We start from the raw sequence: 56,317 nt of genomic DNA, 5'->3' as shown, positions 1-56,317 counted from the left end.
CAGGCGCTGAATCATTCACCCGCCCGGCCGGCGATGTCTCAACCGCTGAGACGCGATTGTGCTTCCATGGCGTCCTTTGCAGACCGTTGTACCCATGGCCTACGAACTCGCCAAGCGCACCGAAGATGCCGAGCGCCGCCTCGCGACCACCGACGGGCTGCCCTCGCGCAACGGCGCGCTGCTCACCGCGCGGCTGCAGCAGCGCTACGCCGACCGCATCACCGGCAGTTTCACGATCCCGGGCCGCGAAGGCCGCTATGCGCCCATCCCGGCGGATGTGCCGGCCGCGCTGACCGCCGCGCTGAAGGCGCGGGGCATCGAGCAGCTGTACAGCCACCAGGCCGAAGCATGGGAGGCCACCCAGCGGGGTGAGCACGTGGCCATCGTCACCCCCACCGCCAGCGGCAAGTCGCTGTGCTACACCCTGCCGGTGGTCAGCGCCGCCATGCAGGGCAAGGCCAAGGCGCTGTACCTGTTCCCAACCAAGGCGTTGGCCCAGGACCAGGTGGCCGAGCTGCTGGAGCTCAACCGCGCCGGCGACCTGGGGGTCAAGGCGTTCACGTTCGACGGCGACACCCCCGGTGACGCGCGCCAGGCGATCCGCCTGCACGGCGACATCGTGGTCTCCAACCCGGACATGCTGCACCAGGCCATCCTGCCGCATCACACCAAGTGGGCGCAGTTCTTCGAGAACCTGCGCTATGTGGTGATCGATGAGGTGCACACCTACCGCGGCGTATTCGGCAGCCATGTCACCAACGTGCTGCGCCGGCTCAAGCGGATCTGCGCCTTCTACGGCGTGTCGCCGCAGTTCATCCTGTGCTCGGCCACCATCGGCAACCCGCAGGCGCATGCCGAAGCGCTGATCGAGGCACCGGTCACCGCCATCACCGAATCCGGCGCACCGACCGGGCCCAAGCACGTGCTGCTGTGGAACCCGCCGGTGGTCAATGCCGACCTGGGCCTGCGGGCCTCGGCGCGTTCGCAGAGCAACCGCATCGCCCGCATCGCGATCAAATCCGGGCTGAAGACGCTGATCTTCGCGCAGAGCCGGTTGATGGTCGAAGTACTCACCAAGTACCTGAAGGACATCTTCGACCACGACCCGCGCAAGCCCCCACGCATCCGCGCCTACCGTGGCGGCTACCTGCCCACCGAACGCCGCGAGACCGAGCGCGCCATGCGCGCCGGCAACATCGACGGCATCGTCAGCACCTCGGCGCTGGAACTGGGCGTGGATATCGGCAGCCTGGACGTGGTGGTGCTCAACGGCTACCCCGGCAGCGTGGCCGCCACCTGGCAGCGCTTTGGCCGCGCCGGCCGACGCCAGCAGCCCGCCCTTGGCGTGCTGGTGGCCAGCTCGCAGCCGCTGGACCAGTACGTGGTGCGGCACCCGGACTTCTTCGCCGAGGCCTCGCCCGAACACGCGCGCACCGCCCCGGACCAGCCGCTGATCCTGTTCGACCACATCCGCTGCGCCGCCTTCGAGCTGCCGTTCCTGGCCGGCGACCCGTTCGGGCCGATCGATCCGCTGGTGTTCCTCGAAGCGCTGGCCGAAACCGAGGTGGTGCACCGCGAAGGCGACCGCTGGGAGTGGATCGCCGACAGCTACCCGGCCAACGCGGTGAGCCTGCGCTCGGTGGCCGACGGCAACTTCGTGGTGGTGGACCGCAGCGACGGCAAGCAGCAGATCATTGCCGAGGTGGATTACTCCGCCGCCGCGCTGACCCTGTACGAAGGCGCCATCCACATGGTGCAGTCCACCCCGTACCAGGTGGAACGTCTCGACTGGGAAGGCCGCAAGGCCTACGTCACCCGCACCCACGTGGACTACTACACCGACAGCATCGACTTCACCAAGCTCAAGGTGCTGGACCGCTTCGACGGCTGCATGGCCGGCCAGGGCGATTCGCACCACGGCGAAGTGCACGTGGTGCGGCGCGTGGCCGGCTACAAGAAGATCCGCTACTACACCCACGAAAACATCGGCTATGGGCCGGTCAACCTGCCCGACCAGGAACTGCACACCACCGCGGTGTGGTGGCAGCTGCCGCAGGGGCTGCTGCTGACCGCGTTCGATTCGAAACAGGAAGCACTGGATGGCTTCCTGGGTGCGGCCTACGCGCTGCACATCGTCGCCACGGTGGCGGTGATGGCCGATGCGCGCGACCTGCAGAAGGCGGTGGGCAATGGCGACGGCGCGTGGTTTGCAGTTGCCGACCAGAGCGGTCGCGGCCAGCTGCGTGGCGCCGAGTTCGATGCCAGCGCCATCGAACTGCAGCAGCAGTTCGTGCCCACCGTGTACCTGTACGACAACTTCCCCGGCGGCGTGGGCTTGAGCGAGCCGCTGTGGCTGCGCCAGGCCGAGCTGCTGCAACGCGCGCAGGAACTGGTGCAGCGCTGCGACTGCAAGGCCGGTTGCCCGGCCTGCGTGGGCCCGGTGCTGGCCGGCCAGGAAGACGATGCCACCACGCCCAAGGCGCTGGCCTTGAAGGTACTGGCGCTGTTTGACGAACAGGCGCTGCCGGCTGCCAGCGCACGTGCGCAGCACGAGGCCGAGGTGGTGCCGTTTTGAGCCTGAGCCTGGACAAGCTGCGCCTGCTGCGGCGCCAGGCCGGTGACGCTACGCCGCGCCCGGCAACCGCCGAGCCCGCCGCCGTACCCGCAACCGCGGTGCCGGTGGCCGCCAATGATGCACAGGCGCGACGCGCTGCGCCCGACTCGGTGTTCGCCTGGGTGGAGCAGGAAATCCGCCACAAGCCGACCGGTGAGAGCGCCCCCGTGCCGGCACCGCCACCGCTGCGCAGGCCCGATGTGGGTGGCCTGCACCGGCTGCTGGGGCTGCGTGATCGCGGTACGGCGGCGGCACGACCGCGCGCGAGCGCACAGGATCGGCATGTGCCGGGTGAGGAGATCGCACCGGGCCTGTTCCTGATCGAATCGTTCCTGCCGCAGGCCATCCCGACCCAGCCGCTGTCGCTGGCCTTTGCCAAACGCGACGGCGAACAGGTGCAGCCGCAGGACCTGATGTTCTTCGATACCGAAACCACCGGCCTGGCCGGCGGCACCGGCACCCGTGCCTTCATGATCGGCGCGGCCGACTGGCACCGCGATGCCGCGCGCGGCGACGGCCTGCGCATCCGCCAGCTGCTGATGACCACCATGGCCGCCGAGACCGCGATGCTGGCCGAGTTCGCGCGCTGGCTGCAGCCCACCACGGTGTTTTCCAGCTACAACGGCCGCTGCTACGACGCACCGCTGCTGAAGACCCGCTACCGGCTGGCCCGCCAGCGCTGCCCGATCACCCCGCTGGACCACGTGGACCTGCTGTTCCCCACCCGCCGCCGCTACCGCGGCACCTGGGAGAACTGCCGGCTGGCCACCATCGAGCGCCAGCTGCTGCAGATCGTGCGCGAAGACGACCTGCCCGGTTCCGAAGCGCCGACGGCGTGGCTGAACTACCTGCGCGGTGGCAGCGCGGTGAACCTGCGCCGGGTGGCCGAGCACAACCACCAGGACGTGGTGACGCTGTCGCTGCTGATGCAGCGGTTGGTGGCCGAGGAGCGGCGCGAGCGGGAAACCCTGGCGCTGGAAGGCGGCCCCGTCCGCAGCTGAGCGGGCCGTTGACACCCCGTGCAGCCGCGGCGGTGCAAGCTGGCCGCACTTACCCGCTCACGGAGACTGGCCATGCGTATGTCCCTGCTGTTGCTTGCTTGTGCCCTGCCGCTGACCGCGTGCAGCACCCCGCCCAAGAGCAGCACCGATCCGGCCGTGGTCGACCCGGTGCCGCATGTCGCTGATGGAGGCACCATGAAGTGCAATCCCGACGTTCTCGAGCAGTTCAATGGACAGAAGGCGACCGAAGCGCTGGTCAAGAAGGCGGTGGCCGCCAGCGGTGCAAAGAACGCGCGCGTGGTGAAGCCGGGCATGGCCGTCACCATGGACTTCCGCGAAGATCGGTTGACGATCAACGTGGACGCAGACAACAAGATTGAGCGCATCGGTTGTAATTGACCGGCGACGGGGTGCCCGGGCATACGCCCGGGCATCACCGTTACCTCAGGCGCTGCACGGTGCCATCAGCCAGTGCCTTGTCGAACGCCTTGCGCACGTCGCGGGCGATCTGGGCCGAGGCGATGCTCTGCTGCTGCGCCAGGCCTGACTGCTGGCGGGCCAGTTCGGCCTGCTGGCGGGCAATCTCGGCGATGCGGCGGTGGTCCACCGCTGCCGCCGCGTCCGCCTTGGCGCGCTGCGCGGCGCGTTCGGCCAGCGCTGCATCGCCCTTCGTGGTACGCGCGGCATTGTTGGCCATTTCCGCTGCGTCCATCGACTCCATCGCATCGCGGCTGGCGCGCATCGCCACCTCGGCAATGCGCTCGCCCAGCTCACCCTGCTGCTCGCCCAGTGCGCCCATGCGGTCGCCCAGCGCGCCCTGCTGCTCGCCCAGCCTGGCCACCTGCTGCTGGGCTTTGGACAGCGACTGCAGCAGCGCCGGATCACGCACGAGGTAACGCTCGTTGCCGACGCGCACCCACAGCGCCGGGTCGCGACCCTGCACATCACGCTGTGCCTGCTTGAGGTCGGCCATCGAGGCATCGACGAAGTTGTCGCCGCCGCCCATCAGCACGAAGGCTTGGCGCGGCTGGTGCGAGAGGTCCAGACGACCGTGGGTGATGGTGGTGGTACTGGTGCTGGTGCTGCTGCTCACACTGTCCGGGTGCGGCGGCGGTGCGGGTGCGGCCGGGGGCGCCGGTGCACGCGGTGCAGTGGCCGGACGTGGCACCGCCGGGGCCGCTGGCGCGGCGACGGCCGCCGGCACAGCCGGTGCGGCGGGAACCGCAGGGGCAGCAGGTGCAGCCGGAGCGGCCAGCACCGGGGGTGCTGGCGGCGGCGGCGGAACGGCAGCCACCAGCCGCATCGGCGCCACGCCGATGACCACGAACAGCGCGGTGATCGTCAGCGAGGCCACGCGCGGGAAACTGCCCGTCTGTTGAAGGGTCAGCAGGCGGCGCTTGAGGCTGCGGAAGTTGGGCGAGGCACTGGCCACGCCCACCGCCGGTCGCGGGGCCACGCCCAGCTGCACCAGGAGGCGGCCGTAGTCGTGGCGGCAATGCCCGTGCCCGGCCACCACCGCGCTGTCGCACGCCTCTTCCCGGGCCAGCGCGTATTCGCGCACGGCCACGTGCAGCAGCGGGTGGAAGAACAGCAGGTGCTGCGCCAGCGCGGGCAGCAGCCCGAACCACAGGTCGCGGCGCTGCAGGTGGACCAGCTCATGGGTCAGCGCCATGTCCAGGTCATCGGCGGCCATCGCCGGCAGTTCACGTGCGGGCAGCAGCAGCACCGGGTTCCACGGGCCGATCAGCTGCGGCGAACGAATCTGCGCGGACAGCTTCAGCTGTGGCGCGCGGGCAAGCCCATGCGCTTCGGCGGCCAACTGCAGCGCCTGCTGCAGCCCGGCGTCGGTGCAGGGCACCGCATGGCGGACCAGCGCGCGGCTCTGCCGGTAGGCACGCAGGCTATGCACCATCATCAACAGCACGCCTGCCGCCCACAGCGCGAACACCACGCTCTGCCAGGACAGCGACGCAGCGGTCGGCGCGGCGGTCAGGGTATCGATTGCCATCGGGGCCAGCGTCGTCGGCGCCTGCGCCATCGGCTGGGCCACCAGGGTGACGTTGTCGATGCCCGGCGCCGGCAGTACCGCCAGTTCGAGCGGGCTGCTCCATACGAGCCCCAGCACGGCCTGCAGGGCCACCAGCCACCACAGGCGGCAGCGCGTGGCGGCGGGCAGCCGCGGCAGCAGCCGGCACACGCCCCACACCAGTGCCACCAGCACGCCACTCTGCACGGAAGTCCAGGCCAGGCGGGTCAGCAGTTCCATCATCAGGGTGTCCATCGGTCAGCCCTCCCGCTTGCGTGATTGCAGCTGTGCGACCAGCGCTTCCAGTTCGGCCAGTTCGCTGTCGCTGACCTCGGCCTTGTGCGACATGAACGCGACGAAGGGTGACACCGAGCCCTGCAGCGTCTTCTCCACGAAGCTCGCCACTGCGCCCTGCACCACGCTGTCCTGCTCGCCGGTGGCGGAGTAGCGGTACACGCCCTCGACCTGCTGGCGCTGGAGATACGCCTTGCCCCGCAGGCGCTCCATCATGGTCAGCACGGTCGAGCGGGCCAGGCCACGCTCCTCGCCGAAGCCGGCCGCCACTTCGCCGACGCTGGCGTCCTCCTGTTCCGCTATGTACTGCAGCAGGGCCAGTTCCTGGTCCCCGATGGTCTTGCCGCGCATGGCACACTCCGTTGACTACACGTGTCGTCACCATGCCCGTGACTACAGGTGTCGTCAAGTGCCGGACGGTCGCAGCCGACGAACGGTAATGCGGAAGCCGCCGCGTCGCATGTCGTTCCCTTCGGCCTGGCCTTTACCCCTTCGGACCGCCCATCACCGGCAGGATCACCCCGCTGATGTAGCTGGCGGTGATCGGCGACGCCAGGAAGACATAGGCCGGCGACAGTTCCTCCGGCTGTGCCGGCCGGCCCATGTCGCTGCCCTTGCCAAATTCGGCGACGTCCGGCGCCTGCTTGTCGGCCGGATTGAGCGGGGTCCATACCGGGCCGGGGGCGACCGCGTTGACGCGGATGCCGCGCGGCAGCAGTTGGCTGGCCAGCGCCTTGGTGAATGCATGGATGGCGCCCTTGGTGGACGAATAATCGATCAGCGCCTTGCTGCCGAACAACCCGGTTTCCGAACCGGTGTTGATGATGCAGTCGCCCTCTTCCAGGTGCGGCAGTACCGCGCGCGCCATCTGGATGTAGCCGCCGATGTTGGTCTGCAGGGTTTCCTGAAGGTGTTCGTCTTCCAGGTCTTCCAGGCGTTCGCAGTGGAGCTGGAACGCGGCATTATTGACCAGGATGTCGATGCCGCCGAACGCCTTGGCTACCTGCTTGACGGCCTTGTTGCAGAACCTGGGATCGCGCACGTCACCGGCGATCACCACGCAGCGGGTGCCTTCGGCGTCCACGTGCTGGCGGGTCACCTCGGCGTCGTCGTGTTCGTCCAGATGCAGGACGGCGACATCGGCGCCCTCGCGCGCGAACAGCACGGCCACCGCGCGGCCGATACCGGAATCGGCGCCGGTGATGATGGCGCGCTTGCCCTTGAGCTTGCCGCTGCCGACGTAATCCGGCGCCAGGAAGCGCGGGGCCAGATCCAGTTCGTGTTCGTTGCCCGGCTTGGCAATGTGCTGCGCCGGCATGGTTTCAGGCTGCTTGCGGCTGCCGGCCTGGGTGGCCTTCTTCGTGGCTTTCTTGCTGGCCTTTTTCGCCGCGGCGCGCGCGTCCTTGGCCTTTTCCTGGTCCTGAAGGCGGCGCTGGCGGGCGGCCACGCGCGCGGCGCGCGGATCGGTGGCGGCGGCCTTGCGGGTAGCGGTCTTCACCACCGGGGTGCGCGTGCGCGTTGCCTTGGACTCGGCGGAGGTCGCGGCGGTGGTAGTACGTTTACGGGTTTTCTTGGCCGTGGCCATGGTCAACTCCTTCGTAGCATTCGCCTCGATGCGGGTGGAGGGCGAGGCAAGGGCAGTGTGGCCGCCGGGCCGGTCGCATACGGTGAATTGCATGTCGCCATGACGTGTACGGCTTCATCCGCCGCATACGCACCCAGCGGCATCGTGGGCACCAGAATCCCCGTTGGAGCCGCCCCATGTTTCGTCCCCTGCTTGCCGTTGCCGCCGTGACCCTTCTCTCCGCCTGCAGCAGCACGCCGGTGGCGCAGGTGCAGCCGATCGACGGCGTCATCTCCGGCCAGTGCCATGTCGACAAGGTGCGTGGCGCCGTGGGCCTGGCCGCCTCGGCTGCCACCGTCGAGCGCGCCCGCGTGGACAGCGACAGCCTGCAGGTGAACGTGCTGCGTGGCCAGCGCACCGAAAGTGGCCCCACCGCCAGCGGCGCGGCCAACCCCAGCCCGGGCGCGGAGAGCGGTGGCGAACGCCTGACCATCGAGACCGGCCGCACCAACAACATCACCGCCATCTACTGCGGCTGATGTCCTGGCCGGGATCGCGCCCTCAGCGCGCGGTCCCGGCCTTGGCCTTCTTCACCGTGCGCCGCGCGCTGCGCAGGAACTTCAGCGTCGCCTGCTCCCATTGCCGCTCGCCGCGCAGGCCGGCCAACCGCGCCAGCGACCCGCTGCGCCAGCCGTCGAACACGCTGGGATCGATGTAGGCCTTGCGGCACACCGAGGGGGTGTTGCCCAGCAGGGTGGCCACCTCGCACACCACTTCCTTCTGCAGCGCGGCCAGCGCGCGCTCGCTGGGCGTCTCCGGCAGCGCCGTTGCAGCGAAATGGCGCAGCGCGGCCACCGTGCCACCCCAGGTGCGGAAGTCCTTGGCGCTGAAATCGGTGCCCATCGCATCGCGCAGGTAGGCGTTGACCTGGCCCGAATCGACCGGCTGCAGCGCGCCGTCATCATCCCGGTACTGGAACAGGGCCTGCCCCGGCAGCTGCTGGCAGCCCTTGATCAGGCCCACCAGCCGCGTGTCGTCGATGTCCACCTCATGCTGCTGGCCCGACTTGCCACGGAAGCGCATGCGCGCACGCCCGCCCTTGACCAGTTCGAGGTGGCGGTTGCGCAGGGTGGTCAGGCCGTAGGAGCGGTTGTCGCGGGCGTACTCGGGGTTGCCCACGCGGACCAGGGTTTCGGCCAGCAGCGCGACCACGATCGCCAGCACCTTGTCCTGCGGGAAGCCGGGCAGCTTGAGATCGCGGCGAAGGCGGCGGCGCAGCGCCGGAAGCGCCTCGCCGAAGGCGATGACCCGGTCGAACTTGCCATCGCCGCGCACCCGCGCCCAGTCCGGGTGGTAGCGGTACTGCTTGCGCCGGCGGGCATCGCGCCCGGTCGCCTGCAGGTGGCCGTTGGCCAGCGCGCAGATCCACACATCGGTGTATGCGGGGGGGATCGCCAGCGAGCGGATCCGGGCCAGGGTGGCAGCGTCGCGGACCGCGTGACCGTCGGCGTCGCGGTAGCTGAAGCCCTTGCCGGCGCGGCGGCGGGCGATGCCGGGCAGCTCGTCGGTGACATAGCGCAGGCCGGCGTCGCGGGCTGCGGTGGCTTCGGGGGTGGCAAGGCGTGCGGGCATGGAAGCAGGGCGACGGAACGGGCCTGCAGTGTGGTGGGTGGCGCGACGGCGCCGCGTCAATAACGCAACACAAACACCTCACACCCGCCTTGACGATATGCTCCACGGTTTACCGCCTGGAACTCCGGAGTCTCGATGTCGTCCTTCTCCTTCCGCCGCCCGTTTGGCCCCACGATCCTGGCTGCCGCCCTGGTCCCCACCCTGCTGTTGCTGGGCGCCTGCAAGGCCCCGCCGATGGACGAACAGGAAGCAGCGGGTACCCACGCGCAGAAGGCCGCCGAAGAGGTCGCTGCGGCGCCCGCCGACACCACGGCCAAGGCCACCGAGGCACCGCCGGTCGGCAACTGCGATGCCAACCAGGTGCAGAGCCTGGTCGGCCAGCCCTACAGCGATGCCATCGGTGCGCAGGCGCAGCAGGATGCCAGCGCGCGCCAGCTGCGCGTGCTCAAGCCGGACGACATGACCACCATGGAATTCGTCGGCGAGCGGCTGAACATCGAAGTCGACGAAAAGGGCGTGGTCACCGGCCTGCGCTGCGGCTGAATTGGGCGCACCGGACGCGGGTTTTCGAGGGGTTTGGTTGCGCGTGCAACCGTGTATTGCGGCGTTGCAGCAACTGTGATCTAGTCGAAGCATCCGGTGCCTCCAGATGCGCTCAACGGATTGAGCGGGGACGAGTGTCGCCGCTCACCCGACTTTGAGGCAGAGATGGCCCCCCGCAACCGCCAAGGGCTTTACGACCCACAAGACGAACGCGATGCCTGTGGTTTCGGCATGGTGGCGCAACTGGATGACCAGCCGTCACGGCTGCTGGTCGACACCGCGATTGCGGCGCTGTCGCGCATGACCCACCGCGGCGGTGTTGCCGCAGACGGTGTCACCGGTGACGGCTGCGGCCTGTTGCTGCGCCGCCCCGAAGCGTTCCTGCAGGCACTGGCCGCCGAAGCCGGCATCGTCCTCGGGAAACTGCATGCGGCCGGCGTGGTGTTCCTGCCGCACGACGATGCCGCCGCCCAGGCCTGCCGCGACACCCTCGAACAGCAACTGCGCGATGCCGGCTGCCAGCCGCTTGGCTGGCGCGTGGTGCCGACCGATCCGAGCGTGTGCGGCCAGCTGGCCCGCGATACCCTGCCCCACATCGAACAGGTATTCGTCGATGCCGGCCATGGCCAGGACGAAGCCGCCTTCACCCTGGCGCTGTTCCTGGCCCGCCGCCGCAGCGAACAGCAGCTGCGCGAACATGCCGATTATTACGTCACCACGCTCAGCCCCAACGCGATCAGCTACAAGGGCATGGTGCTGCCGGACAAGCTGAGCCGGTTCTACCCGGACCTGCAGCGCAACGACCTGGCCTCCAGCGCCATCGTCTTCCACCAGCGCTTCTCCACCAACACGCTGCCGCGCTGGCCGCTGGCGCACCCGTTCCGCATGCTCGCCCATAACGGCGAGATCAACACCATCGAAGGCAACCGGCGCTGGGCGCAGGCGCGCAGCAAGGTGTGGAAGACCCCGCGCTTCGACATCGGCGAATTCAACCCGGTGATCTCCATGCACGGCTCGGATTCGCAGAGCCTGGACAATATGCTGGAGCTGATGGTCAGCGCCGGCATGGAACTGATCCAGGCGCTGCGCATCCTGGTGCCGCCAGCGACCCAGTCACTGGAGTTCAAGGACGCCGACCTGGCTGCGTTCTACGAGTTCTACGGCCTCAACAGCGAACCGTGGGACGGCCCGGCCGGCATCGTCGCCTGCGATGGCCGCTATGCCGCCTGCACGTTGGACCGCAACGGGCTGCGCCCCGCGCGCTGGATGCTCACCTCCGACCGCCACTTCCTGGTGGCGTCCGAAGCGGGCGTGTGGGAAGTGCCGGCCGAACGCGTGGTGCGCAAGGGCAAGCTGGGCCCGGGCGAGATGATGGCCATCGACCTCAAGCGCGGCGACCTGCTGGATTCGGATGCCATCGACCGCATCAACCGTGGCCGCGCGCCGTACAAGCAATGGCTGCAGCAGGGCGTGACCTACCTGCAGACCGAGCTGATCGACCCGTCGCTGGTGGAAGAGCCGTTCGACGAACGCACCCTGCGCAGTTACCACAAGCTGTTCCAGCTCAGCACCGAGGAAGTGGAGCAGATCCTGCGCCCACTGGCCGAGACCGAGCAGGAAGCCACCGGGTCGATGGGCGATGACACCCCGATGGCCGTGCTCAGCCAGCAGAGCCGGCCGCTGTACGACTATTTCCGCCAGGCCTTCGCACAGGTCACCAACCCGCCGATCGATCCGTTGCGGGAAGACTGCGTGATGTCGCTCACCACCCAGCTCGGCAAGGAGACCAACATCTTCCATGCCGGCGCGGAGACGGTGAACCACGTCATCCTCAATTCGCCGGTGCTCAGCCAGCGCAAGCTGCGCCAGCTGATCAAGATGCCGCAGTACGTGGACCGCAACCGGCTCATCGACCTCTCCTACAGCCTGGACGAAGGGCTGAAGGCCGGCATCGAGCGCATCTGCGCCGAAGCCGAAGCGGCCGCGCGCGAAGGCATCGTCATGCTGCTGCTCAGCGACCGTTACCCGGTGGCGGACCGGCCGATGGTGCATGCGCTGCTGGCCACCAGTGCGGTGCACCACCACCTGTCCAACGCCGGGCTGCGCTGCGACGTCAACCTGATCCTGGAAACCGGCACCGCGCGCGACCCGCACCACATGGCCTGCCTGCTCGGCTTCGGCGCCACGGCGGTGTACCCGTACCTGGCCTACCAGACCCTGTTCGACCTGGGCCGGCGCGGCATCCTGCAGCTGAAGAAGGGCGGCGAGCAGTCGCAGATCGGTCGCAGCTATCGCAAGGGCATCTACAAGGGCCTGTCCAAGATCATCTCCAAGATGGGCATCTGTACCGTGGCCAGTTACCGCGGCGCGCAGCTGTTCGAGATCGTCGGCCTTGACGACGAAGTGGTCGACCTGTGCTTCCCGGAAACGCCCTCGCGCGTGGCCGGCGTGGGCTTCGCGCGGCTGGACGACGAGGCGCGCGAGCTTACCGTGCGCGCCTGGAACGACCTGCTGCGCCCGGAGGTGGGCGGCGTGCTCAAGTACGTGCACGGTGGCGAATACCACATGTACAACCCCGACGTGGTCATGACCCTGCAGCGCGCCGCGCGCAGCGGGGATGCCGCCGACTGGCAGCGCTACTGCGAGGCGGTGCATGGCCGGCCGGTGTCGGCGCTGCGCGACCTGCTGCAGCTCAAGGCCGCCCCCACGCCGACCCCGCTGGACGAGGTGGCGCCGGCCGAAGACCTGTTCCGCCGCTTCGACACCGCCGCGATCAGCCTGGGTGCGTTGTCGCCCGAAGCGCATGAAGCGCTGGCCATCGCCATGAACCGGCTGGGTGGGCGCAGCAATTCCGGTGAGGGTGGCGAAGATCCGGTGCGCTACGGCACCAACAAGCGCAGCAAGATCAAGCAGGTGGCCTCGGGCCGCTTCGGCGTGACCGCCGAGTATCTGGTCAACGCCGAAGTACTGCAGATCAAGGTGGCCCAGGGCGCCAAGCCCGGCGAAGGCGGGCAGCTGCCCGGGCACAAGGTCAACGAACTGATCGCACGGCTGCGTTATGCCAAGCCGGGCATCGGCCTGATCTCGCCGCCGCCGCACCACGACATCTATTCGATCGAAGACCTGGCCCAGCTCATCTACGACCTCAAGCAGGTCAACCCCGATGCACTGGTGTCGGTGAAGCTGGTGTCGCATGCCGGCGTGGGCACCATCGCCGCCGGCGTGGTCAAGGCCGGTGCGGACCTGATCACCGTGTCCGGCCATGATGGCGGCACCGGTGCCAGCCCGGTCAGCTCGATCCGCTACGCCGGCGTGCCGTGGGAACTGGGCGTGGCCGAATCGCACCAGGCGCTGGTGGCCAATGACCTGCGCGGGCGCACCCTGCTGCAGACCGATGGCGGCCTGAAGACCGGGCTGGACGTGATCAAGGCCGCGCTGCTGGGCGCGGACAGTTTCGGCTTCGGCACCGCGCCGATGATCGTGCTGGGCTGCAAGTACCTGCGCATCTGCCACCTCAACAACTGCGCCACCGGCGTGGCCACCCAGGACGAGCGCCTGCGCGCGCAGTATTTCACCGGCCTGCCCGAGCGCGTGGAGAACTTCTTCCGGCTGCTGGCCGAGGAAGTGCGCGGCTGGCTGTCCTACCTGGGCGCGCGCTCGCTGGACGAGATCGTGGGCCGCACCGACCTGCTGCAGCAGCTGGACGTCGCCCCGCGCCCGGGCGTCAAGGTGGATCTGTCGCGCCTGCTCAACCCGGCCCAGTACGGCGGCAGCCACTGCGCCGCGCAGCGCCTGTACGAATCGCCGGACAGCCTGGCCACGCAGATGGATGGCCTGCTGGCCCCGGCCATTGCCGGCAAGCTGGGCGGCGAACACCGCTTCCTGATCCACAACACCGACCGCTCCATCGGCACCCGCCTGTCCGGCGCCATCGCACGCGCGCATGGCAACCAGGGCATGAGCGATGCGCCGCTGACCCTGCGCTTCCGTGGCACCGCCGGGCAGAGCTTCGGCGCGTTCAACGTGGGCGGCCTGCAGCTGGAAGTGGAAGGCGAAGCCAACGATTACGTGGGCAAGGGCATGGCCGGTGGCCGCCTGGTGGTACGCCCGCCGCGCGGCGCACGCTTCGAAGCGCGCAACACCGCCATCATCGGCAACACCTGCCTGTACGGCGCCACCGGCGGTGAGCTGTTCGCCGCCGGCCGCGCGGGCGAACGCTTCGGCGTGCGCAACTCCGGCGCGCTGGCGGTCATCGAAGGCGCCGGCGACCACTGCTGCGAATACATGACCGACGGCATCGTACTGGTGCTGGGCAAGGTGGGGCTGAACTTTGGTGCCGGCTTCACCGGCGGGCTGGCCTACGTGCTGGATATCGACCGCGACTTCGTGGACCGCTACAACCACGAACTGATCGACATCCACCGCATTTCGGCCGAAGGCTTCGAAAACCACCGCCAGCACCTGCACACGCTGATCAGCCGCCACCGCGAGCTCACCGGCAGCATCTGGGCCCAGCAGATCCTGGACGAATTCCGCGATTACGTGGGCAAGTTCTGGCTGGTCAAACCCAAGGCCGCCAGCATTGAATCGCTGACCGAATCGCTGCGCCGCGCCGCCTGATTTCCTGGATTCCCATACATGAGCCGCAAGCACGCCTTCCAGTTCCTCGACCTGCCCCGGACCATGCCGCAGCGCATTCCGGTGGAACTGCGCACCTCCGGCGACTGGGGTGAGCTGTACGGAAAATTCGGCAAGGAAGATGCCCAGTACCAGGCCGGTCGCTGCCTGGACTGCGGCAACCCCTACTGCAGCTGGAAGTGCCCGGTGCACAACGCCATTCCGCAGTGGTTGCAGCTGGTGCAGGAAAATCGCATCCACGAAGCGGCCACGCTGTGCCATTCCACCAACCCGCTGCCGGAAGTGTGCGGCCGGGTGTGCCCGCAGGACCGCCTGTGCGAAGGCAGCTGCACGCTGGAGGAATTCGGCGCGGTCACCATCGGCGCGGTGGAGAAATACATCGTCGATACCGCGCTGGCCACCGGCTGGCGGCCAGACATGGCGGCGGTGGAAAGCACCGGCAAGCGCGTAGCGGTGATCGGCGCCGGCCCGGCCGGCCTGGCCTGTGCCGACCGCCTGGCGCATGCCGGCGTGCAGGCGGTGGTGTACGACCGCTACGAACAGATCGGGGGCCTGCTGCAGTTCGGCATTCCCAGCTTCAAGCTGGACAAGTCGGTGATCAGCCGCCGCCGCAACGTGCTGGAAGGCATGGGCGTGCAGTTCCGGCTGGGCGTGGAGATCGGCCGCGACGTGACCCTGGAAACGCTGCTGGCCGACTACGACGCGGTGTTCGTCGGCACCGGTGCCTACCGCTATACCGATGGCGGGCTGCCCGGGCAGGATCTGAAGAACGTGCTGCCGGCGCTGCCGTTCCTGGTGCAGAACAGCCGCATCGTCAGCGGCAGCGATGCCCACGGCCGGCCGATTGCCGGCTGGGAAGACACGCTTGCCCTGCCCGACCTGGAGGGCAAGCGCGTGGTGGTGCTGGGTGGCGGCGATACCGGCATGGACTGCGTGCGCAGCGCGGTGCGGCTGGGTGCGGCCCGGGTAACCTGCGCGTACCGCCGCGATGAAGCCAGCATGCCGGGCTCGGCGCGCGAAGTGGCCAACGCCCGCGAAGAAGGCGTGCGCTTCCTGTTCAACCGCCAGCCGCTGTCGATCGAGGCCGGTGCCGATGACGAAGCGATCGGCGTGACCGTGGTGGAAACCCACCTGGGCGAGCCCGATGCACAGGGCCGGCGCAACGCGGTGCCGATCGAGGGCAGCGAATCGCTGCTGGAAGCGGACGTGGTGATCATCGCGTTCGGCTTCTCGCCAACCGCGCCGGCATGGCTGACCGCGCAGGGCGTGGAGGCGGGCAACAACGGCCGCATCCTGGCCGGCGGCCAGGGCCGGCTGCCGTTCCAGACCGCCCACCCGCGCCTGTTCGCCGGTGGCGACGCGGTGCGCGGTGCGGACCTGGTGGTGACCGCCGTGGCCGAAGGCCGCGATGCGGCGGCAGCAATCGTGGAGCTGATCACCGCCTGACAGCGGTCACCGGGCACGCTGGCGCCGGCCGTTGGCCGGCCCACGGAGTGCCGGATTCAAGCGGCGGCCCGGACCCCGGCGCGCTCGATTTCCAAGGCCAACAACAGCTGGATCTCATCCAGCTGGTCGCGGATGCGGGCATTGCCCGCATCGTCGGCGTGGTCGCATTCGATATGCGCATCCAGCATGCGCGCCAGCCCGACCAGCAGGACGTCGGCATCGCCGTGGGCCGCATGGCGCAGCAGGCGACCCAGCGCGCGGATGCGGGCGCCGCGATCGTTGGCCAGCGTCTGCACCGACGGCGCGTTGCGGGGAGCGGAGAGAGGCATGGGGGGACTGTCCTGATTGACCGGCTGATGGCGGTCAATGTCGGTTATGGCCCCCGTAGACGGCTATGCAACTTTTACGAATTGTCGTGAAGGGCTGGTAATGTCGCGGATGCCCCACTCTCCCGGATGATCCCCATGCGCATCGGCCTGGCCGCCAATCGGCTGCACCACCACGACAAGCACGCCGCCCTGTTCCGCTGGCTGCGTGCCAGCGACAGCGGATTGCGCGAGCTGGGCGTGGAGCTGCACGCGGTCGGCCGCACCTTCGACGCCATCCAGCGGCTGGGCTTCCTGCCCGATTTCGCCACCCTGCGCCGCTACCCGAACGGCCGCGAGGGCGGCCTGATGAAGCTGGTCGCCGAGGTGGTGGGCATGGGCACGCCCGAGCGGACGCTGGATGGGGCGATCTACCTGATGGACCCGGTCGACCCGTCCTCGGTGTTCCCCGAAGCCACCGCACTCAAGCGCCAGTGCGTGATCCACGGCAAGCCCTTCATCTCCACCGTGGCCACCGCGCGCGACTGGATCGAAGTGGAACGCGTGCACGCCGACCTGGCCGCCGATCCCGGCGCCGAGGACCTGCATGCATTCGAGCAGCACACGCTGGCGCTGATCGCGCACGACGCGATGAAGCCGGCCATGCTGGCCTTCGCCGACGAGCACTTCGCGCTGCTCTCGCGCTTCCGCAGCCGCGTGGGCACCGGTACCACCGGCCAGCGCCTGAATGAATTGGCCTGGAGCCGGGGCTGGGCCAGGGACCAGGAGTGGGTGACCCGCTACCAGAGCGGCCCGATGGGCGGCGACGCGCAGATCGCCGACCAGGTGCTGGAAGGCCGCTGCCAGCGCGCGATCTTCTTCGAAGACCCGCACGTGGCGCGCCAGCACGAAGCCGACATCCAGCTGCTGGAGCGCGCAGTCACCACCGTGACCGATCAGGCGGTGTGCATCACCGCCCCGCGCGTGGCCGCACGCTGGGCGCAGGCGGCCACACTGCGCGCACGCGCTTTGCCCTGATCACGGGGAGGGTATGCATCGCTGGCCACGGCGAAATCATGCGCGCCCTGCCCCCGTCGCCACTCACTGTCGCCACTGCGGCCGCCGGCACTGAGGATGTAGCTGCCGCGCCAGTGGTCATCGCTTTCACGGCGATCCATCCCGTGGGTGGCGATGCTGCCCTGGCGGCGTGCGCTTTCGCGGAACAGCAGGCGGAAGCGCTTGCGATGGAACACGCTGCCGTACAGCCCACCACTGACCTCCACCCGTGGCCGTTCGCGGCCGGGCAGCAACCGTAACGGTCCGTTTCCAACGCGGCACTGCACGCACTCGGCCACGCCTTCCACGCGCACCCCGTTCTGGGACAGCATGACCAGGTACACGGCCTCGGCGTGGCGCTCAGGTCCCTGGCCGTAACGGGTCAGCGTCCACACCCCGGACACATCCGGTACGCGCGCACGCAGCATCGCCGCCGTGCCCAGCACCGCGGCAGCCAGCACATTGGTGAGCACATCGAAGGCAACCGAGGCCATCGTCGACATGGGCATTCCGGGTGGCGGCAGAAGCCGCCAGATTCGCGCGCCTCACGCAGCGATCCCATGCAACAAGGTCGAAAGCAGCGACGCAGAAAGCGTATTCAAAGCAGCTGCCGCAGCATCGCCTTGAGCCGCCGCCCTTCCAGCTGGAAGTAGTCCCGTTCCTCACGCCACGCCGGGAAGCGCTGTTCCACTTCGTCCCAGAACGCAGGCGAATGATTGGCCTGGATCAGATGGCAGAGCTCATGCACCAGCACGTACTCGAACGCCGACGGCCGCCCCAGCACCAGCGCCAGGTCCAACGCCATGCTGCCGTCGGGGGCCAGCGAGCCCCATTGCGAGGACATCACCTTCAGCCGCAGGCGCGCTGGTGCGCGCGGCAGGCTGGGCAGGTAGCGCGGCAGCCACTGGCCGACATCGGCGCGGGTCTGCGCTTCGTAGAACTCGCGCAGCGCGCGCTTCACCGTGGCATCGGTACCGCGGGCCGGCAGGTGCATGCACACGCCGGTGCCGTCCAGCTCCAGGTGCGCATAGCGCCCGGTATCCCACCGCAATGGCAGCAGTTCGCCACGCAGCGGCAGCACGCCGGGTTCGCCGATCACCAGCGGCGGTGGCAGGTTCTGCGCCTGGTAACTGCGCAGCTGCGTGGACAACCAACCGCGGTGCTGTTCGAGGAAACGTTCGCCCATCACCAGGCTGGCGCGCGGCGGCAGGGTCAGCCGCACGCCGCGTTCGTCGACACTTAGTTTGATCCGGCGGGCACGCGGATCGCGCACGCGCAGCACGTCGATCTCGGCATCCTCCAGGCGCAGGCGCACGGTGTCGCGCTGCAGGGTGGGGGCAACGGCCGGGGAGATCAGGCGGCGGAGGAATCCGGGCATGGGTACAGCATAGCGCCCGTAGTGCGCGGGATATGACTGCGGGGTGTAAAGGGGGCGGGGCAGGACCCCGCCCGCTGCCTCAGTCGGCTTTGCTCAGCTTGAAGGCTTCTTCCAGCAGCAGGAACAGGCGGCGCACTTCGCCGCTCTGCAGGGCGAAACGGGCGTCCAGCTCGGCGCGGCGGCCGTCTTCGTCGGCGTGCTCGAGCTGGTCCAGGGCGCCGTCCAGGAACTTCAGCTTGCGCACGATCAGGTCGTCGCCCAGCACGAAGGACAGGTTGTCCTCGAACACCAGGGCCAGCTTGGTCACCTGCTTGCCGGCGTCCAGGTGCTTGTCGATCTCGTCGCAGCGCAGTTCCTGGTGCTGGCACTTGACCACCGCGCCGCCCTCGGCCGGGTCCTTCATCTCGCACTCTTCGCCCAGGCTCAGCCCGGTGGGGAGCGGCTCACCGGCGATCCAGCCGGTCAGGATCGAGCGCGGCGCCACTTCAGCGTTCAGCGGCATGGCCGGGAAGCTGCCGAGCAGGCCGCGGATGTCGGACATCATGTTCTCGCCCTTCTTGCTGCTCGAGCAGTCCACCGCCACGTAGCCGTGGGTCAGGTCGATCAGCGCGTCGGTGCGCGAGCTCTTCACGAAGGCACGCGGCATCAGCTCATGCAGCAGGTCGTCCTTCAGGCGCTTGCGCTCGCGACCGCCGGGCTTGCGCCCCTCCTTCTCTTCGATCTCTTCCAGCTTGCGGGCCAGCAGGTCGTTGACCACCGCGCCCGGCAGGATCTTGTCCTCACCGCCCACGGTCAGCCACAGCGCGTCGCCGACGCGGTGCGAGAACACGGCCTTTTCCTCACGACCGAACGGGGAGATGAAACCGCGTGAACTCATTTCAAGCGGGCCGACCGGCTTGAGCAGCACCTGCGGCAGCAGGGTATCGACTTCGGAGAAATCAGTGGCGGTCGGGAAGCGGAACAGGGTCAGGTTGCGAAAGAACATGGAAATCCGGATAGGAAGGCGTGAAAGGGAACGTCAGGGGGTGCCGTCGGTCCAGGCCGACGGCGGGCTGGGCGCGACCGCGGTGCGGCCCAGCGCCATGAAATCGAACAGGGCCGGGTCGGCCAGCTGCGACGGGTGGATGTTGCCCAGCGCACGCGCAATCTGGTCGATCCGCCCGGGGTGTTGATCCTCCCACTGCTGCAGCATCTGCGCCACCTGGCGGCGCTGCAGGTTGTCCTGGCTGCCGCACAGCGTGCACGGAATGATCGGGAAGCCGCGCGCCTGCGCATGCTGTGCGATGTCGCGCTCGCTGACATAGGCCAGCGGGCGGATCACCACGTGCTGGCCGTCGTCGCTGCGCAGCTTGGGCGGCATCGCGGAGAGCTTGGCGTGGTGGAACAGGTTGAGGAAGAACGTGGCCACGCTGTCGTCGCGGTGGTGGCCGAGTGCGATCTTGCTGAAGCCATTTTCCGCCGCATGCCGGTACAGGGCGCCGCGACGCAGCCGCGAGCACAGCGAGCACATCGTGCGGCCTTCGGGAATTACCCGGCTCACCACCGAATAGGTGTCCTGTTCGATGATCTGGTAAGCCACGCCGATCGAGGCCAGGTACTCCGGCAGCACGTGTCCGGGGAAGCCCGGCTGTTTCTGGTCCAGGTTCACCGCCACCAGTTCGAAGGCCACCGGGGCCTTTTTCTGCAGCTGCAGCAGCACGTCCAGCAGGGTGTAGCTGTCCTTGCCGCCGGACAGGCAGACCATGATGCGGTCGCCGTCCTCGATCATGCCGAAGTCGGCGATCGCCTGGCCCACCTGGCGGCGAAGCCTGCGCGCCAGTTTGTCCTGCGCGGCCGCGTCCGTGCGCGGGGCGCGGGGGAGCGGATCGGGCAGGGGCAGCACGGCAGGCATCCGGTCATTCTACCGGCTCGCACTGGTTGCCATCGGTGTGGGGAAGTGACTGCGTTCACTCCCGGGCGTCATGCCGGATGTGTATGCTCGACGACTGTGGATACCCTGACGCCCGAACAGATCACCGACCTGCTTGCCAACCTCCGGCAGGAGCATCGTGACCTGGATGACAAGATCCAGCGCATGGCCGCCAATGGCGAGGATGAGCTGGAGTTCAAGCGCCTGAAGCGCCGCAAGCTCCAGCTCAAGGACCGCATTGCGAAGCTCGAAGACATGTTGATTCCGGACGAGCCGGCGTAAGGCATGCCGGCCAACGGCCGGCGCTACGAATTGCTGGCGAACGCGGTGAAATCCGGATACCTCGGGATACGCAGGATTGTCGGCGCGGTCGTCAATCCTGCGTTACCGGTTCCTCTGGCTTCGCGGCTTCGGGGCTCACCCGCTCGATGGTGTGGCGCAGCTCGCGGCCCAGGATGAACTTGGCGTCCTTGGCCCACATGTCCAGGCGTTCGTCGAACAGCAGCTTGCTGTTCTCGTCCGGCCACACCAGGCGCAGCTCGCGCAGCTTCTGGATGAAGCCACGGAACAGGGTGCGGTCGAAGAACTCCGGCGCGGCCGGGGCGTAGAGCAGGCTCAGGCGCTGCGCGGCCTGCTGGCACAGGCTTTCCAGCTCGGCTGCGCCCAGCGTGCCCGGGCCGTTCTTCACCAGCACCGAAATGGCGATGTAATACCGCTCGAACGCCTGCTGCAGTGAATGGCCGATCGCACGCAGGCGGAACACCTCGTCGGTCTGCCCGGTGTTGCGCGCCAGGATGCCGCCATCGTCGTCATTGACGTTCTGCAGCAGGCCCTCGCGCACGAACACTGCGATGGTCTGCTCGATGCGCTGGGCGAATTCGTCTTCGGTCCACGGCAGGAACAGCTCGGCCTGCAGGAACGGGTACACGGTGCGGCCCAGCTGCACCAGCCCGGTGCGGCTCATGCGGCGGTTGTTCTGGAAGCAGCACGCCACCCACGACGACGCGGTGAACAGGTGGATGACGTTGTTGCGGAAGTAGCTGAGCAGCACCGCGGTATCGCCACTGACGCTGAGCACATCGCCCAGCGGGTGCTTGACCCGGGTCAGCACGTTGATTTCCTCGGCGTGCGCGATGATCCGCTCCGGCGAATGCGGCGTGACCGTGACCCGGTCCGAATACGGCATTTCCACCAGCAGGGTCTTGCACAGCTCGATCTGCGCGATCAGGTCGGCTTCGCCCATCGCATGCTTGGGCGTGGACAGCAGCGCCAGCGCCAGCAGGTTGATCGGATTGACGTCGGCCGCGCCGTTGATGTGCACCTGGATGCGTTCGGCCAGGTGGTCCACCGTGCCCGACAGCCACGACGGCTTCTCGTCCTCGCCAACCGGCGCGCCATCCCACTCCGGTGCCTGGCGGGCCAGTACGTCGTTGAGCGCGATCGGTTCGCCGAAGTTCACCACCACCTGGCCGTAGTTCTGCTTGAGCACCTTGGGGATCGACCACAGCAGCTGCCAGATCGATTCCTTTTCCTTCGGCCGCCCGGACAGCTCGTCCAGGTAACTGCCGCCTTCCATCAGCTTTTCATAGCCGATGTACACCGGCTGGAACAGCACCGGCTTGCGCGGCTGGCGCAGGAACGCGCGCAGCGTCATCGAGATCATGCCGCCCTTGGGCTGCAGCAGGCGCCCGGTACGCGAACGGCCGCCTTCGACGAAGTATTCGATCGAATAGCCACCGGCCACCAGCTGCGCCACGTATTCGCTCAGCACCGCCGAATACAGCGCGTTGCCGCGGATCGAGCGGCGGATGAAGAAAGCGCCGCCCTTGCGCAGCAGCGTGCCCACCACCGGCAGGTTCAGGTTGATGCCCGCCACGATGTGCGGCGGCACGATGCCGCGGTCGTACAACAGGTAGGACAGCAGCAGGTAATCCATGTGGCTGCGGTGGCTGGGCACGTACACCACTTCATGGCCCGGCGCGGCGGCCTTGAACTTGTCCAGGTGGTGCACCAGCACGCCGGCGTAGATGCGGTTCCACACATGGCTGAGCATGAAGCTGGCCGAGCGCACCACCGGGCTGGAGTAGTCCGCGGCGATTTCCCAGGCGTAGGCGTGCGCCTTCTTCCAGGCGTCGGCCGGCTTGGTGTTGTCGCGCTTGGCCTGCGACGCGATCGCCTCGCGCACCGTGTCCGCCTCCAGCACCTTGTCCACCAGCAGGCGGCGGGTGGACAGGTCCGGCCCGATCACCGATTCGCGGATGCGGCGGAAGTGGGTGCGCAGCACGCGCTGCAGCTTGCGCACCGTGCGCTCGGGGTCCAGCCCTTCGTCCACGGTGGCGCGCAGCGAGATCGGCGGGGCGAACCGCACAATGGTGCTGCGACCGTTGAGCAGCACCGCCAGCAGGCGGCGGAAGCGGCCCACCAGCGCCCAGTTTTCCGAGAACAGCACCGCGAACCAACCGCTCTGCTTGTCCGGCGCGCGGCCGACGAAGATCGACACCGGCACCAGGTTCACGTCCAGCTCGCCGCGGGCACGATGGGCCTGCAGCACCTTGGCCAGCGAATCGGAATGGGTCTTGGCGCCGCGCTGCTCGGGAATCAGCGAGTTGCTGCTGCTCCGCCGCGACAGCGCCAGATAGGCCCGCCTGCGCCCGGTCGGGTCGCCGGCAATGGGCACCAGCGGCGAGGGCAGCCCGGCTTCACGGCAGGCCTTGTCCAGGATCAGCGCGTTGGACAGACCGTAATCTTCCAGCACGTAGACCACCGGGCGGCCGTCGTCGTACTGGCCGGGGTGTTCGGGTTCGATCTTAAGCGACAGCCACGGCTCGACCAGGCGGCCCAGCAGGCGGGCCCACCACGGGCGGCGCCCGAACGAGGTGCGCGCTGCCGCGCTGACCGGGCTGGGCACGATCGCCGCCGGGTCGGTTGCGCCCGCGGTCGGGGCGTCCGCGCCGGGCACGGTGTCGGGCGACGCGGACGGGGCGTCCGGCGTCTTGGGCGGCTCTTCGCCGGGGAAAGGCAGGGGATTCTGGTTCGGCATCGGCTTCATTATGGCTTAGCCGGTGCAGAAGCACCGTCCTTGACCTGCGCGGCGGCCTCTGCTTCGGCGGCCAGCTGGGCGTCATGTTCAGCTTGCGCGGCCATGGCGGCCTTCGCTTCGTCAGCCGCCTTGAGCAGTGCGTCGGTCTCTTCCAGGGTGCGCGCCAGGTACCAGTGGCCCTCGCGGCGGCTCATGCGCACCTGGGCTTCGATCTGTTCGCCGGCCAGCGGGTACTGGATCCGCAGCAGGGCAGTGTCGCCCTCGTGCGACACCAGTTCGCCGCGCAGGTCGGTCATTGCCGCGTCCAGCGACAGCCCGTAACTGGCCAGCGCGGTCTTCAGCGCCTTGGCGAATGGCCCCAGCCGGCGCAGGCTGCCCTCCATGCCGGCCGCCTGCAGCTCGGCGTCGGTGGACAGCCCGGCATTGCGTGCGGTGGCGGTCAACAGGGTGATGGTGGTCTTTGCGCGCTGCTTGTCGGTCAGCGGCGCGGCGGCCGCCCAGCGGCTCAGCACATCCACAACCTGGCTGTAGTGGGCGCGCTCGGCCTCGCTGTAGTCGGTCTGGTTGCGCAGGTACTGCACGCCGAACAGCCCCATCGAATGGGCCGCCTGGCGCACCCCGGTGGCCTGGCCGGCAATCTGGGTGTCGAACGAGCGCTGCAGGCGCTTGGGCGCGTCCGGCGCGGACAGCGCCGCCAGCATCGGCAGCAGCTGGCCATCCAGCGGCAGGTCGGTCAGCGGCCAGCGGCTGTGACCCTCGTCCCAGGCTGCCTGCAGGCGGGTGTACTGGGCCGGCGGCACAGAGGCACGGGCGTAGCCCACCAGGTCGTTGTCGGCCAGCTGGCGGGCGATCTGCTGCAACGCGGCCACCGGCTCGGCGGCCGGTGCATCCGGGTCGATCGTGTCGCGCTTGCACGCCCCCACCAGCAGCAGCCCGCACAGCGACAGCGACATCACCCAGGGTCGGTAGCGCCCTGTCATCAACGGCATGGACATGAATTCGGACTTCCCCGGACCGGTCCGCATCTTGCGGCCTGCGCCCCCACAGCGGCAACCCATCCTGCCCGCCGGACCGGCAGGATGGGCGCAACCCGTTGTTTCTACTGGATGTCAGTCACGCATCCAGGTGGCCTGGATGAAATCGCGCACATAGCCCTGCGATAACCGCGCGTACACCCCGGGGCGATCCGGCAGCGCGCAGCCCTCGCCCCAGCTGACCGTGCCCAGCACCGTCCAGGCGCCCTTGCGGCGCACCAGCAGCGGCCCGCCGGAGTCGCCGCTGCAGCTGTCGATGCCCTCGGCGCCGGCGCAGATCACCGCGCCGGCCTGCAGATCCGGGTAGGCCTGCTGGCACGCGGCGAAGGTCACGAACGGGGTCTGCACTGTCTGCAGGGTGGTCGGCAGATCCTGCTCCCCGGGGAAGTCGGTCACCCCCCAGCCGATCACCGTGAAGGCGCGCCCGGGCCGCAGGTAGGCACTGTCCCGGCCCAGCAACAGCTCGGCCGGCTCGGCCTTGGGCACCGGCCGCTTGAGCTGGATCAGCGCCACGTCGTTGAGCAGGTTGCCTTCGTCGTAGGCCGGGTGGACGTGGATGGCCTTGACGTTGGAGGCGCGGCGGCGCGGCGTGGTCTTCAGCGTGGTCTCCCCGACCAGCACCGCCAGCTGCGCCGGCGGCAGCCCGTCAACGCAGTGCGCGGCGGTGAGCACCCAGGAGGGTGAGATCAAGGTGGCACCGCAGCTGTGGCGGGCGTGGTCCGAATCGCCGCGCCCCAGCCGCTGCAGGCTGGCCATGAACGGGTACTGGCCGGGTTCGGCGTCGACCCCGCCGATGATGTGAGGCACGGTGTCCGGCCCGGGCTGGGCCAGCGCGGGAACCGAAACAGCAGAAAGGATCAGGCCGAACATCCAGGCCGGCCGGGAACAGATACGCATGCAGCAACTCCTTTGCGGAAAAGTGGAAACGACAGGCACAGCGCCGGGGCGTGTGCCGGGTCGATTCGACGGCAAAGAAGACGGAACAACTGCGTGGTCGGTCGCGTTTCAGCGGCACCAACGATTGATGGATCCATTTCCGCGAACAGGCGCTACCTGGCACCGGGATGCAGTTCCATCCCGGTGCGTGCAACCCCTACATCAGTCAGCGACGGGCGGCGCGGATCTCGTCCTGGATCGCCCGCGCGGCCGCGCGCGGGTCGGCCGCCAAGCGGATCGGGCGACCGACCACGATGGCATCGGCGCCGTCGGCGAACGCCTGGGCCACGCCCACGGTGCGCTTCTGGTCATCGCCAACCGGGCCACCGGGGCGGATGCCCGGGCACACGATCGAGAACCCGGCGCCGGTGGCGGCGCGGATCGGGCCGGCTTCCTGGCCCGAGGCGATCACGCCGTCGATGCCGGCGGCCTGCGCGGCCAGCGCGCGTTCCACCACCACGTCGACCGGCTCGCGGTCGATGCCCATGCCACGCAGGTCCTCACGCCCCATCGAGGTCAGCACGGTCACCGCCAGCAGGCGCATGTCGCTGCTGTTGGCGGCCGCGCAGGCCTCCATCATCGCCGGGTGCCAACCATGGATGGTGGCGTAGCTCACCGGCCACTGCGACAGCCGGCGGATCACCGCCGCAGCGGTGGCCGGGATGTCGAAGAACTTCAGGTCGACGAACACGCGCTTGTCGCGCGCGGCCAGCGCATCGAGCACTTCGAAGTACTCGCCCGAGGCCAGCAGCTCCATGCCGATCTTGTAGAAGGAGACCGCATCGCCCAGCCGGTCCACCCAGGCCAGCGCATCCTCGCGGCCCGGCACATCGAGCGCGAAGATCAGGCGTTCGTCATCGCGCAGCGGCAGCGGGGCGCGGCTCACGGCGCGTAGTCCAGCGCGGCCCGCTTGGCGTCGTGGCGGGCTTGGCGCGACTGGCTGTAGTCGTTGTTGAACTGGGCCGGTTCGAAGCCGCCGTAGGTCGGGTTGGGCAGCATCCACCAGCGCTCGCCGAACCAGTCGTGGTACTGCTGCAGCAGCGCGTCGCGGCCGTCATTGGTGTTGGCGGTCACTTCCACGAAGTCGCCCAGCTGGTCGCCGAACTGCATCAGCACGCGGTAGTTCTGCCCGGCCAGGCGGCGGCGGCAGTTCTTTTCGCTGCCGGCCTGCTCGCAGTCCTTCACCACCGTGCCCAGGCCCAGGAACACGCTGTCATCGGCCACTGGCAGGCCTTCGGCACGCAGGTTGGCCAGGGTGGCCTCCTTGAGGTGCACGGCGCGGTTGGAGATGTACAGCAGGGTCACGCCCTTGGCGTTGGCCCCCTTGGCGAAATCGACCACGCCCGGAATGGCCTTGGCCTTCTTTTCGGCCACCCACTGGTCCCAGCTCAGTTCGTCGTACTCGCCGCCGTCGCGGACCAGGCGGGCCTGGTAGGGCGAGTTGTCCAGCACGGTTTCGTCCACGTCGAGCACCACGGCCGGCTTCAGGCCCTTGGCGGCGTTGCCGCGCTCTTCGGGCACCAGCGCATCCCAGTTGGCTTCCTTGAGCGCCTTGTCCAGGTGGTCGGCAGCGGCGCGGTAGGTCTGCTCGGTGATTGCCCGGTATTCCTGCGAACGCTGCATCCACAGCACGGCGTTGAGGTTGTCGTTGGCGGCCACGGCGGCATCGCCCTTTGCGGCAGGCGCGGCAGCGGCGGCTGCAGGGGCCGGGGCAGCAGCTTCGGCGGGGGTCTCGGTGCGCTTGCACGCCCCCAGCGCCATCACGGCGCAGGCAAGCACGGACAGGGAAACAGCGGTACGACGCATGGCAATCACCAGTACTGAGTGGCGCCAGTTTACCGGCTTGGCCGCTGCGGTTCATGCCGGCCGCAGGGCTCGGCTATGCTGCACGGCCCAGCAACACCCGGAGCGCGAGATGACCGACGACACCCAGACCCCTGCCCTGCCCGTGCTCAACGCGGCCCAGGCCCGCGCCCTGGGCTGCCTGATCGAGAAGGAAGCGACCACCCCGGACGCCTACCCGCTCACGGTCAACGCCACCCAAGTGGCGGCCAACCAGAAGACCGCCCGCGAGCCGGTGCTGCAGCTGTCGGCCGGCGATGTGCACCACGCCCTGCGCCAGCTGGAAACCCTGGGCCTGGCCCGCCAGCAGTTCTCCTCGCGTGCCGAGCGCTACGAGCACCGCGCCGGCAGCGCGCTGGACCTGACCCGGCAGCAGCTGGCCATCCTGGGCCTGCTGCTGCTGCGCGGCCCGCAGACGGTGAACGAGCTGCTGACCCGCAGCGAGCGCCTGTTCCAGTTCCAAAACGCCGACGAACTGCGCCACCACGTGGAGCGCATGATCCAGCGCGGCCTGGCCGTGCTGCTGCCGCGCGCCGGCGGCCAGCGCGAAGACCGTTACATGCACCTGCTGGCCGGCCCGGTGGATGTGCAGGCGTTGGCCGAGCAGTACAAATCCGCACCGTCCAGTGGCGGCGGCAATGCCGCGCTGGAAGCGCGCGTGCAGGAGCTGGAAACCACGGTGGCCGCGCTGCAGGAACAGTTGGCCGAGTTGCGCGCCCAGCTGGGCGGCTAGACCGCCGGCGCGCCGGGCGTGGCGAACAGGAGCAGCACGTCTTCATCGCGCGGCGCCGGCAGGCGCACATCGCCACGGTCTTCCATGCCCAGCTTGCGCAGCAGTGCGGCCGAGCGCAGGTTTTCCGGCGCGACGATGCCGTACAGGTCCGGGTAGCCGAGCACGTCGCGCGCGTAATGCATCACCCCGCGCGCGGCCTCGAACGCGTAGCCGTGGCCTTCGTACTGCGACAGCAGCGCATAGCCCACGTCCGGCGCGGGCAGCCCATCGCGGCGCACCAGCCCGGCGTTGCCCAGCCACGCGCCGTCGCTGCGGCGGATGATGGCGTACATGCCGAACCCGTTGAGCGTATAGCTGCCGAGCACGCGTTCGGCGGTGTAATCGCGCGCCTGCGCCAGGGTGCGCACGCCACGGTCGGCGATATGGCGGATGAAACCGGGTTCATTGAGCAGCGCCAGCATGTCCGCCGCATCATGGTCGGGATCGATCAGGCGCAGGTGCAGGCGTTCGGTCTGGATCACGGCGGACATCGCGTCGCTCGCAGGCAGGAATTGGCCGATTGTGCAGGCTGCGGGAACACGTGGGTAGAGCCGACTGTTAGTCGGCTGCCTTCTGTCGGCTGCCTTCTGCAGGCGCCGCGCGAACGGCAGCCGACTAACAGTCGGCTCTACAACGTCAGTCGAACAAGGCCTCGATCGCCGCCAGGCCGGCGCTGGCACGCTCCTTCTTGCGCGCCGCATCGGCCACCGGGTCGGCGCCATCGCGCTGCATTTCCTCGGCCGGGATCTCGTCGAAGAAACGACTCGGCTTGAGCCGCACATGCTCACCGAACTTGCGGGTCAGCTTGCTGTGGCTCATCCACAGCTGCACCTTGGCGCGGGTGATGCCCACGTACAGCAGGCGGCGTTCTTCCTGCAGGTTGCCCTCGTCCAGGCTGACCTGGTGCGGCAGCACGCCGTCCTCGCAGCCGACGATGAATACATACGGGAACTCCAGGCCCTTGGACGCGTGCAGGGTCATCATCCGCACCTGGTTGCCACCGTCGTCCTTGTCATTGCGCGACAGCAGCGCCAGCTGCGCGGCCAGGTCGGCGGTAGAAGCGCCACGCGGACCGCCTTCGAACCACTGCGCCAGCTCTTCCAGGTTGGCCAGCCGGCGCTGGTACACCGACTCTTCCTTGCAGGTGCTGCGCAGTTCGGACACCAGCCCCGAATCCTTCACCAGCTTCCGCACCAGGTCGCCCGAGCTCAGCTTGGGCATCTCCGCACGCAGGTCGCGCAGGATGTCGGTGAAGCGGCTCAGGCTGTTGGCGGCGCGCGGCGGCAGCTGCGCCAGCGCGCCGATTGCCTCGGCCGCATGCGCCATCGGCAGTTCCTTGTCCGAGGCCAGCTCGGCGAGCTTGGCCAGCGTACCGGCGCCCACCTCACGCTTGGGCGACTGCACCGCGCGCATGAACGCCGTATCGTCATCGGGGTTCACCAGCAGGCGCAGCCACGACAGCGTGTCCTTCACTTCCTGGCGTTCCAGGAACGCGGTGCCGCCGGTGATGTGGTACGGCGCGCGCACCAGCTGCAGCGCCTTTTCCAGCGGCCGCGACTGGAAGTTGCCGCGGAACAGGATGCAGAAGTCGCTCCACGGAATCTGCTTGGAGGTGGCCAGGTAGGAAATCTCGGCGGCGACCTTCTCCGCCTCGTGTTCGCTGTTGCGGCACTCCCACACGCGGATGCGTTCGCCGTCGGCCTGGTCGCTCCACAGCTTCTTCAGGTGTTCATGCGGGTTGTTGGCGATCAGTGCGTTGGCCGCGCGCAGCACGCGATTGGAGCAACGGTAATTCTGCTCAAGCTTGATGATTTCCAGCGCCGGGTAATCGCGCGCCATCTGCTGCAGGTTTTCCGGGTTGGCCCCGCGCCAGGCGTAGATGGACTGGTCATCGTCGCCCACGCAGGTGAAGTTGCCGGCAGTGCCGGCCAGCTGCTTGAGCAGCCGGTACTGCGCATCGTTGGTGTCCTGGCATTCGTCGACCAGCAGGTAGCCGATGCGTTCGCGCCAGGCCAGCGCGATCTCCGGGTTCTCCTCCAGCACCTGCACCGGCAGCCGGATCAGGTCGTCGAAATCGACCGCGTTGAACGCGGTCAGGCGCAGCTGGTAGCGCTCGTAGACGCTGGCCGCTTCCTTCTCGCGGTTGCTGCGCGCTTCGGCCATCGCCTGTTCGGGCGACAGGCCGGCGTTCTTCGCACGCGAGATGAGGTTCTTCACGTCCTCGATGTCGTCCGGCTTGGCGCCGTACATCAGGTCTTTCACCTGCGAGGTGGAATCGTCGGCGTCGAAGATCGAGAAGCCGCGCTTGAGGCCTACCGCAGCATGCTCGATCTGCAGGAACTTCAGGCCCAGCGCATGGAAGGTACAGATGGTGACGTCTTCGGCGTCGCCGCCCTGCAGGCGCTTGGCCACGCGCTCGCGCATTTCCTTGGCGGACTTGTTGGTGAAGGTGATCGCCGCGATGCGCTTGGCCGGGTAACGGCGGGTGCTGATCAGCTGGGCGATCTTTTCCACGATCACGCGCGTCTTGCCGCTGCCCGCGCCGGCCAGTACCAGCAGGGGACCTTCGCAGTGCAGCACTGCCGCGCGTTGGGGGGGATTGAGACCGTGCATGCCTTCTCCGTGGGTGCCGCATTGTAACGGGCGGCGGGCCACCGGACCTGGCTTGACCTGCGCCGGGCGGTGGGATATCCAGAGAGCGATCGGATCGGAGCAATCACATGAATGGATTCATGCATTGGATGGCCGGCAGCGCGGTCGGCGCGGCCCTCTGGCTGGCCACCGGGGTCGCTGGCGCAAGCACCCCTGGCTGTGCGCGGCAGGTCCCCCGGACCATTCCCGCCTCGCTGATGACCGATGGCTTCCTGGATGGCCATCCGGATCTGCGCTGGCGCCGTTATGGGCTGAAGGAGTTCGAGAAGGGCAACCTGCCACGCGCGTTGTCGCGGTTCCGCAAGGCCGCCGAGTACGCCGACAAGTACTCGCAGCTGCGGGTGGCGATCATGTACCGCGAGGGCAGTGGGGTGCCGGCCGATCCGGAGCTGGCCTACGCGTGGATGGACCTGGCCGCCGAGCGCGGCTATCACGACTTCGTGCGCCTGCGCGACGCCTGGTGGGCCGAGCTGGACGCGGGGCAGCGCGAGCGGGCGCTGCAGCGCAGGCAGGACGTGTTCGCCCAGTACGGCGACCAGGTCGCCAAGCCGCGGCTGGAAAGCGCCATGCGCGGAAGGCTGTCGAAGATCACCGGCAGCCGGGTCGGGCACGTGCACAGCGGCCTGCAGGTTGTACAGCACACCGGCGCCACGGCGGGCGAGGTTCAGTCCGGTGCGGACTACTACGACCCGGAGTACTGGAAGCCCGAGCTGTACTGGTGTCTGCACGACACCTACTGGATGGCCCCGCTGCGCCAGCAGCAGATCGACGTGGGGCGGCCGGAAACCGTCCACGGCGGAGAGGGCGACGGGAGGTAGCGCGCCGTCTAGAATTGGCCGATGGCCAAGCTCTATTTCTATTATTCGGCGATGAACGCCGGCAAGACCACCACGCTGCTGCAGTCGGCGCACAACTACCGCGAGCGCGGCATGCGCGTGGCCATCCTCACCCCGCGCCTGGACGACCGTGCGGGGCGCGGCGTGGTGGCCTCGCGGATCGGCCTGAAGGCCGATGGCATTGCCTTCGACCGCGATACCGACCTGGAGCAGCTGATCCGCGCCGACATCGCCAGCGACGGGCCGTTGGGCTGCGTGCTGGTGGACGAGGCACAATTCCTCAGCCGCAGCCAGGTCTGGCAGCTCAGCGAAGTGGTCGACCAGCTGCGCATTCCGGTGCTGTGCTACGGGCTGCGCACCGATTTCCGCGGGGAGCTGTTCGAAGGCAGCCAGTACCTGCTGGCGTGGGCCGACGAGATGCAGGAGATCAAGACCATCTGCCACAGTGGCAAGAAGGCCACCATGACCGTGCGCGTGGACGAACACGGCCACGCGGTGCAGGACGGTCCGCAGGTGGAGATCGGTGGCAACGAACGCTACGTCTCGGTCAGCCGCGCGGAGTTCAAGAAGATCACGCGCGGCGAAGGCAGGATCGACCCTGCCCAGGCACGGCTACCCCTGTAGACCTGCCGGTAGGTACCGACCGTTGGTCGGTACACCGTCTCAATACAACGTACGTTCCGGCGCCCCCGCCGGCGGCGGGCTGTACTGGTACAGCCAGGTTTCGGTCAGGGTCTTGCCACCGCTGCGCAGGTACAGGCGGATGTCGATCTGGTCGGTGCTGTCATCGGGCGGCACCAGATCGAACATGGCGCGGTAGCCCTTGATCTCGCGCAGCGGGCGCGCCGAGACGATCTCGGTGCGGCCGCGGCTGGCCTGCACCACCGCTTCCACCTCGCCCTTGTCGATCAGCGCGGCCAGTTCGCCGCCCTGGAAGTCCACGGCGAAACGCCACGAGAAGTACTCGCGCTTCTTGCCGATCACCCCGCCCAGGCCGGTGCGGGTGGCCACGGCCTGCGCCAGCGGCGGCCGCGCCGGTGGCTCGGCACCCCAGTACAGGCGGTAGCCCAGCAGCATTTCCTGGCCCGGCTGCGGCTTGGCTTCGGGGTTCCAGAACGCCACGATGTTGTCGAAGGTCTCGTCCACGGTGGGAATTTCCACCAGCTGGACCGAGCCCCTGCCCCACTGACCCTTCGGTTCCACCCACAGGCAAGGGCGCTTCTCGTAGAACACGCCATCGTCCTGGTAGTGGTCGAAGCTGCGGTCGCGCTGCAGCAGGCCAAAGCCCTTCGGGTTGTTGTCCACGAACATGTTGAAGCGCAGCTGGCGCGGGTTGGACAGCGGGCGCCAGATCCACTCGCCCGCGCCGTTCCACATCGACAGGCCGTCGGTGTCGTGGATCTCCGGGCGCCAGTCCCAGGCCATCCGGCGGTCGTTCTCGCCCACCTGGTACATGCTGGTGCACGGCGCGATGCCCAGCCGTTCGATGGCCTTGCGCGGGTACAGCGCCACGTCCACGTCCATCAGCAGCACATCGCCGTTGGTGATGGCGAAGCGGTAGGCACCGGCCACGCTGGGCGAATCCAGCAGCGCGTACACCACCAGCGTGTTGGAGTCGGCGGCCGGCTGTTCCAGGAAGTAGGCAATGAAATCGGGGAATTCCTCCGGGCGGTCCATGCCGGTGTCGATCGCCAGGCCACGGGCGGACTGGCCGTACTGGCCTTCCTTGCCTACCGCGCGGAAGTAGCTGGCGCCCAGGAAGGCGGCGAAATCGCGGTCGGTGTCGGCGCGGGTATTGAGCCGGAACCCGGCAAAGCCCAGGTCGGCCGGCAGGTGGCCGTTCTTCAGGCCGCTCTTGCCGTAATCGAACGCGGCCGGGTCATAGGCCAGTTCCTGCGCCTTGCCGTCGACGATGTCGAACATGCGCACCGGCGAATGGAAATACAGGCCCAGGTGGAAGAACTTGGCCTGGAAGCGGCCGGGCTGGTCAGCCCACAACGCGTGGTCCTGGCGGTAGCGGATCGACTGGTACTGGTCCCAGTCCAGCGCCTCCAGCGGCCCCGGCAGGGTCCGGCGATGACTCTTGTAAGCCGCCTCGGACAGCGCGCGTGCCTGGCCCTTGAGGGTGGCGAAATCGAACGGCTGCGGCTGGCCCAGCCGGCGCAGGCCTACCTGGCTGCCCTGCGCGGCGCAGGCCGGCAGCGCGGGAAAACCAATGGCGGCCAGGGCCAGGGAAGCGTTGCGGATGAAGTCGCGTCGTTGCATGCAGGCAGCGATGGGCAGGAAAGGGTCGGCCATCATAGGCACGTGAACGTTAATTCGCCGCCGTGGCGCCGGGCCTGCGTTCAGGCAGGCCGGCGCGCGCCTGCAGGCGCTTGCTGCCACAGGCCTGCAGCGCCTGCTCGATCTGCCGGGGAATGCGGCCGCCCTGCGGCCGCTGCGCGCGCACTTCGGCCTGCAGCCGCACCAGTGCCTCGCGCCCCCGTGCCGGCGCCTGCGCGCAGTCCAGCTGGCCCAGCGCGGTCCGTGCCAGCCAGCGCAGGTTGACGCTGCGCGGATCCATCGCCTCGCCCTCGGTCAGCGGTTGCAGCGCGCGTTGTGCTTCCACCGGTTGGTCCATGCGGAGCAGGTTGCGTCCCCACGCCAGCTGTACCGCCTGCAGCTGCAGGCGGGCCTCCGGGCCACCCCGCGCGGATTGCCGCATCAGTTTTGCCAGGCGCTCGCCGGCCTGCCAGGGGTCGACATGCTCGCCGATGATCTCGGCCATGCGACGGTCGCCCCGCTGCACTTCCGGGTCGTCGTCGCCGCGCTGCGCGGCCTGCCACTGACGGCCCTCGTGGAAGGCGGCCAGCGCATCCTGCCAGCGGCCGACCTCGGCCAGCGCGTTGCCATAGTCGTACAAGCCCTGCGGCAGCAGCCCGATGCAGTCGGGCTGGCGCCAGATCGCCACTGCGCGGCCGAACGCCTCCACCGCCGCCGCGTTGTCGCCACGTTCCAGCGCCGAGCGGCCGAGCGCATGCCAGGTCTGGCCGGTGTCGCGGTGCTGCTCGCCCAGCGCCTGGCGGGTCAGCCGGTGCACCTGCTGCAGGGCGGCCTCGGCCTCGGCCAGATCGCCGCGCTGCAGGGCCAGGGTCGCGCGCAGGCGGCGGATGGTCAGCGTTTCGGGATGGTCATTGCCGTACAGGCTGACCGCGTCGGTCCACGCCGCGCGCAGGCTGCGGTCGGCACTGTCCAGGTCGCCCTGCGCGGCCATCATTTCGCCCAGGTGGCGGCGCAGGGTGACCAGCTGCGGGTGGCGGTCGGTGGTGCGCGCCTGCAGCAGCTGCAGGGCCTGGCGGTAGCCGGTCAGCGCGGCCTGTGCGTTGCCGTCGTCACTCTCCAGTGCGGCCAGGTCGGACAGGCTCTCGGCCATTCCGGTGGCGTCGTGGGTGATGTCGCGGCGCAGTGCCAGCGCACGCTCGAACCCTTCGCGGGCTTCATCGCGGTAGCCCAGCAGCTGCTGGCAGCGTCCCAGCTGGGCGTGGAACTCGGCCACCACCGACGGCAGCGCCTGACGCTGCTCGGCCGCCAGCGCCTGCATCGGCGTCATGTGCGCCACGCACTCGCGCGAGCGGCCCAGCATGCGCAGCGCGCGGCCGCGCTGGGTGACCGCTTCCAGCTGCAGCCCGGGCGGCACCTGCTTGACCTGGTCCAGCAGCGCGCGCTGCCGGTCCAGCGTTTCCAGCGCCAGCGCGTAATCGCCCATGCCGATCCGCAGCCGGCCGATCACCCCTTCCAGGTCGGCCAGCGGCAATGGCTGGTCAGCCAGCTCCGCCTCGCCGCGCTGCTGCCCGGTGGCCAGCAGCTGGCGCACATCGAAGCTGCCGTGGCGCACGCTGGCGGCGCGGTCGAACAGGCCGATGGTGAAATCCTGCATGGCCTGCGCACGCGCGATCTCACGCCGCGCCTGCTGCATCTGCCACACCGCCAGTGCCGCCAGCACCGCCAGTGCCAGGATCGCCACCGCAGCCAGCGCCACGCCCCAGCGGTGCCGCCCCAGGTACTTGCGCAGGCGGTACAGCGAACGCTGCGGGCGCGCGTGGATCGGGCGGCCCTCCAGGAAGCGCTGCAGGTCCTGCGCCAACGCTTCCACCGAGGCATAGCGCTGCGCAGGGACCTTCTGCAGCGCCTTGAGCAGGATCGTATCCAGGTCACCGCGCAGGCGTCGGGCCAGGCGCCGCGCCGCCGGCGTAGCCGCCGCATCGGTGATGTCGCCGCGCAACAGCATGCTGGAGGCGCGCGGCGCATCCACTTCCAGGATCGAGCGCTCCCATTCGGCATCGCTGTGCCGGCGCAGGCGGTAAGGTTTGCGCCCGGTGATCACCTCGAACAGCACCACGCCCAGCGAATACACATCGGTCAGCGTGGTCACCGGTTCGCCGCGTACCTGTTCCGGTGCGGCGTAATGCAGGGTGAAGGCGCGCGCTTCGGTGGGCGGGTGCGCGGCGTTCGAGCGCGCCTGCTCGTCATCGAGCAGCTTGGCGATGCCGAAATCCAGCAGCTTCACCTCACCGTTGGCGGTGACCAAAATGTTGGAGGGCTTGAGGTCACGGTGCACGATCAGGTTGGCATGCGCGTGGCTGACCACCGCGCATACCTGCAGCATCAGCTGCAGCCGGCGTTCCAGCGGCAGCTGCAGGCGCTGGCAGTAATCGGTGATCGGCTCGCCTTCCACATAGGCCAGCGCCAGGTACGGCTGGCCCTGCAGGTCCACGCCGGCATCCAGCAGCTGCGCCAGGTGCGGGTGCTGCAGCCGCGCCAGGATCTCGCGTTCGCGGCTGAAACGTTGGCGCAGCCCGGGGTCGGCATAGCCGCTGCGCAGCAGTTTCAGCGCTACCTGGCGCTGGTACAGCCCGTCGGCCCGTTCGGCCAGCCAGACTTCGCCCATGCCGCCTTCGCCCAGCTGTCGCAGCAACCGGTACGGACCGATGTGGGTGCCGGCGCGGCTGTCCTCGGGCGCGGCGGTCCACAACGGCTGGGCCAGGAATTCCTGGCTTTCCTGCTCGTGCTCCAGCAGCCGTTCCAGGTCATCGGCCAGCGTCGCATCGGCCAAGCGCAGCTGCGCCAGGCGTGCGGCGCGCTGGTCGTGGGGTAGTTCCAGCAACTGATCCAGCAGCGTCGACAACTGCCGCCAGCGCACTGCGTCCATCGTCCCTTCCCCGGGCGCTGTGTTGCCACCGTGCACATCCGCCCGCGCCCTCGCGCGGGAACCCGACTGCCGCCGTGCTCAGTCCTCGCGGACCGACGCCAGCAGGAACATCCGTGCCTTCTGCCAATCGCGCCGGATGCTGCGCTCCGAGCGCTGGCACAGATCGGCGATTTCCTGTTCCGACAACCCCGCGAAGTAGCGCAGTTCCACCACCTTGGCCAGGTGCCCGTCCACCGCCTGCAACCGCGCCAGCGCCACATCCAGCGCCAGCAGGTCTTCATCCAGGCGCACGCCGCTGCTGCTGTTTTCCGGAATTTCCGCCACGCGCTTGAGATCGCCACCGCGCTTGCGTGCCAGCCGGTTGCGCGCGTAATCCACGACCACGCTGCGCATGGCCGAGGCGGCATAGGCGAAGAAGTGCGCGCGGTCTTCAAAGCGCGCCGCGCCGCGCGCGCCCAGCAGCTTCAGGTAGGACTCGTGGACCAGCGAGGTGGCATCCAGGGTGCGCCCCTGCTGCCCGGCCAGCTGGCGCCGGGCCATGCTGTGCAGTTCCTGGTAGAGCAGGGTGAGCACCCGGTCCAGCGAGGCACGGTCGCCCGACCGGGCCGAATCCAGCCATACGGTGATATCCGGGCTTTCGTCCATCGCACACCCCCGCCGGTGACGTTTGGCCGACTATAGCGCCGCTTCCTGCAGATGCGTAGGACAGTTCAGCGCTGGCAGTGGCCGCACCAGACGCTGGCGCGCTGGCCAATGGTGGCGTGGCGCAGGGCGCGCCCGCACTGCCGGCAGGGTTCGCCTTCACGGCCGTAGACCAGCAGTTCCTGCTCGAAATAGCCCGGGGCGCCGTCGGGGTTGATGAAATCGCGCAGGGTGGTGCCGCCACGGGTGATGGCATAGGCCAGGATCTGCTTCACCGCCGTGGCCAGGCGCTGGTAGCGCTCACGCGAGATCTTCCCGGCTTCACGCAGCGGATTGATCCCGGCCATGAACAGGCTCTCAGCGGCGTAGATGTTGCCCACCCCGACCACGATGGCCTGGTCCATCAGGAAGGTCTTCACCGAGGCACTGCGGCCGCGGCTGCGCTGGAACAGGTAGTCGCCGTCGAAGGCGTCGTCCAGCGGCTCCGGGCCCAGCCCGGCCAGCAGCGGGTGGGTGTCCCCGGCCGGCTGCCACAGCAGGCTGCCGAACCGGCGCGGGTCGTTGAAACGCAGCAGGCGGCCGTTGTCCAGGCTGATATCGACGTGATCGTGCGCGCGGACCGGGGTGTCCCCCGCTAATACACGCAGGCTGCCGGACATGCCCAGGTGCAGCACCGCGCTGCCGATGGCGGTATCAAGCAGCAGATACTTGGCGCGGCGGCGCACGCCTTCAATCGCCTGGCCGGGCAGCAGCGCGCTGATCTCGTCGGGAATCGGCCAACGCAGGTCCGGCCGGCGCAGGATCACGCCGTGCACGCGGCGGCCTTCCAGGTGCGGGGCCAGGCCTCGGCGGGTGGTTTCTACTTCGGGAAGTTCAGGCATGGGGGAATGGCAGGCGGGTGCGCGGTGTCATCGGGGTGGGGCGGCGAGTTCTTTCGCGCTCAGGAAGCCGTCACCGTTGGCGTCCTGCTTGTGGAAGCGTTCGATGATCGTCTGCCGTTGCTGCTCGCGGGTGATCGGCCTGCCTTTGCCGCCGGGCAGTTCATCGGCGCTGAGCACGCCGTCGGCGTTGCGGTCCATGCGGTCGAAGGCGTACATCATCCATTGCACATACTCCTCGACGCTGACCTTGCCGTCGCCATCGGCATCCATGCGCTGCAGGTAACTGCCGGTGTCGGTGACCTGGGCCTGCGCGGCGGCGGCGAGCAGCAACAGGGACGCGCAGGAAAAACGCCGCACAAGGCGGCGCTTTCCGGTGGTGCGAGGGGCAGGCCGCACCGGTCAGTGCGCCGTCAGCGCGTAGCCTTTCAGGCGCGCGGCGTAGTTCTGCAGCGCGGCGATGCCACTGGCCTCGGCTTCATGGCACCAGGCCTGGAGCAGCTTCAGGCGTTCGGCGGCATCGTTGCCACGGGCTTCCAGCAGGGCGGCCAGGCGCGCGCGGTGTTCAACCAGCACGCGGATGCGCGGGCGCTGTTCGACCCAGCTGCTGAGTTCGGCGCGGCAATCGGGCTTGAGCCAGCGGCCGTCGTTGACCAGGCCCCGGCGCATGCGGCGCGGCAGCAGCTTGCGCAGCTTGGCACCGGCAAACGCGGCTTCTTCGCGCAGGGCCGGCACGAACACATTGCGCTGGTAATCGGTCATGGCCTGGAAGCGGTGCGAGAGCAGGGCCTTCAGGGTTTCGGCATCGGGCACGGCGATGTTCGGGCGCACGTCCATGCTGGGCGCCACGCGCAGCACCTTGGCCAGGCCCACGGCCTGCAGGCCACGGATCGCCGCCCAGCCGATATCGAACTCCCAGCGGCGCATCGAGAAGCGGGCCGAGCTGGGGAAGGCATGGTGGTTGTTGTGCAGCTCTTCGCCGCCGATCCAGAACGCCCACGGGGTGAGGTTGGTGGAGGTATCGGCCGACTCGAAGTTGCGGTAGCCCCACCAGTGGCCCAGGCCGTTGACCACGCCGGCGGCCCAGAACGGAATCCACGCCATCTGGATCGCCCACAGGGCCACGCCGGGCAGGCCGAACAGCAGCAGGTTCACCGCCAGCAGGGCTACCGGGCCCAGGTTGGCGTGCGGGGTGTACAGGTGGCGCTCGATCCAGTCTTCCGGGGCGCCGCGGCCGTACTGTTCGATGTCCGCGCGCATGCCACGGGCTTCGCGGTACAGCTCCACGCCGCGCCAGAACACCGTGCCAATGCCCTTGGTCACCGGGCTGTGCGGGTCTTCGTCGGTTTCCACCTTGGCGTGGTGCTTGCGGTGGATGGCTACCCACTCCTTGGTGATCATGGAGGTGGTGAGCCAGGTCCAGAAGCGGAAGAAGTGCGCGATGACCGGGTGGAAATCGACGCCGCGGTGCGCCTGGCTGCGATGCAGGTAGAGCGTGACGGCAAAGATGGTGAGCTGGGTGAACACCAGCAGCACCAGGCCCATGCCCCACCAGCCGAGGCCGACGACACCGCCGGTCAGGAAGTTGATGAGGGTATCGAGCATCGCAGGACTCCGGGCCGTGATGGCCAGCAGGGAAACGGTGACAGGTGGATCCATCATGGGGCCAGACGTTGCAAACTTCATCCGTCTGATGCGATTTTTGCGCAGTCATTCAGTTGTTTTCCCCCTTCGTGAGCATTGCCCCCGCATTCATGACCGTTGCCACCCCACCGCCGGCCATCGCCGCCGCCGCCCCCCTGATCGAACTTGACCGCGCCTGTGTGATCCGGGGGCAGGTCCGCGTGCTGCATGACCTGAGCCTGCGCATCGCCCAGGGCCAGCACACCGCGCTGCTCGGCCCCAATGGCTGCGGCAAATCCTCCTTCATCAAGCTCATCACCCGTGAGCTGTACCCGCTGGCGCACGCGGACGGCACCGTCGCCGTGCGCGTGCTCGGGCAGAACCGCTGGCAGGTGGACCGGCTGCGCTCGCAGCTGGGCATCGTCACCGGTGACCTGAGCAGCAACCTGGCCGACATGCCCGGGCTGACCGTGGAAGAAGCGGTGCTGTCGGGGTTCTTTGCCAGCTTCGTGGTGCCCGCCTTCCGCGAGGTCACCGACGACATGCGCGCGCGGGTGCGCGAGACGCTGGCACTGACCGGGGCGTTGCCATTGCTGCACCGGGGCTATGCCGAATTGTCCGCCGGTGAAACCCGGCGCGTGCTGATCGCCCGTGCGCTGGTGAACCGGCCGCAGGCGCTGCTGCTGGACGAGCCGTCCACCGGGCTGGACCTGGTGGCGCGCCAGCATCTGATCGCCACCATGCGCACGCTGGCCGCGCAGGGCATCACCCTGGTGCTGGTGACCCACCACATCGAAGAAGTGATTCCGGAAATCGAACGCGTGGTGCTGCTGCGCGGCGGCCGGATCGCCGCCGATGGCACACGGGCGGAATTGCTGCGCGATGGGCCGCTGTCGGAGGTATTCGGCGGGCCGATCCAGGTCATCGAGCACGAGGGCCGCTTGACCGCCTTCGCGGGGTGACAGCCGGGGGCGGCGTTGCCGCCCCCGGCCTCCATCAGAACCGCACCGCTACTGCGCGGCTTTCGATCGGGGCCATCCGGCCCTGGTCCTGCAACTGCAGGTCACGCAGTTCGAAGGGGGCGCCGTAGCCACCCGGTAATGCCACCGTGTCGAACGCCAGCAGCAGTTCGCCGGCACCGGCCGCATCGAACCACGCCGCGCTATGCGCCTGCGCCACCGGGTGCAACCTGCCGTCGGGCCCGGTGGCATGCAGCGTGCCGCGTGCCTCGTAACGGCCCGGCGCGCCGATCTGCAGCGGCAGCCGCACCTGGCGCCGGGCGGGATCCACCTCGACCTGGCCGCTGAAGCGCGCCGTCGGCCGGGCCACGGCGAACGCCACCTTGGCGTCACGCTGCACGCCCTGCGCGGTCACGAAGGCCTGCAGCTCCCACAGCCCCTGTGCCTGCCCCACATCCTCGGGAATGGTCACCTGGGCGCGCAGGCCATCCTTGCCGGCCACCAGCGGCACCGGCCAGCTGCGCCCGTCCGGTGCCACCAGCAGTGCTTCGCCGCCCGCTGGCAGCGTGCGCGCTGCCGAGCGCCCCGCCGCCCGCGCCGCGTTGCCACCGTCGTGCTGCAGGCGTGCGTTCAACAGCACGCTGCCACCGGCCAGCACCTGCTGGCGGTCGGCCTGCAGGGTCAGCGCGATCGGGCTGTTGGGCTCCAGCACCTGCACCACGTAGCGGCCCTGGGCCTGCGCGGCCTGCAGGCGGTAGGTGCCCACCGCCGTGCTGGCGCCGGTCCGCGCCATCGCGCTGCCCTCGCCCACGCCCATGCCTGCAGCGCGCAGCTGCTGGGCATCGACCACTTTATCCAGCGCTACCGCACCGGAGGGATCGCGCACCTGCAGTTGCTCCACCTCCAGCGCGCGGGCACCCTGCACCGGGCTGACCTGGATCACCGCATCCGGCGCGGTGAGCGGCAGCTCCAGGCCGCGCTGCAGCGTGGCCGCATCCACGGTGTCCCAGTAGCTGCGGCTCAATGCAACGAACGGGGCCGGCGCGCTGAGCGCCCGGGTCGGGTCCAGCGCCCAGGCAAAGCGCACGGGGGCGCGTTCCACCGTGGCATCGGGCATCGGCGCGCGTTCCACGCGTGGGGCCACCTGGTCGGTGCCGCGCGCGGCCTGCAGCGGTTGGGCGGCGTGCAGCGGCAGCGCGGACAGCGCCGAGGCGACGGCCATGGCAAGCATCAATCGTGACGTCATGGCGTGCTCCTCAGAGGGTCAGGTCGTTGCGCAGGATCGCGCCCAGGCCGAAGCATTCGCGCCGGCTCTGGTTGTGGCTGAGCGGTTCGGCGCCGTTGGTGCGCGCCTTGTCGGTGAACAGCACGCTGCCGGCCGCCTTCTGGCTGCTGCATTCCAGGAAGCCATCGGAACAGCTGTCGAGCCAGTTCTGGGTGAGCTCCAGCCCCACGTTCTGCGCATAGCCACCGCAGTAGCTGTTGCTGTCCCACACCGCCGATTCCACATCCGAACCCACCACCGCGCGGAACGGCTTGGGCAGCGCCGGGCGACCGGAAGTGCCGTACAGGTTCTGCGCGTTGTAGGTGGCCATCCAGCCCACCTGCTGCATGCGCACCGCATCGTTCTGGTAACCCAGCAGCCAGCCGACCGACGCTTCGAAGGCGTTGCCGTTGAGCACCGCGTCGGCCAGCGGCGTGCCGGCCGACGAGGGCGCCAGCGCAGTGACCTTGCTGATGGTCAGGATAAGCTTCGGATAGCGGCTGTCGTAGGTGGGGTTGGACAGGATCCAGCGCACCACGTTGCCGCCGTTGGAATGGGTGATCACCACCAGCCTGGTGATGCCACGGGTGTTGATGAAGGTGGTGAGCTGCCCGGCCAGGCAACCGGCCGCTTCAGGCTTCCACATGTACTGCTCGAAATCGCAGTTGACCACGGTGTAATTGGCGCTGTTGGGCAGGCCCTGGCGTACCGTGTCGATGATGCCCGGCTGCCAGTAATCGGCGCGCGCATCGGTCTGCTTGCCGGTGCCGTGCACGAACGCCACGCCCACCACGTCGGCGGCATGCGCGCTGGCGCAGGCCAGCATCATTCCCAGGGCCAGGCCCGCGCCCTTCCCCACTGCAGTGCTTTGCATCCTGTGACTCCCTTTCCCGGTGATCCCCCTGATTGCCGACAGAAGCTATTCCGCCTGCGAATCGGTTTCCGTGAACCAGTAGAGGATTCCTATCATTTGAAACGACTCCCAACGCGGCCCTTCACTGCGCCATGCCGGGTCTGGCGGCATGACCAGTGGCCGCTGGCAGGGGCCTGGGAAGCTGCGATCATGCGCGCTTCACGCTTTTGAGACCTGCCGATGCACGCTGCCGCTTCCGCCCCGTTCCTGCGCCCCCTTCTGGCCACCGCCCTGATTGCGGCCCTGGCCGGCTGTACCACGGTGGCCGCGCCGGCCACGCCGGTGGAGGCCTCGGTGGTGACCAAGGCGGTGGGTTACCTGGCGGCCGACGCGGTACCGGACAGCCTGGCGCTGGTGCCGGCCCCGCCGGCGGCGGGCTCGGCCGGGTTCGCGCTGGACGAGCAGGTCAGCCGGGAGGCGCGCGCCCTGCGCGAGACCCCGCGTTTCGCGCAGGCCCACCGCGATGCCGAACTGAGCTTCCCCGAGGGCGCGAACCAGTTCGCCTGCGCGATCGGGCTGGACGTGGATGCGCAGAAGACCCCCGCGCTGTACCGCCTGCTCGAGCGCAGCCGCATCGATGCCAGCGCCGCCACCCGCGCCGCCAAGCACCACTACCAGCGCGCGCGCCCGTTCATGGTCAATGGCGAACCGACCTGCACGCCGGAGGATGAAGAAGGCCTGCGCAAAAATGGCTCCTACCCGTCCGGCCACACCTCCATCGGCTGGGCGTGGGCGCTGATCCTGTCGGAAGTCGTCCCCGAGCGCGCCGACGCCATCCAGGCCCGCGGCCGCAACTACGGTGAAAGCCGCCTGGTGTGCAACGTGCACTGGCAGAGCGACATTCTCGAAGGGCGCTTCATGGGCGCGGCGGCGGTGGCGAGGCTGCACGACAACGCCGAGTTCAACCGCGACCTGCTGGCCGCCCGAAAGGAAATCGCCGCAGCCCGAAAGGCAGGCGCAACCGTCAGCCGCGATTGCGCGGCCGAGGAAACGGTACTGAAGGTGCGACCCGCCAGCGCGCTGTGACGGTGGGTCGCCCGATGGTGACGCATCCGGATCTGATCGCGTTCGCCAGCAATTCGCGACGTATCCTGATCCACGGACGTTCGCCAGCAATTCGTAGCGCCGACTGTTAGTCGGCGACCGCGCGCAGCGCGGCGCAAGCATCCGAAGTCGAATGACTGCCATTGTGGAAGCGACACCGACGTTTACGCCCGGCCGAAGCCACCCGTCCGGCGCTCATGACCTCGGAAGGGAGAGCTGCCGACTAACAGTCGGCACTACCGTCGGCGTCACCGTCGGCGTTACCGGTTTGTGATCGACAAAAAACGGCGCGGATTGCTCCGCGCCGTCTCCCTCTACATGCTGCGCACCCCGATCAGAACTTCGCGGTGAACTCCACACCAAACGTACGCGGCTCGTTGAGGAAGCCGGTCAGGTTGTTGAAGTCGATCGCACCCACCACGCGGGTCTGGTTGGTCAGGTTGCGACCAAACACGGCCACGTCGTACTGGCCGTAATCCCAGTTGTAGCCCAGGCGCAGGCCGCCTTCCAGCGACGAGCGGCTGCGGAACTCCGGCGACTCGTACAGGAAGAAGTTCACCGGGCTGCGGTAGGCCCAGTCGGTGTAGACGTAAAGCTCGCTGGCATCGTTGATCGGGAAGCCGGCGCGCAGCGTCAGGTTGTGGATCCACTTCGGCGCCTGCGGCAACGGGTTGCCGTTGACCAGCGCGTAGGTGCCACCATTGATCACGGTGGTCGGGTCGGTGATGGTGCAGCCGCCGCCGCAGATCGCCACCGCCAGGTCGCGGTCCTTGATCTCGGTGTCGTTGTAGCTGCTGCCCAGGGTCAGCAGCACGTGGTCGGTCAGGTAGGCTTCGAAGTCCAGCTCCGCGCCCTGGCCGATGGTCTTGTCGGCATTGAGCAGGGTGGCGGTGTTGTTGCTGCCGCCCACCGCGATCAGCTGCTGGCCATCGACGTTGTAGCGGAAGATGTTGAAGCCCAGGCGCGCGCGGCGGTCGAACAGGTCGGCCTTGACGCCCACTTCATACGAAATCACCTTCTCCGAGTCGGCCTGCGAGACGCCACCGAAGGCCAGGCGGCCCTGGATGGACGGCGCGCGGAAGCCCTTGGCCACGCGGGCGTAGGTGTTGACGTTGTCGGTGATCTGATAGACACCGCTCAGGTCCCAGCTGACATCGTCGACATCGGTGTTGGCGATGTACGGACCGCTCACCGGCGTGCCGCCCGGCACCGCCTGCAGCACGCTGGCGGTGAAGTCCTTCTTGTCCTGCGTGTAGCGCACGCCGCCGCGCAGCTTGAACTTGTCGGTCACGTCGAAATCGCCGGACGCGAACGCTGCCCACGCCTTGTTGCGCTGGCTCTGCACGGCATGGCCGGTCTGCGGGTTGCCCGGGGTCAGCGAATCGTAGTTGAAGCTGTCGATGGTGACGTCTTCATCGAAGTAGAACACGCCCGCCTGCCAGTCGAAGCGGCCCCACTCGTTGGATTCCACGCGGAATTCCTGGGTCCACTGGCGGTGGTGCGGCAGGCCGTCGGCCGATTCGGACGGGAAGGGAATGAAGCCCGGGCCGTAGTTGCCCGCGCCGAGGAAGCTGGCGCCGTAGCCGCCGTCGATGTCGCCATGGTTGAGCGATTCGGCGGTTTCATAACCGGTGATCGAGTGCAGCGTCACGCTGCCCAGGTTCCACTGCAGGCGCGCGCTGCCGCCCCAGGTCTCCAGCTCGGAGAAGTTCTCGCCGTCGTTGGAGACCTTGTCGCGGTCGAAGTTTTCCACCAGCGCATTGCTGCCCGGCTGGATGATGTTGGCGCGGAACAGGCGCGCGGTGCCGTTGAGCTTGCGCTTGTGCAGGTTGAACAGCGCTTCGAATTCGTCGCCTTCGTACAGGAACTGCACGCGGCCGGCGGCTTCGTCGTAGCCTTCAAAGCCTTCGGCCGGTGCGTTCGGGCGGGTGTTGTCCACGTAGTTGTCGCGGCGCTGGTACAGCCCCGACACGCGCGCGGACCAGCGGTCGGTCAGCGGGCCACCGTAGGCGGCCTGGGTGTTCCAGGTGTCATAGGTGCCGTAGGAGACTTTGACGTAACCATCGGCATCCTGCGACGGGCGGGCCGAATCGAACTTCACGACGCCGGCCGGCGTGTTGCGCCCGAACAGCGTGCCCTGCGGGCCGCGCAGTACTTCCACGCCGGCCAGGTCGAACAGCGGGAAGCCCTTCAGCAGCGGGCTTTCCTGCACCACATCGTCATACACCAGCGACACCGGCTGCGAGGCATTGAGATCGAAATCGGTGTTGCCCAGGCCGCGGATGTAGAAGCGCGGGAAGGCACGACCATAGGACGATTCAATGTTCAGGCTCGGCACGCGGGCCGACAGGAAGCGGATGTCGTCGCCGGCCGAACCGAGCACGTCGAGCTTTTCACCCTGGATGGCCGAGATCGAGACCGGCACGTCCTTGGCGTTTTCGACGCGGCGCTGGGCCGTGACCTGCAGGGTGTCGAGTGCTACCGGATCCTTGGTGGCGGGGGCGTCCTGGGCTGCGGCCGTCAATGGCAGCAGGGCGGCAAGCGCGACAACGAGGGGATGCACGGACGGAGTACGACCGTGGGCAGTGCGGTTCGGGAACATGGCGATTAGGCTGTGTTGGGAAGGGTGGTGGACCGGCGCTACCAGACAATTGTTGCAGTACAACAACAGCGTCGCAAATGCGGACCACTGATTATCAGGATCCGGTCCCGGAAATGTGAAACGGGAACGGCTGGATGAACGCCTTCAGGGAACGGCACCGGCTCCGAATCGCTACTGCCCGAAGCCCAGAACGGTGGTTAGACGCTGCGTAGCCAGTCACGACAACGAGTTCCGCGCAGAATGACGCAGTGGATCTGGCCATAGCGCCTGGAAAGGCTTCTGCCTTCAGGCGGGTTCGTGTGGATGCCTTCCTGGCGCGACGATGGTCACACCCGAATGGTGGATCAGTACCCGTCTTCGATCGCGGCTGGTGCTACAAACCGGGCGATCCAGAAAGGGTTCTGCAATGAATTCCCGAATCAAGCGCGGCGAGATTTACGAATGTCTTTTCGGCAGATACCGCCCACTCCTGGACCCGGACGGAGCGCCAGTCATGGCTGGGACCAATGGCCGAACCGAGTACACCAGAACCGAGTTCCAAGGCCCTATTCCCTACGAGATCCAGAAGCCCCGTCCCGTTGTAATCCTTGGAGACCACAAGGGCCAGTATCTGGTCGTCCCCATCAGCACCACGCAGGACTGCCACAGCAATCCCCGGAAAGCGGGCGAGGCCAGAGGACTGCATGTCCGTCTGGAGCGTTCCCAACTGCCCGACCTTGTCAGGTACCGGAACGCACCGACCTGCTGGGCCAAGTCCAACATGGTCCAGACGGTCGACCGGAACCGCCTGAGGCCACTGAATCGACGCGGTTCGCCACCCCCAAGGGTGTCTGATGACTGCCTCGCGTCCATCCAGCGTGCAGTGATCAGGGCCATCGGCTGCCAAGGCCTCCTCGACGCCGTGCGCGATTTGTCGCAAATGGATCGAGAACCCCAGCACTCCCCCAGGCCTCCAGAAGCCCCTGAATCCGAGGCAACCCGTTGATTCCACGGCCTTCTTGACAGCTCGATGGCTTCGTTTCAGCTTGCACCCGTCGACCCTGGTCCATAAACTGGTGGCGTTGGCCGAAAGGCACACGCAGTACATTTGGCCGAAAGGCACCGAGAGGCCCGCGCAAGCGGGCCTCTTTTTTGCTGGCGCCGTTACCCAGTACGTACTACCGAGCAGCCACGCGCCACGCATCACCCGCGCGGCCAGCGCGCGCCATGGTCGGCCCGACGCCCCGCTAAACGCCCCCCGCCCCAACCATCTCGAAGGCCGGCCAACGGCCGGCGCTACCGCTATGCTATTGCCCATTCACTTTCCGCAGACGCCATGACCGCCTTCCGCCGCACCTGCCTGACGCTGTCTGTTGCCCTGCTCGGCCTGCTGGCTGGCTGCGGCGGCGAAAATGCCCGCCCCACCCCGGTTACCCCGGTGGCGGTGCCTGCCGCACCGGCCAAGCCAGTGAAGATCGGCATCGCGCTGGGCGGCGGTGCGGCCAAGGGCTTCGCGCATATTGGCGTGATCAAGATGCTGGAAGCCAATGGCTTTGAGCCGGTCGTGGTGTCCGGCACCAGCGCCGGCAGCGTGGTCGGCGCGCTGTATGCCAGCGGCATGGACGCGTTCCAGATGCAGTCCAAGGCCGTGGCCCTGGATGAGGCCAGCATCCGCGACGTGCGCCTGTTCTCCGGCGGCCTGGTGCAGGGCCAGAAGCTGCAGGATTACGTCAACGCGCAGGTGAACAACAAGCCGGCCGAAAAGCTGAAGAAGCCCTTCGCGGCCGTGGCTACCAACCTGGATACCGGCGATCGCGCGGTGTTCGTGCGTGGCAACGTCGGCCAAGCGGTGCGTGCCTCAAGCAGCATCCCGGGTGTGTTCGAACCGGTGAAGATCGGCAGCAACCTGTTCGTCGACGGCGGCGTGGTCAGCCCGGTGCCGGTGGATGCCGCGCGCCAACTGGGCGCGGACTTCGTCATCGCGGTGGATATCTCCAGCAAGGCCAGCGGCAAATCGCCGACCGGCATGCTGGGCATCGTCAACCAGTCCATCTCGATCATGGGCCAGCGCCTGGGCGAGCAGGAACTGGCGCGTGCCGACATCATCATCCGCCCCAAGGTGCTGGACATCGGCGCGGCCGATTTCAGCCAGCGCGGTTACGCGATCCTGGAGGGCGAGAAGGCCGCGATGGCGGCAATGCCGCAGATCCGCGCGAAGATCCAGCAGCTGCAGAAGGCGCGTGCGGCGGCAGCGGCGCCGCCCCCGCCCAAGCCGAAATGCGACGAACCCTCGCGCGTGGGCAAGCTGATGGGCCGCAAGGAAAAGTGCGAGGGGTAAACCGCGTCATCTCTGGACGCCGCCCGCGGTAGAGCCGACTGTTAGTCGGCTGCTCTCGGCGCAGGCGTTGAAGTCGCCGCAAAGGGCAGCCGACTAACAGTCGGCTCTACCGTTGGGATGACGAATTGCGTCATTCCAGCTGCGACAACGGCAACGCCCTGAAATCCTTCACCGTGCGCAGCACGAAACTGGAGTTCACATCGGCCACGCCCGCTGCATTGAGCAGCTTGTCCAGCAGGAAGCTGGAAAAGTGCTCCAGGTCGCGCACGTAGATGTGCAGCAGGTAATCCATGTCGCCGGTCAGCGCATGGCAGGCCACCACTTCATCCCAGTCCACCACGCTGTCAGCGAACACGCCGATGGCGTGCTGGTCGTGCTTTTCCAGCTGTACGCGCACGAAGGCCTGCAGCCCCAGCCCGATCCGGCGCGGTTCCAGTCGCGCGCCGTAGCCGGCGATCACCCCTTCGCTCTCCAGCCGCTGGACCCGCCGCAGGCACGCCGACGGAGAAAGGTTCACCCGCGCCGCCAGTTCGGCGTTGGTGGCGCGGCCATGTTGCTGGATCTCCGCCAGAAGACGCAGATCCGTGCGGTCGAACTGGGCATCTCCGGACATTGCTGCTCCGCAACATTGATTGGACGCAACGATATTGCGCCAGGTCGGCAGATCCGCGCAACTTTGCAATCCTCTTGCGCGCGCCCTGCCCTAGCATCAAGGGGTCACTTCCCAGGAGCCCACCTCGATGGAAACCGCCACTGCCCCCCGCCGCGTCGAACACCAGCAGACCGACAAGGGCTACGTGCCGGTGTACACCACCGCCGTGGTGGAACAGCCGTGGGAAAGCTACACCGCCGACGACCACGCCACCTGGAGCACCCTGTACCAGCGCCAGCGTGAGCTGCTGGTGGGCCGGGCCAGCAAGGAGTTCCTGCAGGCGCAGGACGAGATGGGCATGAACGCGCACATGATTCCGCGCTTCGACCAGCTCAACGAAGTGCTGGGCGCCGCCACCGGCTGGACCCTGGTTGGCGTGGAAGGCCTGCTGCCGGAACTGGATTTCTTCGACCACCTGGCCAACCGCCGCTTCCCGGTCACCTGGTGGATCCGCCGCCCGGACCAGATCGACTACATCGCCGAACCGGACATGTTCCACGACCTGTTCGGGCACGTGCCGTTGCTGATGAACCCGGTGTTCGCCGATTACATGGCCGCCTACGGCCGCGGCGGCGTCAAGGCGCACGCGATCGGCCCCGAAGCACTGCAGCACCTCACCCGCCTGTACTGGTACACGGTGGAGTTCGGCCTGATCAACACGCCCGAAGGGCTGCGCATCTACGGCGCGGGCATCGTCTCGTCCAAGGGCGAATCGCTGTACTCGCTGGAATCGGCTGCGCCGAACCGGATCGGGTTCGACCTGGAGCGCATCATGCGCACCCGCTACCGCATCGATACCTTCCAGAAGACCTACTTCGTCATCGACAGCTACGAGCAGCTGATGGAAGCGACTGCGCCGGACTTCACCCCGATCTACGCCGCGCTGGAAACGCAGGAGCACCTGCCGGCCGGTGATGTGCAGGACGGCGACCGCGTGTTCCAGAAGGGCACTGGCGAAGGCTGGGCGGAAGGCGGCGACGTGTGATCGTAGCGCCGGGCGCTGCCCGGCTGCGTTCACCGCGGTCGCTGGGCCACGCGCACCGGTAGCTGGTTGAGTCGCTTGAGGACGGCGTGGGCGTGGTAAGTCCTGCCCCACTTCTTCTCATTGCCCTTCGACAGGATTCCGGCTTCCTCGAGCGCATAGATCCCGGTAAGCGCTGACCGGTCAGACACCTCCAGCAACGAAGCAACCTGTGATGCCGTGACCACCGGATGGCCCACCAGCAGCGCCGGAAGTCGACGCGCGACAGAGTCGCCGCGATAGCGGCTGACCTTAACCGACCACTCCGCCACGAGGCGCTGCATGTCCTCGGCGATGGCGATCGCATCGTTCGCTGACTCCACCACGGCCCGGGAGACCATGTCCATCCACGGTACCCAGTTGCCTTTGATCTGCACCTGGTTGAGCGCGTCGTAGTAGGTGTCCTTGCTTCGGAGCAATGCGCCGGACAGGTACAGCGGTGGATACCCTTCTGCCGCCAGTATCAGCGGCATCAGCAGCCGACCGGTGCGTCCATTGCCATCCTTGTACGGATGGATGGTTTCGAACTGGGCGTGCGCGATGGCGAGCTGCGCAAGGATGTTCAGTTCGAACTGTTCGTCTTCCGCCGCCTGGTACTGCAGCATCTGACGTTCCAGTTCCTGCATCGCCTCGCCGATCCGATCCGGCGGCGAAGGAACGAAGCGCGCGTCTTCAGGGCGTCCTCCCAACGGTCCGATGACCGCCTGTTCCTGCCTGTAGCGGCCCTTCGGGAAGTCCTCCGGCGTGTCCTGCATAAGAACCGAGTGCAGGTGGTTGACGAGTGCAAGGTCGATGGCGGATCTACCCCGCACTCTGACCGCTTCCAATCCGTCCTGCAGCGCCTGCACGTAGCGCTCGGTGACAACGACGTCGGCGGGCAGGCCGTCGAGGCCAAGGGTGGCTTCGTACACCAGCAACTGGTCCAGATCGGTCTGTGTCCCTTCGATCTGGGAACTCTGCACGGCTTCGCGTCGGGCCAGGGTGCGGGTGACCAGATCTGGGGTCGGCCACTGCCGCATGGCTTGTTCCAGCCGGGCCAGGCCTGCGTTGGCGTCGGCGAACAACTGTCGGTTGCCTGACTGGCCTGGGGGCAGCCTGCGCGGCGTGGGCGGAGCGGTCATGGCCACCAGATTCGGGCGGCCTTCCACCGGCACCAGGTAGTGGCGGAGCGGCACCGCTATGTCTTCCCGTCGCACGGAATCCTCCGAAGGCCTAAACTTCAAATGCACTTTAGCCTTTTGAAGTTTAACGCGCCATCCTTCAAAAGCATTGGATACTTTTGAAGTTTAGTCGTTTAACCTTCAAAAGCTCCAGGCGCTTTTGAAGGTTAGCGTCTGTAGAGCCGGGCCCTGCCCGGCTGCGCCTTCACCGCGGGTACGCCAGCAGCACCACCAGATCCTGCTCACCCCGCTGCTGCAGCGCGTGCAGGCTGCCCACCCGGGTAAGCAGCGCGTCGCCGGCCGCCACGTCGTACTGTTTGCCATCCAGTACGTAGCTGCCCTGCCCGCTCACGATGTAATAGATCTCGTCCTTGTGCTGCGGGTGCAGGCCGATGCCGGCGCCCTTGTGCAGCACGCGCTTGCGCAGCACGAACGGCAGGTCCTTGTCGTCGGCGAAGAACGGATACGCCGTGGTCGGGCCGGCGCCGCCATGCGGGCCCGGCTGCGAAATGCCGATATCGCGCTCGTGGACCACCCGCGAGGGCTTGGCTGGGTCGCTGCCCTGCCCTGCGGGTTGGCTTACGTCGCAGTCGATGTCGCGCTTCAAGGCCGGCTTCAGCGTTGGCTGCAACGCCACCCAGTCACGCAGCACCAGGCAGGCCACCGCGGTGGCACCGGCGGTGCTGAAATGGGTGCCGTCGGCCTTGTTCTGTTCGGGTACGAACATGAAGTATGGCTTGGCGCCCTGCTCGCCCAGCGCGCGGATCCAGCGCGTGGAGCTGGCGTTGAGGTCGATCAGCGCCACCTGTTCGCGCGCGGCCAGCTGCTTCACCGCCTGGGTGTACAGCCCGTGCGTGTCCAGCAGCGAACCGAAGTCGTACAGCAACCGCGCCACCGGAGTGATCAACACCGGCGTGGCGCGCTTGTCGCGGGCCAGCTGCACGTAGCGCATCAGGTACTGCGGGTAGGCGGTGTCCGGGTCGTCGTAACGGGTGGGGTCTTCGAATTTTGCGTCGTTGTGGCCGAACTGGATCAGCAGCACATCGCCGGGCTGGATCTCGGCCGCGATCGCGTCAAGACGTTTTTCCTCGATGAAGCTGCGCGCGCTGCGGCCCGCCTTGGCGTGGTTGCGGACCTGCCAGACGGCGGGGTCCAGATAACTTGGCAGGGCCTGGCCCCAGCCCATCAGCGGCGCGCGCTCGGGGCCGTAGTCGGCAGCGGTGGAGTCGCCGGCAATGAAAACACGGTGCGGCGCCGCGTGTGTGGTGACCGCCGCGAACAACAAAAGTATCGGGAGCAGGAAGCGGTGCATGTTCGGGCTCCAGGAGGGCCGGCCAACGGCCGGCGCTACCGTCAGGACGTTTGGCGGGGGTACCGACCAACGGTCGGTACCTACCGGTCTTGCGCCGCGGGTTCGCGGCCGACGATCTGATCCCGGTAGGTATCGACCGTTGGTCGATACCCATGCATCACCGAGCCAGCCAACCACCGTCAACGGGAATTACCGAACCGTTGACGTAATCCGACGCGCTGGACGCCAGGAACACCGCCGTACCGGCGAGGTCTTCCGGGGTACCCCAACGCCCGGCCGGAATGCGGTCGAGGATGGACTTGTTGCGGTCCTGGTCGGCGCGCAGCGCGGCGGTGTTGTCGGTGGCCATGTAGCCCGGGGCGATCGCGTTGACGTTGATGCCCTTGTTGGCCCACTCATTGGCCAGCAGGCGGGTGATGCCGGCGATGCCGCTCTTGCTGGCGGTGTACGACGGCACCCGGATTCCGCCCTGGAAGGAAAGCATCGAGGCGATGTTGATGATCTTGCCGTGGCCCTGCGCGATGAAATGGCGGCCGGCGGCCTGCGAGATGAAGAACGCGGACTTGATGTTGACGTTCATCACGTCGTCCCAGTCCTGCTCGCTGAAGTCCACCGCATCGGCGCGGCGGATCAGGCCGGCGTTGTTGACCAGGATATCCAGGCCACCCAACCCTTCGATGGTTTCGCGGATCACCCGCTCCACCGGCTCGATGCTGATCAGGTTTGCTTCCACTGCCAGGCAGCGGCGGCCAAGCGCGGTGATCTTTGCGATGGTGTCGGTGGGCGGCGCGATGCCGGCCACGGCCACATCGGCGCCGGCCTGGGCCAGCGCCACGGCGATGCCCTGCCCCAGGCCGGTGTTGCCACCGGTAACGAGGGCGACCTTGCCTTCCAGACTGAACGGATTAGCCATTGCAGTTACGGTCCTTATCCAATGCGGTGTGGGTTACTTGAGCTGGCAGATGTCCAGCACGTGCATGTCGGTGTAATCCAGGTTCTCGCCGCCCATCGCCCAGATGAAGGCGTAGTTGCTGGTGCCGGCACCCATGTGGATCGACCACGGCGGGGACACCACCGCTTCGTTGTTCTGGATCACGATGTGGCGCTGCGCGTCCGGCTCGCCCATGAAGTGGTACACACGGTCGTTCTGGCCCAGGTCGAAGTAGAAATAGACCTCGCTGCGGCGGTCGTGCAGGTGCGGCGGCATGGTGTTCCAGACGCTGCCCGGCTTCAGCACGGTCAGGCCCAGCAGCAGCTGCGAGGACTGGCAGGTGGCCGGCACGATGTACTGGTAGATGGTGCGCTCGTTGCTGGTTTCCAGCGCGCCGCGCTCCAGCGCAACCGCATCCTTGATGGACAGCTGCTTGGTCTCGAAGCGCGCATGCGCCGGGGTCGAGGCCAGGTAGAACTGCGCGGGGTTGGCCGCGTCGTCGGAGGCGAATACCACCTCTTCGCTGCCCATGGCCACGTACAGGCCGTCCTTCGGGCCCAGCGTGTACACGGTGCCGTCGACGGTGACGGTGCCGCTGCCGGCGCCGACGTTGATGATGCCCAGCTCGCGGCGCTCCAGGAACGCGTGGCCGGCGGCGGAGGCCGGTTCGGTCTGCTTCGGCAGCGACACCGGGCCCTTCACCGGGGCCGCACCGCCGAGCACGAAGCGCTCGTAGTGGGTGTACTTCAGGGTCACTGCGTCGGCATTGAACAGGCCGTCGAGCAGGTACAGCTCGCGCAGGTCGTCGTTGCTGGCGCCCTTGATGGCGTCGGGATGGGTGGCGTAGTGGGTCTTGCAGTACATGGCGTCTCCAGAGCAGGGGTGGGCCGACGGGGCGGCCCCGGCGCGATTTCCCCCATTCTAGCCAAGGAGGAAACCGGTGTCATTTTGCATTGCGGGATCGGTGGGAAGTCACGACCAACGGTCGTGACCTACCGCGTGGAATCATCTCGTAGGGCTTTCGGACAGGTGGGCTGCCTTGCCGGTAGGTCACGACCGTTGGTCGTGACACGCACCGTTCCGTCAGTCCTCCGGCGGTTGGCACGAATCGCGCACGATCAGGTGCGGGCGCACGCTGGCGATCTGCAGCGCGGCCTGGCCGTCGGGCTGGACCAGCATCGCGGCGGCGGTGCGGCCGGTGTCGCGGGTGTGGCGGCGCACCGAGGTCAGCGACGGCCACAGGCGCGAGGCCAGCGGGCTGTCGTCGTAGCCGATGATGGACAGCTGGCGCGGAATGTTGATGCCCGCGCGCAGCGCCACCTTGTAGATACCGGCGGCCATTTCATCGTTACCGGTGAAGATCGCGGTTGGGCGCTGCTTGCCCAGCAGCAGCTTTTCGGCAGCGGCCACACCGGATTCGAAGGTATAGCCGGCTTCCACGATGCGCCCGGGCGGCAGTTCGATACCGCGCTGGGCGAGGGCATCGATGAAGCCGGCGGTGCGCTCGTGCGCCGATCGGTAGGCGCTGGGGCCGGTGACCAGCGCGATGTCGCGGTGGCCCAGCGACAGCAGGTAATCTGCCGCTTCGGCGGCGCCGTCGCGGTCGTGGGTCACCACCATCTGCGAGGTGTCATCCAGCGGCAGCGCAGCGATGCGGGTGAAGCGGCAGCCGATCTCATCGAGCATGTCCACCAGCGCCTGGTCTTCCGAGGCACGCGGCACCAGGATGACACCGTGCAGCTTCTGCTGCTGCACGAAGCGGCGCACGCCTTCGATGTAGCCGGGGCTGCGCGAATCGCACGGGTGCACCACCAGTTCGAAGCTGGACCCACGCAGCGCGTCCAGCGCGCCGTACTGCATGTCCACGATGTACTGCGCGGTGGGGTTGTCGTAGACCATGCCGATCAGGAACGAGCGGCGGAAGGCCAGCCCGCGCGCCAGCGGGTCGGGCGTGTAGCCCACCTCGCGCATCAGCGTTTCCACCTTCTCACGGGTGTCCTTGCGCACCAGTGGCGAGTTGTTGATGATCCGCGAAACCGTTTTCTTGGATACACCCGACAGCCGCGCGATGTCATTGATCGTGGCGGCCTTGCCCTTGGTCAACCCGTGCGGTGGCGGGTCGGTCTTGCTGCGCAGTGACATGTGTTCAAACCATGAGAGGTCGAAGGAGTCTACCGGCGCCCTCAATCAAGGGCGCGGTAGCGGAACTGGCGGAAGGTCACCTTGCCGTCGCCGGCAGCGTACAGGGCCGGCTTCAGGGCGAGGAACTTCCCGGCCACATTGTGATGGTAGC

49 protein-coding genes (1 of these 49 only partly in view) are annotated in these 56,317 nt (G+C 68.0%); 17 read left to right on the top strand and 32 right to left on the bottom strand.

Annotated features, from left to right (window positions below; translation table 11 throughout):
• The first annotated feature begins 94 nt into the window (after positions 1-94).
• The 3 genes from BAY15_RS01095 (at position 95) to BAY15_RS01085 (ending at position 4,014) form a co-directional block, all read left to right on the top strand.
• Entirely contained in the window at positions 95-2,575 is a 2,481-nt protein-coding gene (locus BAY15_RS01095) for a DEAD/DEAH box helicase (protein ID WP_068848184.1), read from the top strand.
• A complete protein-coding gene (locus BAY15_RS01090) occupies positions 2,572-3,615 on the top strand; it encodes a ribonuclease H-like domain-containing protein (RefSeq protein ID WP_068848182.1) in 1,044 nt (347 codons plus the stop codon). Before BAY15_RS01095 ends, BAY15_RS01090 begins: the two co-directional genes overlap by 4 nt.
• Positions 3,616-3,687: 72 nt before the next feature.
• A complete protein-coding gene (locus tag BAY15_RS01085) occupies positions 3,688-4,014 on the top strand; it encodes an I78 family peptidase inhibitor (protein WP_068848180.1) in 327 nt (108 codons plus the stop codon).
• Positions 4,015-4,054: 40 nt separating this feature from the next.
• Here BAY15_RS01085 and BAY15_RS01080 read toward each other — a convergent pair whose 3' ends face one another.
• The 3 genes from BAY15_RS01080 to BAY15_RS01070 all read right to left on the bottom strand — a co-directional run bounded on the left by BAY15_RS01080 (position 4,055) and on the right by BAY15_RS01070 (position 7,520).
• On the bottom strand, positions 4,055-5,896 hold the full coding sequence (locus tag BAY15_RS01080; protein WP_068848178.1) for a M56 family metallopeptidase: 1,842 nt from the start codon (positions 5,894-5,896) through the stop codon (positions 4,055-4,057).
• Between the two features lie 3 nt (positions 5,897-5,899).
• On the bottom strand, positions 5,900-6,286 hold the full coding sequence (locus BAY15_RS01075; RefSeq protein ID WP_068848176.1) for a BlaI/MecI/CopY family transcriptional regulator: 387 nt from the start codon (positions 6,284-6,286) through the stop codon (positions 5,900-5,902).
• Between the two features lie 133 nt (positions 6,287-6,419).
• On the bottom strand, positions 6,420-7,520 hold the full coding sequence (locus BAY15_RS01070; RefSeq protein ID WP_068854484.1) for an SDR family oxidoreductase: 1,101 nt from the start codon (positions 7,518-7,520) through the stop codon (positions 6,420-6,422).
• Positions 7,521-7,696: 176 nt separating this feature from the next.
• Here BAY15_RS01070 and BAY15_RS01065 point away from each other — a divergent pair, with 176 nt between their 5' ends.
• The gene (locus tag BAY15_RS01065) at positions 7,697-8,038 is read left to right on the top strand and encodes a hypothetical protein (protein WP_068848174.1); all 342 of its coding nucleotides are present in this window, start codon (positions 7,697-7,699) and stop codon (positions 8,036-8,038) included.
• A gap of 22 nt (positions 8,039-8,060) precedes the next feature.
• Here the strand turns inward: BAY15_RS01065 and BAY15_RS01060 are convergent, their stop codons facing one another.
• Positions 8,061-9,131: a DNA topoisomerase IB gene (locus BAY15_RS01060; RefSeq protein WP_068848172.1), complete on the bottom strand. Its 1,071-nt coding sequence runs from the start codon at positions 9,129-9,131 to the stop codon at positions 8,061-8,063.
• Between the two features lie 135 nt (positions 9,132-9,266).
• Between BAY15_RS01060 and BAY15_RS01055 the strand changes: the two genes are divergently transcribed.
• The 3 genes from BAY15_RS01055 (at position 9,267) to BAY15_RS01045 (ending at position 15,758) form a co-directional block, all read left to right on the top strand.
• The gene (locus BAY15_RS01055) at positions 9,267-9,674 is read left to right on the top strand and encodes an I78 family peptidase inhibitor (protein WP_068848170.1); all 408 of its coding nucleotides are present in this window, start codon (positions 9,267-9,269) and stop codon (positions 9,672-9,674) included.
• 165 nt (positions 9,675-9,839) lie between these two features.
• The gene (gltB, locus tag BAY15_RS01050) at positions 9,840-14,294 is read left to right on the top strand and encodes a glutamate synthase large subunit (protein ID WP_068848168.1); all 4,455 of its coding nucleotides are present in this window, start codon (positions 9,840-9,842) and stop codon (positions 14,292-14,294) included.
• An 18-nt stretch (positions 14,295-14,312) separates the two neighbouring features.
• A complete protein-coding gene (locus BAY15_RS01045) occupies positions 14,313-15,758 on the top strand; it encodes an FAD-dependent oxidoreductase (protein ID WP_068848166.1) in 1,446 nt (481 codons plus the stop codon).
• Between the two features lie 56 nt (positions 15,759-15,814).
• On the opposite strand, the gene BAY15_RS01040 is transcribed toward BAY15_RS01045, so the two are convergent.
• Complete coding sequence (locus tag BAY15_RS01040) at positions 15,815-16,087, bottom strand: hypothetical protein (RefSeq protein WP_068848164.1); 273 nt, start codon at positions 16,085-16,087, stop codon at positions 15,815-15,817.
• Between the two features lie 135 nt (positions 16,088-16,222).
• Here BAY15_RS01040 and BAY15_RS01035 point away from each other — a divergent pair, with 135 nt between their 5' ends.
• The gene (locus tag BAY15_RS01035) at positions 16,223-17,101 is read left to right on the top strand and encodes a methylglyoxal synthase (RefSeq protein ID WP_068854483.1); all 879 of its coding nucleotides are present in this window, start codon (positions 16,223-16,225) and stop codon (positions 17,099-17,101) included.
• Here the strand turns inward: BAY15_RS01035 and BAY15_RS01030 are convergent.
• The 4 genes from BAY15_RS01030 to ttcA all read right to left on the bottom strand — a co-directional run bounded on the left by BAY15_RS01030 (position 17,020) and on the right by ttcA (position 20,388).
• Positions 17,020-17,622: a hypothetical protein gene (locus BAY15_RS01030; RefSeq protein WP_068848162.1), complete on the bottom strand. Its 603-nt coding sequence runs from the start codon at positions 17,620-17,622 to the stop codon at positions 17,020-17,022. The genes BAY15_RS01035 and BAY15_RS01030 overlap by 82 nt on opposite strands.
• 95 nt (positions 17,623-17,717) lie before the next feature.
• The gene (locus BAY15_RS01025; protein WP_068848160.1) at positions 17,718-18,497 is read right to left on the bottom strand and encodes a M48 family metallopeptidase; all 780 of its coding nucleotides are present in this window, start codon (positions 18,495-18,497) and stop codon (positions 17,718-17,720) included.
• A gap of 79 nt (positions 18,498-18,576) precedes the next feature.
• Positions 18,577-19,482, bottom strand: a complete 906-nt coding sequence (locus BAY15_RS01020) for a recombination-associated protein RdgC (protein ID WP_068848158.1) — start codon at positions 19,480-19,482, stop codon at positions 18,577-18,579.
• A gap of 33 nt (positions 19,483-19,515) precedes the next feature.
• Entirely contained in the window at positions 19,516-20,388 is an 873-nt protein-coding gene (ttcA, locus tag BAY15_RS01015) for a tRNA 2-thiocytidine(32) synthetase TtcA (protein ID WP_068848156.1), read from the bottom strand.
• A 96-nt stretch (positions 20,389-20,484) separates the two neighbouring features.
• Between ttcA and BAY15_RS01010 the strand changes: the two genes are divergently transcribed.
• Positions 20,485-20,688 carry a YdcH family protein gene (locus tag BAY15_RS01010; protein ID WP_068848155.1) on the top strand — a complete coding sequence of 68 codons (204 nt, stop codon included), beginning with the start codon at positions 20,485-20,487 and terminating at the stop codon, positions 20,686-20,688.
• Positions 20,689-20,779: 91 nt separating this feature from the next.
• On the opposite strand, the gene plsB is transcribed toward BAY15_RS01010, so the two are convergent.
• From plsB to BAY15_RS00985, 5 genes are all read right to left on the bottom strand, one after another.
• Positions 20,780-23,455, bottom strand: coding sequence for a glycerol-3-phosphate 1-O-acyltransferase PlsB (plsB, locus tag BAY15_RS01005; protein ID WP_068848153.1), 2,676 nt, complete (start codon positions 23,453-23,455; stop codon positions 20,780-20,782).
• The gene (locus tag BAY15_RS01000) at positions 23,455-24,441 is read right to left on the bottom strand and encodes a hypothetical protein (protein ID WP_068854482.1); all 987 of its coding nucleotides are present in this window, start codon (positions 24,439-24,441) and stop codon (positions 23,455-23,457) included. The genes plsB and BAY15_RS01000 overlap by 1 nt, the downstream gene beginning before the upstream one ends.
• Before the next feature lie 114 nt (positions 24,442-24,555).
• On the bottom strand, positions 24,556-25,377 hold the full coding sequence (locus BAY15_RS00995; RefSeq protein WP_068848151.1) for a S1 family peptidase: 822 nt from the start codon (positions 25,375-25,377) through the stop codon (positions 24,556-24,558).
• Between the two features lie 205 nt (positions 25,378-25,582).
• On the bottom strand, positions 25,583-26,302 hold the full coding sequence (gene pyrF / locus BAY15_RS00990; RefSeq protein WP_068848149.1) for an orotidine-5'-phosphate decarboxylase: 720 nt from the start codon (positions 26,300-26,302) through the stop codon (positions 25,583-25,585).
• Positions 26,299-27,222, bottom strand: coding sequence for a 5'-nucleotidase, lipoprotein e(P4) family (locus BAY15_RS00985; protein WP_068848147.1), 924 nt, complete (start codon positions 27,220-27,222; stop codon positions 26,299-26,301). Before BAY15_RS00985 ends, pyrF begins: the two co-directional genes overlap by 4 nt.
• A gap of 109 nt (positions 27,223-27,331) precedes the next feature.
• Here BAY15_RS00985 and BAY15_RS00980 point away from each other — a divergent pair, with 109 nt between their 5' ends.
• Positions 27,332-27,991: a YceH family protein gene (locus BAY15_RS00980; RefSeq protein ID WP_068848145.1), complete on the top strand. Its 660-nt coding sequence runs from the start codon at positions 27,332-27,334 to the stop codon at positions 27,989-27,991.
• On the opposite strand, the gene BAY15_RS00975 is transcribed toward BAY15_RS00980, so the two are convergent.
• Positions 27,988-28,521 carry a GNAT family N-acetyltransferase gene (locus BAY15_RS00975; protein WP_068848143.1) on the bottom strand — a complete coding sequence of 178 codons (534 nt, stop codon included), beginning with the start codon at positions 28,519-28,521 and terminating at the stop codon, positions 27,988-27,990. The two genes, BAY15_RS00980 and BAY15_RS00975, sit on opposite strands and share 4 nt — an antisense overlap.
• A gap of 145 nt (positions 28,522-28,666) precedes the next feature.
• Positions 28,667-30,643: a UvrD-helicase domain-containing protein gene (locus tag BAY15_RS00970; protein WP_068848141.1), complete on the bottom strand. Its 1,977-nt coding sequence runs from the start codon at positions 30,641-30,643 to the stop codon at positions 28,667-28,669.
• A gap of 107 nt (positions 30,644-30,750) precedes the next feature.
• On the opposite strand from BAY15_RS00970, the gene BAY15_RS00965 reads away from it, so the two are divergent.
• Complete coding sequence (locus BAY15_RS00965; RefSeq protein WP_157771659.1) at positions 30,751-31,500, top strand: tetratricopeptide repeat protein; 750 nt, start codon at positions 30,751-30,753, stop codon at positions 31,498-31,500.
• Between the two features lie 21 nt (positions 31,501-31,521).
• On the top strand, positions 31,522-32,142 hold the full coding sequence (locus BAY15_RS00960; protein ID WP_068848139.1) for a thymidine kinase: 621 nt from the start codon (positions 31,522-31,524) through the stop codon (positions 32,140-32,142).
• Positions 32,143-32,181: 39 nt separating this feature from the next.
• Here BAY15_RS00960 and BAY15_RS00955 read toward each other — a convergent pair whose 3' ends face one another.
• The 6 genes from BAY15_RS00955 to BAY15_RS00930 all read right to left on the bottom strand — a co-directional run bounded on the left by BAY15_RS00955 (position 32,182) and on the right by BAY15_RS00930 (position 39,831).
• Positions 32,182-33,783, bottom strand: coding sequence for a glucan biosynthesis protein (locus tag BAY15_RS00955; protein ID WP_068854480.1), 1,602 nt, complete (start codon positions 33,781-33,783; stop codon positions 32,182-32,184).
• Positions 33,784-33,832: 49 nt separating this feature from the next.
• Complete coding sequence (locus BAY15_RS00950; RefSeq protein WP_083214021.1) at positions 33,833-36,706, bottom strand: serine/threonine-protein kinase; 2,874 nt, start codon at positions 36,704-36,706, stop codon at positions 33,833-33,835.
• 78 nt (positions 36,707-36,784) lie between these two features.
• Entirely contained in the window at positions 36,785-37,351 is a 567-nt protein-coding gene (locus tag BAY15_RS00945; RefSeq protein WP_068848134.1) for an ECF-type sigma factor, read from the bottom strand.
• A gap of 65 nt (positions 37,352-37,416) precedes the next feature.
• A complete protein-coding gene (gene mutM / locus BAY15_RS00940; RefSeq protein ID WP_068848132.1) occupies positions 37,417-38,229 on the bottom strand; it encodes a bifunctional DNA-formamidopyrimidine glycosylase/DNA-(apurinic or apyrimidinic site) lyase in 813 nt (270 codons plus the stop codon).
• A gap of 27 nt (positions 38,230-38,256) precedes the next feature.
• Positions 38,257-38,586, bottom strand: a complete 330-nt coding sequence (locus BAY15_RS00935; protein WP_068848130.1) for an EF-hand domain-containing protein — start codon at positions 38,584-38,586, stop codon at positions 38,257-38,259.
• A gap of 42 nt (positions 38,587-38,628) precedes the next feature.
• Positions 38,629-39,831, bottom strand: coding sequence for a DesA family fatty acid desaturase (locus BAY15_RS00930; RefSeq protein WP_068848128.1), 1,203 nt, complete (start codon positions 39,829-39,831; stop codon positions 38,629-38,631).
• Positions 39,832-39,980: 149 nt separating this feature from the next.
• Between BAY15_RS00930 and BAY15_RS00925 the strand changes: the two genes are divergently transcribed.
• Positions 39,981-40,811, top strand: coding sequence for an ABC transporter ATP-binding protein (locus BAY15_RS00925; RefSeq protein ID WP_068848126.1), 831 nt, complete (start codon positions 39,981-39,983; stop codon positions 40,809-40,811).
• A 34-nt stretch (positions 40,812-40,845) separates the two neighbouring features.
• Here the strand turns inward: BAY15_RS00925 and BAY15_RS00920 are convergent, their stop codons facing one another.
• Together BAY15_RS00920 and BAY15_RS00915 are read right to left on the bottom strand one after the other, a co-directional pair.
• A complete protein-coding gene (locus BAY15_RS00920; protein WP_068848124.1) occupies positions 40,846-42,054 on the bottom strand; it encodes a DUF4785 domain-containing protein in 1,209 nt (402 codons plus the stop codon).
• A gap of 10 nt (positions 42,055-42,064) precedes the next feature.
• On the bottom strand, positions 42,065-42,946 hold the full coding sequence (locus BAY15_RS00915; protein WP_068848122.1) for a hypothetical protein: 882 nt from the start codon (positions 42,944-42,946) through the stop codon (positions 42,065-42,067).
• 219 nt (positions 42,947-43,165) lie between these two features.
• Between BAY15_RS00915 and BAY15_RS00910 the strand changes: the two genes are divergently transcribed.
• The gene (locus tag BAY15_RS00910) at positions 43,166-44,011 is read left to right on the top strand and encodes an acid phosphatase (protein ID WP_068848120.1); all 846 of its coding nucleotides are present in this window, start codon (positions 43,166-43,168) and stop codon (positions 44,009-44,011) included.
• A 352-nt stretch (positions 44,012-44,363) separates the two neighbouring features.
• On the opposite strand, the gene BAY15_RS00905 is transcribed toward BAY15_RS00910, so the two are convergent.
• The gene (locus BAY15_RS00905; protein WP_068848118.1) at positions 44,364-46,631 is read right to left on the bottom strand and encodes a TonB-dependent receptor; all 2,268 of its coding nucleotides are present in this window, start codon (positions 46,629-46,631) and stop codon (positions 44,364-44,366) included.
• Positions 46,632-46,953: 322 nt separating this feature from the next.
• On the opposite strand from BAY15_RS00905, the gene BAY15_RS19680 reads away from it, so the two are divergent.
• Both BAY15_RS19680 and BAY15_RS00900 read left to right on the top strand, forming a co-directional pair.
• Entirely contained in the window at positions 46,954-47,616 is a 663-nt protein-coding gene (locus tag BAY15_RS19680) for a type II toxin-antitoxin system PemK/MazF family toxin (RefSeq protein ID WP_083214020.1), read from the top strand.
• Positions 47,617-47,946: 330 nt separating this feature from the next.
• Positions 47,947-48,948, top strand: coding sequence for a patatin-like phospholipase family protein (locus BAY15_RS00900; RefSeq protein ID WP_068848117.1), 1,002 nt, complete (start codon positions 47,947-47,949; stop codon positions 48,946-48,948).
• A gap of 130 nt (positions 48,949-49,078) precedes the next feature.
• Here the strand turns inward: BAY15_RS00900 and BAY15_RS00895 are convergent, their stop codons facing one another.
• Entirely contained in the window at positions 49,079-49,561 is a 483-nt protein-coding gene (locus BAY15_RS00895; protein WP_068848115.1) for an Lrp/AsnC family transcriptional regulator, read from the bottom strand.
• Positions 49,562-49,688: 127 nt separating this feature from the next.
• Here BAY15_RS00895 and phhA point away from each other — a divergent pair, with 127 nt between their 5' ends.
• On the top strand, positions 49,689-50,585 hold the full coding sequence (phhA, locus tag BAY15_RS00890) for a phenylalanine 4-monooxygenase (RefSeq protein ID WP_068848113.1): 897 nt from the start codon (positions 49,689-49,691) through the stop codon (positions 50,583-50,585).
• A 29-nt stretch (positions 50,586-50,614) separates the two neighbouring features.
• Here the strand turns inward: phhA and BAY15_RS00885 are convergent, their stop codons facing one another.
• The 6 genes from BAY15_RS00885 to BAY15_RS00860 form a co-directional block, all read right to left on the bottom strand.
• Positions 50,615-51,817: a Fic family protein gene (locus tag BAY15_RS00885; protein ID WP_068848111.1), complete on the bottom strand. Its 1,203-nt coding sequence runs from the start codon at positions 51,815-51,817 to the stop codon at positions 50,615-50,617.
• 169 nt (positions 51,818-51,986) lie between these two features.
• Positions 51,987-53,093 (bottom strand): GDSL-type esterase/lipase family protein, encoded by a 1,107-nt coding sequence (locus BAY15_RS00880; RefSeq protein WP_068848109.1) that lies wholly within the window; start codon positions 53,091-53,093, stop codon positions 51,987-51,989.
• A 157-nt stretch (positions 53,094-53,250) separates the two neighbouring features.
• Positions 53,251-54,006: a 2-dehydro-3-deoxy-D-gluconate 5-dehydrogenase KduD gene (gene kduD / locus BAY15_RS00875; RefSeq protein WP_068848106.1), complete on the bottom strand. Its 756-nt coding sequence runs from the start codon at positions 54,004-54,006 to the stop codon at positions 53,251-53,253.
• A gap of 33 nt (positions 54,007-54,039) precedes the next feature.
• Entirely contained in the window at positions 54,040-54,888 is an 849-nt protein-coding gene (kduI, locus tag BAY15_RS00870) for a 5-dehydro-4-deoxy-D-glucuronate isomerase (protein WP_068848104.1), read from the bottom strand.
• Between the two features lie 219 nt (positions 54,889-55,107).
• Positions 55,108-56,166 (bottom strand): LacI family DNA-binding transcriptional regulator, encoded by a 1,059-nt coding sequence (locus tag BAY15_RS00865; RefSeq protein WP_068848102.1) that lies wholly within the window; start codon positions 56,164-56,166, stop codon positions 55,108-55,110.
• 41 nt (positions 56,167-56,207) lie between these two features.
• Positions 56,208-56,317 carry the 3' end of a family 43 glycosylhydrolase gene (locus tag BAY15_RS00860; RefSeq protein WP_208856128.1) on the bottom strand. The gene runs 1,468 nt beyond the window's last position, so only the last 110 of its 1,578 coding nucleotides appear in the window; the start codon falls outside the window, past its right edge — the gene reads right to left on this strand; it ends in the stop codon at positions 56,208-56,210.

It is taken from the genome of Stenotrophomonas rhizophila (genome assembly GCF_001704155.1).
GTDB classification, from domain to species: domain Bacteria; phylum Pseudomonadota; class Gammaproteobacteria; order Xanthomonadales; family Xanthomonadaceae; genus Stenotrophomonas; species Stenotrophomonas rhizophila_A.
This window is presented reverse-complemented; position numbering and strand designations above follow the sequence as displayed.

Excerpts from the sequence above, each read along its gene's own strand:
- BAY15_RS01095 (WP_068848184.1), top strand. The coding sequence starts at position 95 with ATGGCCTACGAACTCGCCAAGCGCACCGAAGATGCCGAGCGCCGCCTC.
- BAY15_RS01085 (WP_068848180.1), top strand. The coding sequence starts at position 3,688 with ATGCGTATGTCCCTGCTGTTGCTTGCTTGTGCCCTGCCGCTGACCGCG.
- BAY15_RS01080 (WP_068848178.1), bottom strand. The coding sequence starts at position 5,896 with ATGGACACCCTGATGATGGAACTGCTGACCCGCCTGGCCTGGACTTCC.
- BAY15_RS01075 (WP_068848176.1), bottom strand. The coding sequence starts at position 6,286 with ATGCGCGGCAAGACCATCGGGGACCAGGAACTGGCCCTGCTGCAGTAC.
- BAY15_RS01070 (WP_068854484.1), bottom strand. The coding sequence starts at position 7,520 with ATGGCCACGGCCAAGAAAACCCGTAAACGTACTACCACCGCCGCGACC.
- BAY15_RS01065 (WP_068848174.1), top strand. The coding sequence starts at position 7,697 with ATGTTTCGTCCCCTGCTTGCCGTTGCCGCCGTGACCCTTCTCTCCGCC.
- BAY15_RS01060 (WP_068848172.1), bottom strand. The coding sequence starts at position 9,131 with ATGCCCGCACGCCTTGCCACCCCCGAAGCCACCGCAGCCCGCGACGCC.
- BAY15_RS01055 (WP_068848170.1), top strand. The coding sequence starts at position 9,267 with ATGTCGTCCTTCTCCTTCCGCCGCCCGTTTGGCCCCACGATCCTGGCT.
- gltB (WP_068848168.1), top strand. The coding sequence starts at position 9,840 with ATGGCCCCCCGCAACCGCCAAGGGCTTTACGACCCACAAGACGAACGC.
- BAY15_RS01045 (WP_068848166.1), top strand. The coding sequence starts at position 14,313 with ATGAGCCGCAAGCACGCCTTCCAGTTCCTCGACCTGCCCCGGACCATG.
- BAY15_RS01040 (WP_068848164.1), bottom strand. The coding sequence starts at position 16,087 with ATGCCTCTCTCCGCTCCCCGCAACGCGCCGTCGGTGCAGACGCTGGCC.
- BAY15_RS01035 (WP_068854483.1), top strand. The coding sequence starts at position 16,223 with ATGCGCATCGGCCTGGCCGCCAATCGGCTGCACCACCACGACAAGCAC.
- BAY15_RS01030 (WP_068848162.1), bottom strand. The coding sequence starts at position 17,622 with ATGTCGACGATGGCCTCGGTTGCCTTCGATGTGCTCACCAATGTGCTG.
- BAY15_RS01025 (WP_068848160.1), bottom strand. The coding sequence starts at position 18,497 with ATGCCCGGATTCCTCCGCCGCCTGATCTCCCCGGCCGTTGCCCCCACC.
- BAY15_RS01020 (WP_068848158.1), bottom strand. The coding sequence starts at position 19,482 with ATGTTCTTTCGCAACCTGACCCTGTTCCGCTTCCCGACCGCCACTGAT.
- ttcA (WP_068848156.1), bottom strand. The coding sequence starts at position 20,388 with ATGCCTGCCGTGCTGCCCCTGCCCGATCCGCTCCCCCGCGCCCCGCGC.
- plsB (WP_068848153.1), bottom strand. The coding sequence starts at position 23,455 with ATGAAGCCGATGCCGAACCAGAATCCCCTGCCTTTCCCCGGCGAAGAG.
- BAY15_RS01000 (WP_068854482.1), bottom strand. The coding sequence starts at position 24,441 with ATGTCCATGCCGTTGATGACAGGGCGCTACCGACCCTGGGTGATGTCG.
- BAY15_RS00995 (WP_068848151.1), bottom strand. The coding sequence starts at position 25,377 with ATGCGTATCTGTTCCCGGCCGGCCTGGATGTTCGGCCTGATCCTTTCT.
- BAY15_RS00985 (WP_068848147.1), bottom strand. The coding sequence starts at position 27,222 with ATGCGTCGTACCGCTGTTTCCCTGTCCGTGCTTGCCTGCGCCGTGATG.
- BAY15_RS00980 (WP_068848145.1), top strand. The coding sequence starts at position 27,332 with ATGACCGACGACACCCAGACCCCTGCCCTGCCCGTGCTCAACGCGGCC.
- BAY15_RS00975 (WP_068848143.1), bottom strand. The coding sequence starts at position 28,521 with ATGTCCGCCGTGATCCAGACCGAACGCCTGCACCTGCGCCTGATCGAT.
- BAY15_RS00970 (WP_068848141.1), bottom strand. The coding sequence starts at position 30,643 with ATGCACGGTCTCAATCCCCCCCAACGCGCGGCAGTGCTGCACTGCGAA.
- BAY15_RS00965 (WP_157771659.1), top strand. The coding sequence starts at position 30,751 with ATGAATGGATTCATGCATTGGATGGCCGGCAGCGCGGTCGGCGCGGCC.
- BAY15_RS00960 (WP_068848139.1), top strand. The coding sequence starts at position 31,522 with ATGGCCAAGCTCTATTTCTATTATTCGGCGATGAACGCCGGCAAGACC.
- BAY15_RS00955 (WP_068854480.1), bottom strand. The coding sequence starts at position 33,783 with ATGCAACGACGCGACTTCATCCGCAACGCTTCCCTGGCCCTGGCCGCC.
- BAY15_RS00950 (WP_083214021.1), bottom strand. The coding sequence starts at position 36,706 with ATGGACGCAGTGCGCTGGCGGCAGTTGTCGACGCTGCTGGATCAGTTG.
- BAY15_RS00945 (WP_068848134.1), bottom strand. The coding sequence starts at position 37,351 with ATGGACGAAAGCCCGGATATCACCGTATGGCTGGATTCGGCCCGGTCG.
- mutM (WP_068848132.1), bottom strand. The coding sequence starts at position 38,229 with ATGCCTGAACTTCCCGAAGTAGAAACCACCCGCCGAGGCCTGGCCCCG.
- BAY15_RS00930 (WP_068848128.1), bottom strand. The coding sequence starts at position 39,831 with ATGCTCGATACCCTCATCAACTTCCTGACCGGCGGTGTCGTCGGCCTC.
- BAY15_RS00925 (WP_068848126.1), top strand. The coding sequence starts at position 39,981 with ATGACCGTTGCCACCCCACCGCCGGCCATCGCCGCCGCCGCCCCCCTG.
- BAY15_RS00920 (WP_068848124.1), bottom strand. The coding sequence starts at position 42,054 with ATGACGTCACGATTGATGCTTGCCATGGCCGTCGCCTCGGCGCTGTCC.
- BAY15_RS00915 (WP_068848122.1), bottom strand. The coding sequence starts at position 42,946 with ATGCAAAGCACTGCAGTGGGGAAGGGCGCGGGCCTGGCCCTGGGAATG.
- BAY15_RS00910 (WP_068848120.1), top strand. The coding sequence starts at position 43,166 with ATGCACGCTGCCGCTTCCGCCCCGTTCCTGCGCCCCCTTCTGGCCACC.
- BAY15_RS00905 (WP_068848118.1), bottom strand. The coding sequence starts at position 46,631 with ATGTTCCCGAACCGCACTGCCCACGGTCGTACTCCGTCCGTGCATCCC.
- BAY15_RS19680 (WP_083214020.1), top strand. The coding sequence starts at position 46,954 with ATGGTCACACCCGAATGGTGGATCAGTACCCGTCTTCGATCGCGGCTG.
- BAY15_RS00900 (WP_068848117.1), top strand. The coding sequence starts at position 47,947 with ATGACCGCCTTCCGCCGCACCTGCCTGACGCTGTCTGTTGCCCTGCTC.
- BAY15_RS00895 (WP_068848115.1), bottom strand. The coding sequence starts at position 49,561 with ATGTCCGGAGATGCCCAGTTCGACCGCACGGATCTGCGTCTTCTGGCG.
- phhA (WP_068848113.1), top strand. The coding sequence starts at position 49,689 with ATGGAAACCGCCACTGCCCCCCGCCGCGTCGAACACCAGCAGACCGAC.
- BAY15_RS00880 (WP_068848109.1), bottom strand. The coding sequence starts at position 53,093 with ATGCACCGCTTCCTGCTCCCGATACTTTTGTTGTTCGCGGCGGTCACC.
- kduD (WP_068848106.1), bottom strand. The coding sequence starts at position 54,006 with ATGGCTAATCCGTTCAGTCTGGAAGGCAAGGTCGCCCTCGTTACCGGT.
- kduI (WP_068848104.1), bottom strand. The coding sequence starts at position 54,888 with ATGTACTGCAAGACCCACTACGCCACCCATCCCGACGCCATCAAGGGC.
- BAY15_RS00865 (WP_068848102.1), bottom strand. The coding sequence starts at position 56,166 with ATGTCACTGCGCAGCAAGACCGACCCGCCACCGCACGGGTTGACCAAG.